Source organism: Thalassoglobus sp., assembly GCF_048270125.1.
In the GTDB taxonomy this organism is placed as follows: domain Bacteria; phylum Planctomycetota; class Planctomycetia; order Planctomycetales; family Planctomycetaceae; genus Thalassoglobus.
This window is the reverse complement of record NZ_JBLWTN010000020.1, coordinates 1-57,671: the sequence shown is the minus strand read 5'-3', so window position 1 is coordinate 57,671 and position 57,671 is coordinate 1. Positions and strand designations below refer to the sequence as shown.

The 57,671-nt window shown below is 50.4% G+C and carries 46 protein-coding genes and 1 tRNA gene (1 of these 47 running past the window's edge); 26 read left to right on the top strand and 21 right to left on the bottom strand.

Going from position 1 to position 57,671, the window contains the following annotated elements; translation table 11 throughout:
- Positions 1 to 705 carry the 3' portion of a Nif3-like dinuclear metal center hexameric protein gene (locus tag ACN0YR_RS18580; RefSeq protein WP_417850710.1) on the top strand. Its footprint begins 96 nt before the window's first position, so the window shows 705 of its 801 coding nt (coding positions 97-801); its start codon lies beyond the left edge, outside the window; the stop codon is at positions 703 to 705.
- Complete coding sequence (locus ACN0YR_RS18575) at positions 702 to 1,121, top strand: DUF983 domain-containing protein (protein ID WP_417850709.1); 420 nt, start codon at positions 702 to 704, stop codon at positions 1,119 to 1,121. Before ACN0YR_RS18580 ends, ACN0YR_RS18575 begins: the two co-directional genes overlap by 4 nt.
- A gap of 5 nt (positions 1,122 to 1,126) precedes the next feature.
- Here the strand turns inward: ACN0YR_RS18575 and ACN0YR_RS18570 are convergent, their stop codons facing one another.
- From ACN0YR_RS18570 to ACN0YR_RS18545, 6 genes are all read right to left on the bottom strand, one after another.
- Positions 1,127 to 1,963, bottom strand: coding sequence for a ferritin-like domain-containing protein (locus ACN0YR_RS18570; RefSeq protein WP_417850708.1), 837 nt, complete (start codon positions 1,961 to 1,963; stop codon positions 1,127 to 1,129).
- A gap of 102 nt (positions 1,964 to 2,065) precedes the next feature.
- Entirely contained in the window at positions 2,066 to 3,385 is a 1,320-nt protein-coding gene (locus ACN0YR_RS18565; RefSeq protein WP_417850707.1) for a BBP7 family outer membrane beta-barrel protein, read from the bottom strand.
- Between the two features lie 499 nt (positions 3,386 to 3,884).
- Positions 3,885 to 4,979, bottom strand: a complete 1,095-nt coding sequence (locus ACN0YR_RS18560; protein WP_417850706.1) for a glycosyltransferase family 4 protein — start codon at positions 4,977 to 4,979, stop codon at positions 3,885 to 3,887.
- A gap of 382 nt (positions 4,980 to 5,361) precedes the next feature.
- A complete protein-coding gene (locus ACN0YR_RS18555) occupies positions 5,362 to 6,198 on the bottom strand; it encodes a hypothetical protein (protein WP_417850705.1) in 837 nt (278 codons plus the stop codon).
- A 403-nt stretch (positions 6,199 to 6,601) separates the two neighbouring features.
- Positions 6,602 to 7,624 carry a flotillin-like protein FloA gene (gene floA, locus ACN0YR_RS18550; protein WP_417850704.1) on the bottom strand — a complete coding sequence of 341 codons (1,023 nt, stop codon included), beginning with the start codon at positions 7,622 to 7,624 and terminating at the stop codon, positions 6,602 to 6,604.
- 109 nt (positions 7,625 to 7,733) lie between these two features.
- Entirely contained in the window at positions 7,734 to 8,894 is a 1,161-nt protein-coding gene (locus ACN0YR_RS18545) for a GspE/PulE family protein (protein WP_417850703.1), read from the bottom strand.
- Positions 8,895 to 9,282: 388 nt separating this feature from the next.
- On the opposite strand from ACN0YR_RS18545, the gene ACN0YR_RS18540 reads away from it, so the two are divergent.
- Both ACN0YR_RS18540 and ACN0YR_RS18535 read left to right on the top strand, forming a co-directional pair.
- Complete coding sequence (locus tag ACN0YR_RS18540; protein WP_417850702.1) at positions 9,283 to 10,503, top strand: family 16 glycoside hydrolase; 1,221 nt, start codon at positions 9,283 to 9,285, stop codon at positions 10,501 to 10,503.
- Between the two features lie 171 nt (positions 10,504 to 10,674).
- Positions 10,675 to 12,108: a hypothetical protein gene (locus ACN0YR_RS18535; RefSeq protein ID WP_417850701.1), complete on the top strand. Its 1,434-nt coding sequence runs from the start codon at positions 10,675 to 10,677 to the stop codon at positions 12,106 to 12,108.
- 297 nt (positions 12,109 to 12,405) lie between these two features.
- Here ACN0YR_RS18535 and lipA read toward each other — a convergent pair whose 3' ends face one another.
- Entirely contained in the window at positions 12,406 to 13,383 is a 978-nt protein-coding gene (lipA, locus tag ACN0YR_RS18530; protein WP_417850700.1) for a lipoyl synthase, read from the bottom strand.
- A complete protein-coding gene (locus ACN0YR_RS18525) occupies positions 13,376 to 14,122 on the bottom strand; it encodes a lipoyl(octanoyl) transferase LipB (protein WP_417850699.1) in 747 nt (248 codons plus the stop codon). Before ACN0YR_RS18525 ends, lipA begins: the two co-directional genes overlap by 8 nt.
- Positions 14,123 to 14,652: 530 nt before the next feature.
- Between ACN0YR_RS18525 and tilS the strand changes: the two genes are divergently transcribed.
- The 4 genes from tilS (at position 14,653) to ACN0YR_RS18505 (ending at position 17,903) form a co-directional block, all read left to right on the top strand.
- Positions 14,653 to 15,669 (top strand): tRNA lysidine(34) synthetase TilS, encoded by a 1,017-nt coding sequence (gene tilS, locus ACN0YR_RS18520; protein WP_417850698.1) that lies wholly within the window; start codon positions 14,653 to 14,655, stop codon positions 15,667 to 15,669.
- Positions 15,670 to 16,014: 345 nt separating this feature from the next.
- Positions 16,015 to 16,482 carry a transcriptional regulator NrdR gene (gene nrdR, locus ACN0YR_RS18515; protein ID WP_417850697.1) on the top strand — a complete coding sequence of 156 codons (468 nt, stop codon included), beginning with the start codon at positions 16,015 to 16,017 and terminating at the stop codon, positions 16,480 to 16,482.
- A complete protein-coding gene (locus ACN0YR_RS18510) occupies positions 16,475 to 16,900 on the top strand; it encodes a hypothetical protein (RefSeq protein ID WP_417850696.1) in 426 nt (141 codons plus the stop codon). The genes nrdR and ACN0YR_RS18510 overlap by 8 nt, the downstream gene beginning before the upstream one ends.
- A gap of 238 nt (positions 16,901 to 17,138) precedes the next feature.
- Positions 17,139 to 17,903, top strand: coding sequence for a (Fe-S)-binding protein (locus ACN0YR_RS18505; RefSeq protein WP_417850695.1), 765 nt, complete (start codon positions 17,139 to 17,141; stop codon positions 17,901 to 17,903).
- A 24-nt stretch (positions 17,904 to 17,927) separates the two neighbouring features.
- Here ACN0YR_RS18505 and ACN0YR_RS18500 read toward each other — a convergent pair whose 3' ends face one another.
- The 4 genes from ACN0YR_RS18500 to ACN0YR_RS18485 form a co-directional block, all read right to left on the bottom strand.
- On the bottom strand, positions 17,928 to 18,503 hold the full coding sequence (locus ACN0YR_RS18500; protein ID WP_417850694.1) for a Uma2 family endonuclease: 576 nt from the start codon (positions 18,501 to 18,503) through the stop codon (positions 17,928 to 17,930).
- A gap of 559 nt (positions 18,504 to 19,062) precedes the next feature.
- Positions 19,063 to 19,593, bottom strand: coding sequence for a hypothetical protein (locus ACN0YR_RS18495; RefSeq protein ID WP_417850693.1), 531 nt, complete (start codon positions 19,591 to 19,593; stop codon positions 19,063 to 19,065).
- A 104-nt stretch (positions 19,594 to 19,697) separates the two neighbouring features.
- Positions 19,698 to 19,782, bottom strand: a tRNA-Leu gene (locus ACN0YR_RS18490).
- A 75-nt stretch (positions 19,783 to 19,857) separates the two neighbouring features.
- Positions 19,858 to 20,172: a hypothetical protein gene (locus tag ACN0YR_RS18485; protein WP_417850692.1), complete on the bottom strand. Its 315-nt coding sequence runs from the start codon at positions 20,170 to 20,172 to the stop codon at positions 19,858 to 19,860.
- A 230-nt stretch (positions 20,173 to 20,402) separates the two neighbouring features.
- Here ACN0YR_RS18485 and ACN0YR_RS18480 point away from each other — a divergent pair, with 230 nt between their 5' ends.
- The 4 genes from ACN0YR_RS18480 to folD all read left to right on the top strand — a co-directional run bounded on the left by ACN0YR_RS18480 (position 20,403) and on the right by folD (position 24,797).
- Positions 20,403 to 21,887: a PQQ-binding-like beta-propeller repeat protein gene (locus ACN0YR_RS18480; protein WP_417850691.1), complete on the top strand. Its 1,485-nt coding sequence runs from the start codon at positions 20,403 to 20,405 to the stop codon at positions 21,885 to 21,887.
- A gap of 79 nt (positions 21,888 to 21,966) precedes the next feature.
- Complete coding sequence (locus tag ACN0YR_RS18475) at positions 21,967 to 22,761, top strand: SDR family NAD(P)-dependent oxidoreductase (RefSeq protein ID WP_417850690.1); 795 nt, start codon at positions 21,967 to 21,969, stop codon at positions 22,759 to 22,761.
- Positions 22,762 to 22,763: 2 nt separating this feature from the next.
- Entirely contained in the window at positions 22,764 to 23,675 is a 912-nt protein-coding gene (locus tag ACN0YR_RS18470) for a succinylglutamate desuccinylase/aspartoacylase family protein (RefSeq protein ID WP_417850689.1), read from the top strand.
- Between the two features lie 258 nt (positions 23,676 to 23,933).
- A complete protein-coding gene (folD, locus tag ACN0YR_RS18465; RefSeq protein ID WP_417850688.1) occupies positions 23,934 to 24,797 on the top strand; it encodes a bifunctional methylenetetrahydrofolate dehydrogenase/methenyltetrahydrofolate cyclohydrolase FolD in 864 nt (287 codons plus the stop codon).
- Here folD and ACN0YR_RS18460 read toward each other — a convergent pair.
- Positions 24,709 to 25,992, bottom strand: coding sequence for a hypothetical protein (locus ACN0YR_RS18460; RefSeq protein WP_417850687.1), 1,284 nt, complete (start codon positions 25,990 to 25,992; stop codon positions 24,709 to 24,711). The two genes, folD and ACN0YR_RS18460, sit on opposite strands and share 89 nt — an antisense overlap.
- Positions 25,989 to 26,483 carry a hypothetical protein gene (locus ACN0YR_RS18455; protein WP_417850686.1) on the bottom strand — a complete coding sequence of 165 codons (495 nt, stop codon included), beginning with the start codon at positions 26,481 to 26,483 and terminating at the stop codon, positions 25,989 to 25,991. The genes ACN0YR_RS18460 and ACN0YR_RS18455 overlap by 4 nt, the downstream gene beginning before the upstream one ends.
- 405 nt (positions 26,484 to 26,888) lie before the next feature.
- On the opposite strand from ACN0YR_RS18455, the gene ACN0YR_RS18450 reads away from it, so the two are divergent.
- Positions 26,889 to 27,518, top strand: coding sequence for an OmpH family outer membrane protein (locus ACN0YR_RS18450; RefSeq protein WP_417850685.1), 630 nt, complete (start codon positions 26,889 to 26,891; stop codon positions 27,516 to 27,518).
- A gap of 367 nt (positions 27,519 to 27,885) precedes the next feature.
- Here ACN0YR_RS18450 and ACN0YR_RS18445 read toward each other — a convergent pair whose 3' ends face one another.
- Positions 27,886 to 28,314, bottom strand: a complete 429-nt coding sequence (locus ACN0YR_RS18445) for a hypothetical protein (protein WP_417850684.1) — start codon at positions 28,312 to 28,314, stop codon at positions 27,886 to 27,888.
- Here ACN0YR_RS18445 and ACN0YR_RS18440 point away from each other — a divergent pair.
- The 9 genes from ACN0YR_RS18440 (at position 28,313) to ACN0YR_RS18400 (ending at position 43,794) form a co-directional block, all read left to right on the top strand.
- Entirely contained in the window at positions 28,313 to 28,564 is a 252-nt protein-coding gene (locus ACN0YR_RS18440) for a hypothetical protein (RefSeq protein WP_417850683.1), read from the top strand. The two genes, ACN0YR_RS18445 and ACN0YR_RS18440, sit on opposite strands and share 2 nt — an antisense overlap.
- A gap of 194 nt (positions 28,565 to 28,758) precedes the next feature.
- Positions 28,759 to 29,055 carry a hypothetical protein gene (locus ACN0YR_RS18435; RefSeq protein WP_417850682.1) on the top strand — a complete coding sequence of 99 codons (297 nt, stop codon included), beginning with the start codon at positions 28,759 to 28,761 and terminating at the stop codon, positions 29,053 to 29,055.
- Between the two features lie 343 nt (positions 29,056 to 29,398).
- A complete protein-coding gene (locus ACN0YR_RS18430; RefSeq protein WP_417850742.1) occupies positions 29,399 to 30,664 on the top strand; it encodes a 3-keto-disaccharide hydrolase in 1,266 nt (421 codons plus the stop codon).
- Positions 30,665 to 30,924: 260 nt separating this feature from the next.
- Positions 30,925 to 32,970, top strand: coding sequence for an alpha/beta hydrolase domain-containing protein (locus tag ACN0YR_RS18425; RefSeq protein ID WP_417850681.1), 2,046 nt, complete (start codon positions 30,925 to 30,927; stop codon positions 32,968 to 32,970).
- 240 nt (positions 32,971 to 33,210) lie between these two features.
- Complete coding sequence (locus tag ACN0YR_RS18420; protein WP_417850680.1) at positions 33,211 to 34,593, top strand: Gfo/Idh/MocA family protein; 1,383 nt, start codon at positions 33,211 to 33,213, stop codon at positions 34,591 to 34,593.
- Positions 34,594 to 34,680: 87 nt separating this feature from the next.
- Positions 34,681 to 36,819, top strand: a complete 2,139-nt coding sequence (locus tag ACN0YR_RS18415; protein ID WP_417850679.1) for an acetylxylan esterase — start codon at positions 34,681 to 34,683, stop codon at positions 36,817 to 36,819.
- 651 nt (positions 36,820 to 37,470) lie between these two features.
- On the top strand, positions 37,471 to 38,442 hold the full coding sequence (locus ACN0YR_RS18410) for a DUF1559 domain-containing protein (RefSeq protein ID WP_417850678.1): 972 nt from the start codon (positions 37,471 to 37,473) through the stop codon (positions 38,440 to 38,442).
- A gap of 409 nt (positions 38,443 to 38,851) precedes the next feature.
- Entirely contained in the window at positions 38,852 to 39,304 is a 453-nt protein-coding gene (locus tag ACN0YR_RS18405) for a carboxypeptidase-like regulatory domain-containing protein (RefSeq protein WP_417850677.1), read from the top strand.
- A 176-nt stretch (positions 39,305 to 39,480) separates the two neighbouring features.
- Positions 39,481 to 43,794: a PQQ-binding-like beta-propeller repeat protein gene (locus ACN0YR_RS18400; RefSeq protein WP_417850676.1), complete on the top strand. Its 4,314-nt coding sequence runs from the start codon at positions 39,481 to 39,483 to the stop codon at positions 43,792 to 43,794.
- 151 nt (positions 43,795 to 43,945) lie between these two features.
- On the opposite strand, the gene ACN0YR_RS18395 is transcribed toward ACN0YR_RS18400, so the two are convergent.
- The 3 genes from ACN0YR_RS18395 to ACN0YR_RS18385 all read right to left on the bottom strand — a co-directional run bounded on the left by ACN0YR_RS18395 (position 43,946) and on the right by ACN0YR_RS18385 (position 46,854).
- Positions 43,946 to 44,866 carry a leucine-rich repeat domain-containing protein gene (locus tag ACN0YR_RS18395; RefSeq protein ID WP_417850675.1) on the bottom strand — a complete coding sequence of 307 codons (921 nt, stop codon included), beginning with the start codon at positions 44,864 to 44,866 and terminating at the stop codon, positions 43,946 to 43,948.
- A gap of 422 nt (positions 44,867 to 45,288) precedes the next feature.
- Entirely contained in the window at positions 45,289 to 46,266 is a 978-nt protein-coding gene (locus ACN0YR_RS18390; RefSeq protein WP_417850674.1) for a hypothetical protein, read from the bottom strand.
- A gap of 3 nt (positions 46,267 to 46,269) precedes the next feature.
- On the bottom strand, positions 46,270 to 46,854 hold the full coding sequence (locus tag ACN0YR_RS18385; RefSeq protein WP_417850673.1) for a YceI family protein: 585 nt from the start codon (positions 46,852 to 46,854) through the stop codon (positions 46,270 to 46,272).
- Positions 46,855 to 47,159: 305 nt separating this feature from the next.
- Between ACN0YR_RS18385 and ACN0YR_RS18380 the strand changes: the two genes are divergently transcribed.
- The 3 genes from ACN0YR_RS18380 (at position 47,160) to ACN0YR_RS18370 (ending at position 51,671) form a co-directional block, all read left to right on the top strand.
- The gene (locus tag ACN0YR_RS18380; protein ID WP_417850672.1) at positions 47,160 to 48,647 is read left to right on the top strand and encodes a PKD domain-containing protein; all 1,488 of its coding nucleotides are present in this window, start codon (positions 47,160 to 47,162) and stop codon (positions 48,645 to 48,647) included.
- A gap of 201 nt (positions 48,648 to 48,848) precedes the next feature.
- Positions 48,849 to 50,078: a hypothetical protein gene (locus ACN0YR_RS18375; RefSeq protein WP_417850671.1), complete on the top strand. Its 1,230-nt coding sequence runs from the start codon at positions 48,849 to 48,851 to the stop codon at positions 50,076 to 50,078.
- Positions 50,079 to 50,420: 342 nt separating this feature from the next.
- Entirely contained in the window at positions 50,421 to 51,671 is a 1,251-nt protein-coding gene (locus ACN0YR_RS18370) for a cytochrome P450 (protein ID WP_417850670.1), read from the top strand.
- 99 nt (positions 51,672 to 51,770) lie between these two features.
- On the opposite strand, the gene ACN0YR_RS18365 is transcribed toward ACN0YR_RS18370, so the two are convergent.
- The 3 genes from ACN0YR_RS18365 to ACN0YR_RS18355 all read right to left on the bottom strand — a co-directional run bounded on the left by ACN0YR_RS18365 (position 51,771) and on the right by ACN0YR_RS18355 (position 54,594).
- Entirely contained in the window at positions 51,771 to 52,454 is a 684-nt protein-coding gene (locus ACN0YR_RS18365; RefSeq protein WP_417850669.1) for an ABC transporter ATP-binding protein, read from the bottom strand.
- Between the two features lie 35 nt (positions 52,455 to 52,489).
- The gene (locus ACN0YR_RS18360; RefSeq protein ID WP_417850668.1) at positions 52,490 to 53,722 is read right to left on the bottom strand and encodes an ABC transporter permease; all 1,233 of its coding nucleotides are present in this window, start codon (positions 53,720 to 53,722) and stop codon (positions 52,490 to 52,492) included.
- A gap of 89 nt (positions 53,723 to 53,811) precedes the next feature.
- Complete coding sequence (locus ACN0YR_RS18355) at positions 53,812 to 54,594, bottom strand: hypothetical protein (RefSeq protein ID WP_417850667.1); 783 nt, start codon at positions 54,592 to 54,594, stop codon at positions 53,812 to 53,814.
- A 1,542-nt stretch (positions 54,595 to 56,136) separates the two neighbouring features.
- Here ACN0YR_RS18355 and ACN0YR_RS18350 point away from each other — a divergent pair.
- Positions 56,137 to 57,671, top strand: a 1,535-nt coding sequence (locus tag ACN0YR_RS18350) for an RHS repeat-associated core domain-containing protein (protein WP_417850666.1), incomplete at its 3' end; no start/stop codon positions are given.

Sequence of the window (57,671 nt, the reverse complement as noted above, 5' to 3'; positions counted from 1 at the left end):
AATGCGGAAATTTGCCGAGTCTTGACCTGTTTGACTCTGACTCCGGATGTAGTTGTTGAAGCGATTCAACATCAGGCGGAGCTCATCGTTTCTCACCATCCGATCATGTTTCGGTCGATCAATAAAATTACCTCGCAGAACAGCGAGGGACAGATGCTGCTCGATCTCGTCTCAAACAAAATTGCGGTTTACAGCCCGCATACTGCATTTGACAGTAGCGCACTCGGCATAAACGAACAGTTGGCCACGGATCTTGGGCTGACGTCGATCAAACCGATTCGACCAATCGAGAGTGAATCTGTCCCGTCTGGATCAGGCAGTGGGCGATTTGGAAAATTAAATCGCGAAATGGAGTTGGAGAAGTTTCTTGATCACGTGAAGCAGACTCTTCAGATTCCGTTTCTGCAATACACCGGAAACCTCTCGCAGAAGATTAGTACCGTCGGTGTCGCCTGTGGTTCAGCTGCCGAATATTTGCAGGACGCAGTACGCCTCGGTTGCGACGTTCTGGTTACCGGGGAAGCCCGTTTTCATGCCAGCCTTGAAGCTCGAATTCTTGAGACGGCAATGGTCCTTACCGGACACTTTGCATCTGAAAGACCAGCGGTTGAGCGGCTTGCCGTTTTGCTGGCAGAAGAGTTCCCAAATCTTAAAACCTGGGCAAGTGAAGTCGAATCAGACCCTGTTCAATGGAGTGTCTCATGAATGACACAGACGTAACCAAGTCGAATCACGAAGAGGTCCCAGAAAAGGGACCCCGTCCACTTCCTGAAGTTCTATTGTGGCGGGCACTCCGTTTGAGATGTCCTCGTTGTGGAGAGGGGCGTCTCTACCTAAATTACATCAAAATGAATGACTGCTGTTCGAATTGTAACTTGAAGTTGAAGCGAGAACCCGGTTACTACCTGGGAGCGACTTACTTTAACTACGGTGCCACGGTTCTGAGTATGTCAGCCATGTTTTTGTTCTTCCGCCTTGGGATGAACATCTCGGTCGATACGATCCTTTGGCCTCTGTTCTCGTTTTGTCTCGTCTTCCCACTGCTCTTTTTCCGGCACGCACGTGCTTTATGGTTAGCCTTCGACTGTCAGTTTGACCGCTCGGTTCTTGATGAGAAGTGAGCCAGTTACGACTTGTGTGTCGTATCTTCAGCAGATTCTAGGCGGTCAATGAATTCGTCCGTCATTCCGGCTTGCTGGCGGGCTTGGCGTTGGAAGTCTTCACCACGAGCTTTTTCGGGGCGAAGGGGCCAGTGGAGATGCTTTTCGAAAGCTTCCCAGTCTGAGAGTTCTTCTGGTTTCAATTTGCGAAGCCACTCGAGACCGAAGCGGACGTGTTCGATTTCATCATCATGAATCGCACGCATGATATGCGCGCTGCGTGTATCTCCGACGGCATTGAAGGCCGTTTCCAGCTCAATCGTATGATCCAGATTTCTGCCTTCAAAAACGAGTGGTAAGCCGGCGAGGTAGTCGAGGACGTTTTCGAAGTCCATGGCCTTCTTCCAGATGTAGCAGTTGACTGGAAGATCACCAAACTGAACGCCTAACTTGGCGGCTCTCTCGGCGTGCATCCGAGTGTGTCGTTGCTCATCAACCATGATGCGCGCGAGCCCATGGCGAAATTCGCTGGGGGCATCGGGAAAGGCGAGAAGTGTCCAGGCCATCACTTCAAGTGCCTGCAGTTCATGATTCGCAAGAATATGATGAGCGACCGCTCGTTTGTGAGGGTCGTTGAGAGATTGTGGCGACGGAAGTCGAGGGGCGGCGCGGCGTTCGGCGAACTGTAAGTTCGGTGGACGGTTCGGCTCTTCTACACGCACTGCCTCGCCGGGGAAGTCATCAGTCATCTCGGTGGAGATTGCATTGACTTTTTGAGCGAGTTCGGTTGAGAGGAGAACGCGCTCGGCGAACTCTCGGATTTCCATAGCTTGCTGTCCAGAATGAATGTTCGTCGGAGACATCAGGTATGACCGTTTGAGCATCGTCACTGAGTGACTCTCTCAAATACTGTCACTGAGTGACCCTCGGAACAGTCTCACCAAGCTGTCATCAATCTGGGCATCTTACGGGAATAGGAATTCAATTCCAACGACGAGACCTTGAGCATAGAAGTTCGACAACTCATTCCGCGTGCCAATGATCGGAGGATCATTCACAGAAGCTGGAGCGTTGTAGTCAATATTGTCGTACGCTCGAGAGAATCCTGTTCCAGCGAGAAGTTGATATGAGAGTACAAGGTTCAGGTTTTCCGTTGCTTGATACTTCCCGTAGACCGAAAAGTCGATCATCGGAGCAAAGCGAGTGTTCTCGTCTGTGCTTGTCACGGGAAGTTCGTCAGCTGTGAAAATCTGGGCAGTGTCAACTTGATCCTGAAGACGGTTGATTCCAAACAGGAATTTGAAGTCGGTTCCCAATGTGAAACGTTTCATCTTACTCTCAGCGCGGAAACCAACTTGTGGGCCAAAAATGTGGTTCTGAGAGAGTGAGTTGATTCGGTGGTCCAGAATGTTCGTTGGATCATTTAATGGATCAGGAATGTCCTGTCCTGTGATCGTCAGTCTTTCTTCCATGTTGAGATATCGAAAACCTGCGATGGGGCGAATGAGCATCGATGCATTGGGAGTCATCGGATTCGCAATCAGGTTGGTCTCCATTCCGTAGATGTCTGTGGTCAGAGTAGCTCGCATTCCCTCGCTGAAGAGAATCATGGTGTTGTTATTCACAACCCCATTGTTCAGCAAGGTGACAGCTCCGATGAGTGTTGTATTCTGGAATGCAAAGTTGTCCACGAATGGGTTCACCTTCACAAGGTCGTTGAATTCTTCCAGAACAAATGCACTCGCTTCGAAATCTCCAATCGTCAGGGGGATTCCAAAAGTTCCCCGAAATCCGTTGAGTCCTGATTCCTGGGCTTCCCCAATTCGTGGAACCACAGCGACTGTTTGAGGACGAGCTCCGAGAATGCGGTCTTGGGCATCTAACCGGCGTAGTCGATCAACTCCAGAAAGATCATAGGGGACGCCAGCTGCGTTCGGGGCGACAGGTGCACCAAGAAGTGTGTCGTCGGCACCTCGGATTTCCCAATGCAAGACGTCAAAGCGAATCCAGGCTTTGTTGACTTTGTTACTAAGAATGTTTCCCAGTCGTGTGTCCGGGCCGAACATCCATCCGCCATCGTCGGGCGTCAGTTGTGCATGCGGACCACCGGGACCACCCCTGTAATAGCCCTCTGATCCCATCCCAGCGTATTGCTGTGAGGGACCGGGACTTCCAAGGTACCCAGTATTTTGAAATCCTGATTGCGGATATTGCCCCTGTGCAAACCCTGCCAATGGCAGGAAACTGCTGATGACAAGAACAATTCCGCTCAACCAACGAGTCATAGTGCCGATCCTGGTCGAATCTTTTCCGCTGTTCCGTTTTCCGCAACTGGCAAATGGAGATATCACAGGCATTTGATCTTTGCGGTCAATGGTTCACGTTGTCCAAATATGGGGTGTAGCGAGACCATTCGGTAGCGCACCTCCACTCCGTGTCACTTGTATCGGCTACGGGGAAATGAGAACTTGGGTGAACTTTGAGGATTTTGACGATCGAAGCGGTTTTGACGAACGGTTCAGCGACTCGTTGAGAGAAGTCGTGGCGTTACAAGTCTATTTTGTTAAGAGATTTACGTCATTAGAGTGTCTTTTGGATTGGCGCACAGGTTCGGCCTCGTGGTGAACAGTAATTTTATTGATGAAACTTGTTCTTCACGGGTGAACGGTGCAGCAAACAGCTTTAGAGCATCTTTCGAATTGGTTTGCAGGTTCTGCCTCGTGGCGAACAGCATCTTTACTAGAGAAATGCGTTCTTCACGGGCACACGGTGGAGCAAACTGCTCTAAGCAGGCGGCTGTTTTGTCTTCAAGATTTCCTGATAAATGGAGAGCATCGACTCGGTCATTTTTGAGGCGAGGAAATTCTCGCGGATGTGATCTCTTCCAAGTCGCCCAATTTCTCTGGCTTGATGGCGATGAATTAGCAGCTCATGAAGTTTGGAGGAGAGTTCTTCAACGTCAGCTGCGGGGACGAGGAGCCCTGTCACACCGTCATCCACAATATGTGCAACGCCATCAATATCTGAGCTGACGACTGGCAACCCGGCAGCCATCGCTTCGAGCAAGATCAGCTTCGAGCCTTGTCGCAATTCCGGAAGGACAAACAGGTCAATTGCCTGAAAGACCTGCCGAAAGTTCTCAAGATGCGGGAGAATCGTCAGCGACTGACTGATCTTCAATTCCTCTGCGAGTTGCCTCAGCGACTTTTCTTCTGGTCCCGAACCTGCAATGAGAAAAAGAACCTCGGGATGCTTTTCCAATATTGCCTTGGCAGCCCACAAGAAGTGGTTCAGCCCTTTCTCCTTCTCGAGTGGTCCCGCTGTCCCAATGACCGGTGGGCGATCTTCGGGAAGAATCGGTTGAAGGTCTTCTTCTCGAGGAATGTTGACGCCGTTTTGGACAACACTGACCAACTCTTCCGGGAGTCCGGTCTGGTTCAGTAACTGCTGTCGAATCGAGTCGCTGACAGTAATAATTCTCCGGCACCAGCGAAGATCGACTTCAAACTGACCATCGGCGGGAGGAATATCTTGAAGGTGCAAGACGTACGGAGTTTCGATTTCTTGTGCGAGCCAAGCCCCGAGCTGGTGCATGTGACGATGCTGAATATCAATCAGGTCCGGCCGATTCTTCAAATATTCCCGTTTGGTGAATCGAGCAGAAATTCGGGACAGGATGGGAACCTGCAAGTATGGATCGACATAGATAGAGTTTCTGCCGATCTTTTCAGCCAGCGAAGGTGGTGGAGTTGCGGAGAGAACTCGGATTTTGACAGCATCCTCGGGCAGAGCCTGAATTAGCGACATTGATCGCTGATAGCGTCCGCGAAGTTCGAAACTTCCAAGAATGAACAGGAGATCAATCGCTTTTGTCGCCACAATTTACAATGTATTTCTTAAGGAGGAGCCCGGTCGAAGATGACGCGAGTTGACCATCGGAAATCGCAGTAAGGCATTCGTGCCCCAACAGCGATCTTGTTTCTTTATCTCGATGCGAAATCATCAGCTGTGAGGGATGCCTTCAGTATTTCAGGGCAACTTTAATGCTTGTCGTGGCTACAAAAATCACTGAGATGGCTTCATAGACAGCTCGCCGAAAGACTGAATGCGCCCGTCTTTTCAATGCGTCCATTTTTTCAAAATGCTCGCCAGCATTTTTCGAACTGGTGTCCGGGTTCTGCTTCGTCGTAGATTGCTATTTTACTGGTGAGACACATTTTACAAAGAGGCATGGTAGAGCAAACTGCTGCAGTAGCCAAAGTTAATCTTTGCGGTTGTTTCTCAAAGCTTTGGGAGGAGAGAGTATCTCGTTGAGAACCACAGCATTTCGCACACCTGCCTTTGAATTCAGCAATGCGGCAAACGAGTTTTTATTCGATTTACGTTTACGAATTTTGGTTGCGCCCCCAATCTGGCCAAGCACAGTTGGGCTGGAAGTTGCGGTGACATGAGGGAGATGGGGGACATGGGTTTTGACGTGCTCATCGATCGTCTGCGACACTTTTTGTTGAGTTTGTGCTGTCGCTGCTTGTTGAGATTGCTTCGACCTGGTTTTCGCCGGTTCAGTGCTGCTTCTTTGGCTCAGATCAGACCGTTTTCGTGTTGGCGTTGGCTTAGCTGGCAACGGTTTCGATTGAGGTGGCTTTTGTAGCCCGGCTTGTTCTGCCAGAACTTCTTCCCTGGTCCGACGTCGTCGTGGCGGAGGTGGTCGACGGGATGGAGGTGGCGAGATGACTTCCACTTCCTCAGTTCCCGATGGTCTCGTGACACGGCCCCCATCACGGCGGGACTGTTTCAAAAACTGGTCGATTTCGTTTTGTACACCACTTGGCCTTGGCCTGGGTGTTGGACGCTGTTCGCCAGGACGCCGCTGTTGGAGGGCTCGTTTATTCTTTGGATCCTGATTTTGGCTGACCAGATTGACGATCCAACCCATCAGGGCAATCAGGAAGACAACGATCCCAAAGAAACTTTCGAGATCAGCGAGCAGTAAATATGGCGTCATGTCTTCTATCACCTGCGTTGATTGGTGAAAGGCGAAATCAAATTGATGTGCGTCCGCTTCATACGACTCTCCTGCGATTTCAGGAGGCTTCACAAGATGTGAAATCGCTTATGTCTTCTTGAATGAACCACTCATGTTCTGTTGAGTTTTGCATCTGTTCACTCTTGTTCACTCTGCGATTCTGGCTTGTAGTCGCTATGTCTCACATCGACCCGGCCAGACTCACTCGCACAAATTTGGAAATGTTGAACTCGTGTTGTTCACTGCTTTTTCTGGTAATAACTTTTTCATGGAGGCTAGAGCAGTTTGCTCTACCGTGTGCCCGTGAAAAACGCATTTCTTTAGAACCAGTCCGAAAACCTCTGAAATAGGTGCTTTCCTCAACGTTTGAGAGAGCAATTTCACGTATCAGGACCAGTTCTAGTATAAATGCTGTTCGCCACGAGGCAGAACCCGCAAACCAATTCGACAGATGCTCTCTAAAGAGTTCTCTGTTCTAGCTTTCTGGTTGCTGAGCGACTTCGTCTCCCATCCCGGCAATGGCGGATCGCATCGATGTGTCCGCCTGGACGTTTTTAAGTTCATAGTAATCAAGCAGACCGAGTTTTCCAGATCGAAACGCTGCCGCAATTGCTTCAGGAACTTCTGCTTCGGAAAGCACGACAACAGCACGATTCTGTTGAGTTTTCGCGACCATTTCCTGTTCTTGAGCTGCAAACTCCGCACGTCGTTGTTCTGCTCGAGCCTGAGCGACTCGCATGTCTGCTTCGGCTTGATCAGCTTGAAGTCTCGCTCCAATATTCTCTCCAACATCAATATCGGCGATATCGATGGAAACGATTTCGAATGCAGTTTGTGCTTCCAGACCTTGGTTGAGTACGGTTTTTGAAATCCGATCAGGGTTTTCGAGAACTTCGGCGTATGTCTTTGTGGAACCGATTGCTTGGACAATTCCCTGTCCGACACGAGCAATCACAGTCTCTTCTGTTGCTCCCCCGACCAACTGCTGAATATTTGTTCGCACAGTCACACGTGCCCGTGCTTTCAACTGAATTCCATCCGCAGCAACGGCATCAAGAGTGCCTGCATTTTTGCGAGGATCTGGGCAGTTAATGACCTTTGGGTAAACACTCGTTTTGACTGCGTCCAGAATGTCTCGACCTGCGAGGTCGATTGCTTGGGCGACTTGCCAGTCCATGTCGATCTGTGCTCGATGAGCAGCGACGAGAGCCCGGATGACGTTAGGGACATTTCCTCCGGCGAGATAGTGGGCTTCAAGAGCCCGCGTCGAGATATCGTAGTGCTCTGTCAGTCCGGCCTGCACAGCCATGATTTTACTTCGGACGATGATTGTCGGATTCACCTTTCGAATCGACATCATGATCAGGTTCGTCATTGAGACGCCGGCACCGGTCATTTTGCACTGAACCCACAGGCCAAAATATCGTGCCAGCACTGCCATCATAATAAAGACGACAATGGCGCCGAAAACTAAGCCAATAATCCAAGCGCTATTCATCTCAGTTCATCCTGATTCAAGGTTTTACTTATCGGGGAAATAGCCGCAAATCCCTATGATATGTGTACTTCCGCTGTCGAGTGAAGTCAAGTCACGAGGGGAAACTCCGTCAACCAGGCAGTGCGTCCGAGCCGAAGACCCGGTAACATTCTTCGGTGGTCGTTTGCCCGGATTCGACCATTCTCTGAGCCTGCTGAAGCATTGGAATCATGCCTGAGGACAAGGCTGCTCGTTCGAGAAATGGCACATCTTTCTTCTCCAGAATGGCATTGGTTATCTCTGAATGCTCAATCCGCAGCATTTCTGCCACGACAATGCGACCCGAGTACCCCGTCATCCGGCACTCCTGACATGGGCTCACTTTAGTCTGTCGACATCGACACGATTTTCGAAGTAGTCGCTGCGCCAGGAGGGCTGAAAGTCCACTCCGGAGGATATACGGTTCGATTTTCATGTCGGCCAACCGCCCCAGTGCTGCCGCCGCAGTCCCCGCATGAAACGTCGATAAGACCAGGTGACCGGTGAGTGAAGCCTGAAAAACGATGCCAGCGGTCTGTTTGTCACGTATTTCTCCCACCATAATGACATCGGGGTCTTGCCTCATCAGTGAAATCAGCCCTCGTTCGTAGTTAAAGTCGCTTTCTGGCTTGATGGCTGATTGTGAAATTCCGGGGAGAATTGCTTCAACAGGATCTTCAAGTGTACAGATACTGCGGAGTGAGACGCTTGTCGTCAGAATGTGTCGAATCGCTGCGTAGAGCATCGTCGTTTTGCCGGAGCCTGCAGGTCCACATGTCAGTAACAAGCCTGATGTCTGTTCAAGTACGTTGCGAATGGAATTTTCAATCTCAGGAACATACCCAAGCTCTTCGAGGGTTCGATACTCTCCCGAGCCAACGAAAAAACGAACGACTGCTTTCTCTCCATGAACTGTCGGAAACGTACTGACACGAATTTCCGATTCGGTGGACTCCCCTTTGACACGTCCTTCCTGCGGAACGTCAGTTCGGTACGTCAACAAATTTGCGACGACTTTGAGCCGCGTCACAATGTTCACTCCTCCATCAATGCGATCCGCAGCTTCCAAAACGCCATCAATGCGAAAATAGGGGATCAGTCCGTTTGGAGTCTTGTCAGGAATCAGGTGCAAATCGCTCGCCTGTCGTCGAATCGCCATATCCAACAGGACCTCAACGGCATGGACTGCGTACTTTTCTTCACCGACCTGAAATGGGGCCAATAGAGATCGAAGTTCTTCGTTAAGCGTCATACTTCCTTCTTCTCAAAATGACCGAGAGGCACCCTCTCCTACCGGTCTCATGAACGCTGGAAACTGTGAGTAAGATGAAAAAACTCGCTCTGATCTTAAAAGATTTCCAAGAATTCTCCCTCATCGATAGCTTCCAGCGGATTTTGAACTCAGTCTCACGTCCGGCAGAGCTTGCCGTCTAGGACTCAAAAACATGTCTGAGGTGATTCTGCTGCTGCAATGGTCTCCATAGGCTGATATTGTCGCGAATGTCAGTCAGTTCCGCTGTGCATCAGCAGGACTCTGAGTACCGATGCAGTTCTGAGGCAACGAGACAACTTTTTCAGGGCATGATCGTTTCATAGGGAATGGCCACTTCCATCAGGTTCAATTCAGGATATCGTCCGCCGTGATTCTTAAAAAATCGATTCTTCTGACCGGACTCGCTTGCGCACTCACTACGAGTGGAATCGCTATTTGCGATGATGAGATTTCTTCAGATTCACCAAAAACAAGTGAAAATGCACCTGAAGCGTTGCAGCCAGCCTCTCGGCCTCCTGTTTTGCTGGCTCCTCCTAAAACTGCGAAACCGGTTTCAACCAAAGAGGTTCCGGAAGCCGGAAGAGTCTCACCTACTGCCAAGCTTTCGTCCAGCGATGCAAAAGTCAGCAAGACTATAAACGGACTGAAGTCCCCGGGCGAGACTTTGAGTCAAGGATTTGTCTCTCTGCTTCCTGGCGAAGATTTGGCTGGCTGGGTTGTTCACGAAGGGCGAGCTGATGTCTGGAAGCAAGTCGGAGAAACAATTTCTTGCACCGGAGCAGGTGGAGGATGGTTACGAACAGAAAAAGAATACAGCGATTTTGAGCTGAAATTCGAATACAAACTTCAACCTGGTTGCAATACCGGGCTTGGAATTCGTTGCCCCGGTGAAGGCAATCCGACATTCACGGGAATCGAGTTGCAACTTCTCGACGACACCGCAGAGAAATACAAAAGCTTGCGAGCAGATCAATATTCCGGGAGTCTCTACTATCAGGTCGCTCCGCAAACAAAGCCTGAGTTGAAACCGGCTGGCGAATGGAATGAATGCGAAGTCATCTGTATCGGTGATCAGATCACAGTGAAAATGAATGGGCAAGTTGTCAACGAAATCAATCTGGCGAGACCGACAGGTGAAAAACCAGGTTCGGGCAAGAGCTGGAAGCTTGCAGAACGTCCACCATTGGGGCATCTGGCGCTCCAAAGTCACCCTTCGCAAGTTGAATTTCGGAACCTGCAAGTCAAAGACCTTTCAGTCGAGACCACTTCGGGCGTTCGGTATGTCAACCTTCAGGATGGCGAAGGCGAAGTCTTTACTGATGCGAAGATGGTCACTGTGCATTACGTCGGTCAACTCCTCGATGGAACCCGCTTTGGAGATACCCGTGATCTCGGAGAACCAGTCTCCGTCCCCGTCAATGGGATCATCGATGGTTGGAAGCACGGGATTGAAGGGATGAAAGTGGGTGGGCGGAGAAGACTGATTGTTCCGCCTGAGATGGCTTATGGCAGCCAAGGTGTTCCAAACTTGATTCCACCGGGGGCGACTCTGGTTTTTGAGGTCGAATTGTGTGGCTTCGAGCGTTAACCTAGGATAAACGCCTTTTTATCGTTCAACGCGATTGTTTTAGAATTTCTCCGCAAACCTGAGTTCAGGCTCTCGAACATTGAGAGCGTTCCTCATCGGACAGGTTTTCGGTGGCTTCATATTTTGATAGATCATTTCTTCGCGTTGATTAGGGCATCCTGGGGAATCGAAATGAGTGAATCTAAAGAAAGTCCGTGTCCCGATTGCGGGGAAATGGTTCGTGTGAACTCGCTGCGCTGCTGGAACTGCGGCGCATTCATGAATCCAAAGCTGGAAGAAAAATACCTGGAGATGCAGGCTAAGCCGCAACAGACAATCTTCAGTGATCTTCCCGATAGTGAAGTCTCATCGTTAGCAGATGACTCCTCGGCTGAAGAAGGAGGAGATGACGATTTCGAACTCTCTATGCCGTCGAAAGCACCTGCTGTTTCGAACGAGGCCGGAGCACTTCCGTCTGATCTCAATGATCCTGCCTCAACAGATCCCGAATCAAAACGGTCTTCAGAAGGTTCTCCTGTCGAAGCCACAGGCGACGACATCCTCAACATTGCAATGAAGGATGAAAAACAACTTCAAAAGCAACGTCGAAAAAGAGCCCAGCGGGGTGGCATGAAGACTCCGGGTGGTGGGCTCATTATCTTCTGCCCGTATGGTTGCCGAATCGTCGTGAAGGAATCGCACCGCGGAATGCAGGGAAAGTGCCCGGAATGCCGAGCACCGTTTGTCGTTCCGGTCGATCCTCCGAACTTCCGCAAAGAGAAAACCGCCGATGATTCAAGTGGCAAAGCGGCAACAACAGAAGCCTTTGAAGGCTGGTTGTCCGACTTGCATTTGCACAATGTGAATCCAGAAAAGTTGAAGCTTAAAGCAGACAGCTTGCTGAAAGAGTTTACACTCGCTGACTTCGGCTTCTCGGAAGACCAACTTGTTGTCGCTGTTTACACCAAGAAGGCACGTGCTGCACTCGGGAAAAGCGACGGGAAAAATGATCCCCGCTCAGCCCTGAAAGCAGAATTGCAGGCGGGCAAGAAAGTTGAGAATCCTGACCTCGCAGAAAAGTATACGTTCTCGAAAGATGACTTGTCACAAATCAAAGTTGTGCAACCAGTCGCATCACGTGCCGACTCGATCTTTCATGGAATCACTGTCTTCGGAGAAGGCCGAATTTCAATCCAACTGCCTCATGTCGAAGGCAAGACTGAAATCCTGTATGTCTCGATGGGACTGACGCAGTTCTGGGAATTTCAAAAGCTCGTCGAAGAAAAATACGGCGTCACATCACTCGGGGCAGGAGCCGGAATACCTTCTGAACATGAGTACGCGAGCTATCGCTGCCACTTCCTCGAAACACAAATCAAGGCTCTGAAAAACCTCGAGTTTTACAAAGCCGACGAAACTGTCGAACTCGAAGCGGTCGGCTACCAATGTGGGAAATGTCAGGCGACTGTCAGTGAAGAAGGCCGCAAACGAGAAAGCCTGGGCGGGAAAACTGCCAAAGGAATCCCGAAAGCGAAATGCCCGAAATGCAGCAGCAAGATGGGTGACAACACGCTCTACGGAATCAAGCAGGAAGCTGAAGAGCCAGCAACCGCTGGAGCGACGTAAGCACATTAGCGCATCTAGAACAGTTTGCTCTACCGTGTGCCCGTGAAGAACGCATTTCTTTAGAACTGATCCTGAAACTTGAAATTGCTCTCTCAAACGTTGAGGAAAGTGGCTATTCCAGAGGTTTTCGGACTGGTTCTAGTAAAAATGCTGTTCCCCACGAGGCAGAACCTGCAAGCCAATTCGAAAGATGCTCAATTTGACATCAGTAAAATGAAAAGCCCGCGGAAACAATCTGTTTCCGCGGGCTTTTTTGATACAGCTTCAATGCTTGTTCTGCTCGAGAAGTTCCACGATTCACTTCACCGATGAGATCACAGTTCCGGTGGACATATCGTTCACCATTTCACCCGCGTGATAACTTGAACGGACAAACGGGCCACAGGCGACCATGCTAAAACCTAGTTTGTGGCATTGCTGCGCGATCTCTTCGAATTCCTCAGGCGGAACATAACGCTCGACAGGGAGAAGTTCGGGGCCAGGATTCAAGTACTGCCCAATGGTGATCATGTCGACACCGACAGATCGCAAATCGGCACAGGTGTCGATCACTTCTTCGATTGTTTCCCCGAGTCCCAGCATCAGACCACTTTTGGTCGGCATGGTCGGATCTTCTTCTTTGACTTGGGCGAGTAAATCAAGAGTTCGCTGATAGACAGCATTACGTCTCACACGTTCATACAAGCGTGGGACTGTCTCGGTGTTATGGTTAAAGACATCAGGTTTGGCTTGCACGACGCGGCTGATCGCTTTGCGGTTGCCGAGGAAGTCCGATGTGAGAACTTCGACTGCGGCACCAGTCCGTTCACGAACCTTCAGGACACACTGGTAGAAATGCTCCGCACCACCATCAGGAAGGTCATCGCGTGTAACACATGTGATCACGACGTGTTTGAGTCCCAGACGGGCAGCCGCTTCAGCAACGCGATCCGGTTCGTCTTCTTCGACCGTTTCCGTTTTCCCCTTCGGGACCGAGCAGAACCCACAGGGGCGTGTGCAAACGTTCCCGAGAATCATGAACGTCGCTGTCTTCTGTGACCAGCATTCTGTGCGATTCGGGCATTTGGCACTCTCGCAAACCGTCTCCAGATTCAGATCTTCGATGACGCTGGAAGTAAATCCCATCTCCGCACTCGGCATGGGACGCTTGAGCCATTTGGGTAAACGGCGACGTGGTTTCGAACTCGCTGCTTCAGGAGTCGTGGAGCTACCGCAACCACTGCTCGGTTCATTTTCGGCAGCTTGCTTTGAATCGATAATCGGGAGATCAAACATGTTTTGCAACTTGTCGTGTGGTTTTCTTCAAGAGAGGATGACCTGTAGAAACATCGGTCGTTTCATATCCGAATTGTTTCGAAATTGTTCGAATTAATGATTCTCGCAACTTCGACATTTGAACAGGAGGAATACGTTGAGCTTGAATGGAGATCGCACGCTGATGATCCGAGTTTGGAACTGTCATTTCCAGAAAATCAGGCGAGATAGTCACATTCAAAAAGAGTCCATGATTTGACACCCACGATCGGACACTCGAGCCGAAGAAAGCCAGTTGCCCTCCCCTGCCCCAGATTCCGGGGAATTCAGGATGTCTTTTCGCCGGAATTTTGAGTTCATGGCAACTCTCACAAGCCGCGGTTTCGAGCAGTCGGCGATATTCGACCAGCCCAATCCCTAGCCGGTCCAGTGGTAACATTAAATAGATTGCCAGCTGTCCCGGGGCGTGTGCATAGGCACTTCCACCACGCGAAATCCAGTAAACCGGAAGTTCCATGCGCTCGCGCTGCTCTTCGTCAATCAGGATTTCTGAAGTTTTTCCTTCTCGACCAACCGTGATCATAGGAGGATGTTCGCACAAGAACAGCTTCCCTGAGAGATCTTTGCGACCACTCATCTCGTATGTGGCATACTCCTGCAAACCGAGAAACGCCGGGAAGTCGACCAGACCAAGAAGATGCACCTCAAGCGTTCCCGCGTGAAGCGGGGGAACGTTCGATGTGATCGGTTGGCTGGACATTCTGCGTCTCAAGTTTCATAGGACTCTCGAGTGGTTTGCAGATCACAAAGGATCAGAACAAGCTCACGTAATTCTATCAGGCATCCGGAGAACGAACAATCAGAAGGCGTTGATCTATGGGACGCCTCGGAAAAAGCTCGAGGAAAGAGAGGATTGGGAGTCATTAGAGTCTTAAGGTTTGCACAAGAAGTTTTTGTGCATCTTCCCGCAAGGTTGTGAACCTGAGTGGCAATTTGCTGCATTCGAAAGCCCGAGGAACAGATGTTACTCTTTGCGATTCGAAGTATCCGCATCATCAACAGGAATCTGCCCGGTCTATGTTCAGCTGACGAGAGAAACAATTACGATGCCGGTCCCGAACGGACGTCCAAAAACATTTGTCGCTGAATCGAAAATGAAACCGACGGGCCATTCCCGATGCGTTTTGTTTCTTGTCCCAGCCTCACAGAACGGCTCAAAGACCGCGAACGCACGTTTTGAAAAGACTCTTGAAGAACCTTGAAAAACTGAAAGTGAATTGAAGAAGCCTCTTGCCGACCCGTCCCCCCAAAAAATTGCTGATTGAAACTCTCAAGCGTCACGAGATCGCAGGTGAGTCGCTGCTCGTGGCGGTTTCGGGGGGGGCTGATAGTGTCTCTCTGCTACTGTTGCTTCACGATTTGCGTGAAGAACTTCAGCTGCAACTTTCTGTCGCGCATTTCGATCATCAACTGCGTGAAAGTTCCGCCGATGACGCGAAGTGGGTTGAAGCCTTATGCAATCAACTCGCTGTCCCGTGCGTGATCGGCCGGCCGGATCAGGACTCCGGGTTAACACAACTGGGAGGGATTGAAGAGTCCGCCAGGAAACGGCGATATCACTTTCTGCAGCAAGTCGCTGAACGCCACAAGATCCACTGGATCGCCATTGCCCATACGGCTGATGATCAGGCCGAAACAGTACTGCACCATATTGCTCGTGGAACAGGACTAAGAGGTTTGCAGGGAATCCCGGAATCACGAGAGCTGACCGGGTCTGTCACATTGATTCGACCACTCTTGCAAGTGAATCGCTCTGAATTGATCACCGAACTCGCAAATCGCCAGCAGGATTTCCTTCAGGATGAATCAAACACCGATTTTTCGTTCACTCGAAACAGGATTCGTCATGACGTTCTCCCCTATTTGAAAGAGTCATTAAATCCGCAAATTGATCAGGCATTACGACGACTCGCGAAGCAGGCACAAGAGGCACAGTCAGCGATCGATGAACTAGCCCGGAGCCTTCTCGGTCGATCCCTGACAGATTCTGAAAGTCTCAGGAATGACCAAGCCTTTATCCGTCTCTCTATCCCCGAAATGAAACAGCAGCCTGTTGCGGTAGTGGCTGCCATGTTTCTACAACTCTGGACCGAGAAGAAATGGCCTCGCAAAAAGATGTCTCATTTTCACTGGTCACAATTAACTGAAATGGCGAAGACGAAGTCTCCTCAAGGTCTCGCCCTTCCCGGGGGAGTTCAGGCGACGTGCCGACGGGACGTTCTTGAGATTCGGCTCCGTCGAGATTGAAAACAGTTTTGAATCATCGGAATCACATACCGAAGAACGAGCAGAACCGCGAACATATTTCATATCAAAAAATCAACAACCTTTCTCAAGACGACTTTCGACCCGATATTTTGGCCTCTGCGTAATTTTCAGAACTGGAAAGTGGATGAGACCTGACTCGTTCTGTGCCCTGCTTTTTCTGGCATGAGAAGCTTGTCACGGGCAGACGAAGCACGAAAGTCTTCTGGTACAATTTGTGAGGTCTATCGAGAAATCTGAGGTTTCGCTTCGCAATCGCTTGTGGTTCGGGTACGCTTCGGAAAGATTGATGTCTGGGAATATATCCCTTAAACAGAGAAGAGAAACATGTTGTGTCCATTTTGCCGCGATGGCGAGAGCAAAGTCGTCGACTCGCGCGGCAGCCAGGATTTTGTGATTCGACGACGACGGGAGTGCCTCTCCTGCGGTCGCCGGTTTACCACATATGAAAAGATTGAAGAGTCGCCGCTGAAAGTCATTAAAAAGGATGGATCACGAGTCCCTTTCGATCGTGAACGAATTCGATCGGGTGTTGAAAAAGCCTGCTACAAACGCCCCATCAGCCCGGATCAAATTGAACAAATTCTGGATCGCGTCGAACACTCGGTCTACGAAACTTTTGAACGCGAAGTCCCCTCCCGATTTGTGGGCGAACAGGTTTGTGAAGCATTGAAGCTTGTCGATCAGGTCGCCTTCGTTCGATTTGCGTCTGTGTACCGATCATTTCAAGACGTCAACGACTTTGTGGAAGAACTACAAACTTTGCGACAACGGAGCAGCCGACTGGATGATTAAGCATGGATTGTTAATCGGCCGCACGGACGGCATGGAGCAAGCAGTGATGTGTTTGTTTAATCGGTGTGAACAGGCGAAATATTTTCGTCACCTGTCGGAGTTGTCGACTCAAACAGATTCCGTACCAGAACTGATTCTCGTCTTGCAACAATTCTCTGATGAGTATCACGAAGAACAAATCGAACGTTTACTCACGGAGTATCCGTTATCAAGAGTGATCTGCTGCTACGGTCCATGGTGCGTTTCAGACGGTCGAAATCGCAATTTCTGGCCATCTGCCGTGCGTGTTCCAATCGCTGAGATTCAACAAAGAATCGAACGAGAAATGGAAGTCATTGCAGGAATACGTCCGCCACTGGAACGGACCGCCGGACGTGATGAGATCTTTGCCTTTGAGCACGGAAATGAATATCACTGAGGAATGAATTCAATGCTCTTGAGAACACCTGGAAAGACTACTGGAAGCGTAATGATTCCCTCCTTTTCAATCGCTTGTGCAGGATTTTAGAGCATTACACTAAATGGAGTTCGCGTCCTGTTTCGTGCGAGCAGGCTATGAATTGATGAATGTGACCTTCGCAGGCACGGCAAGCTTTGAAAATGAGATAACTGCGAAGCGACCCTGTTGAGCATTGAATTTCGTAAGAAAGTGACAGATGAAAGTTGGCCTGTTTATTCCCTGTTATATCGATCAATTCTTTCCGAATGTTGGCTTAGCCACTGTGGAACTCTTGGAACGATTCGGGTGCGAAGTCGACTATCCGGAGGCACAGACATGTTGCGGTCAGCCAATGGCCAATACTGGCTGTGTTGATGATGCCAAACCACTTGCGAAGTCCTTTGTGGAAATCTTCGCTGACTACGAGTACGTCGTCTGTCCTTCAGGAAGTTGCGTCGCCATGGTCACTCACCATTACGACGAATACTTCGATCCATCAGATTCCGGTCTCAAAAACGTCAAGGAACGAACATACGAGCTGACTCAATTTTTGACAGACGTCATCAAGGTTGAGTCACTCGATATCAAGTTCCCTTACCGAGTCGGCCTGCACAATAGTTGTCATGGATTGCGAGAACTACGGTTGGGAAGTTCGTCAGAATTGATGGTCGAACGATATAGCAAAGCGGCTGATTTGCTGAATCTCATCGAAGGGATCGAACTGGTTGAACTCGAAAGGGTCGATGATTGCTGCGGATTCGGCGGGACCTTCGCAGTCAACGAAGAGGCGGTCTCATGCATGATGGGCGACGACCGAATTCACGATCACGAACAGGCTGGTGCACAAATCATGACAGCTGGGGACATGTCCTGCCTGATGCACCTTGATGGACTTTTGAAACGTCAAAAGAAACCGATTCAAGTCATGCATATCGCCGAAATTCTCGCCGGACACCAGCCGAAATCTGTTCCAAATTCCTGACTCGTAATTCCCTGCTCTTCGCGACTACGCCCAATCGGGGTCAGCGAAGATCTGTGCAACCTTGATGCGAAATCCTCGCAAGTCGGGAGCGCCGTTCAGCATGTCATTTTCATCCAGCCGAATGGCAGAGTGGTTTGTTTTCCGGAGGATGTGGATCGTGCGAGCATTAGGATCTGCAATCCAGACAGATTGAACTCCAGTCTTGAGATACAGCGAAATTCTTTCACTGATCCCGGCACGACGATCGCCAGTCGTTGCTAAATCAACAACGACAGTGGGTGTGGAATCAGTGTAATCGTTGTCCGTCTCCGAAAAGCGTTCCCCTTCGGTGAAGTAGCTGATAGCTGGGTAAAGAATCGTGTCTGGTGAAGATTCCAGTTTCAGACCGAGATCGAAACAGGGATATCCGTTCATTTCTGCATGAACATAGGCTGAAAACGCTTTGGAGAGATTGAGAACAATCGTACCATGTTCGAGGTCCGGCGGCTGCAACGTGACAGGGACTCCCCTCACCAGCTCCGCCCACTGTCCGGCATCCGGCAGGTCACTTCGCTTAAGAGAAAATTCCTCAGCTGTCATCGCTCGTTGAATCATGGTCATCTCAATTTTCCGTATTCACTCTTCAAACGGGAAGCTATCCTCAGCCTCGAAACCTGGCGAAAACGACAATCTGATGTCAGTTTGACCAGCTGTCAACAATCTGTCCACAGAAATGCAATTTCGAACCAGACCAGTGTTAAAAAACACTCACCCGTCAACGTAATTGTATGCAAAGTTCGGAAAGTCTGGACAGAATCTGCAGTCCTTTATCGGTGCAGAATTTGAAGAGATTCGACAACTCAATCAGCAATTTCGGTCCAAGCGGACCCGCTGCCCTTTAAGAAAATCATCAGGAGAACTTTCTTCTCCCCGACCACGCTCCGAAAAGCACCTCGTGAGGGCGTGCGAGTCCGGCAAATGTACTCTTCGGATCGGACGCACTATAACGCTGAAGCAGACACTGGTTGTTTCAATTCTACGGGGCGGCACAACCAGAGCGATTAGATTTCCCTGATAATGTTAACCGAACCAATCGGCTTGTCGGGCAAGAGGCAACGGGCAAAGGTGGATTTAGAACAGATCGCACATCGGCTGATCGGTTCAGGCAACGACCCGGACTTCAATTTGTGACCCGTGAGCCGCCCGTGAATTTTGTATTGACTTCGGTGTATGCACTCAGGACAGAATAACTTGAGAAAGTTTCATTGAACTTCAGTACAAATATTTCTGGACCGACAAAGACTGCAACAGATTGTGGGTTCAACATCGTCCATGCCCCGATCTTTTCTTCTCGAGACACTTTGTAGTTCTCTCCAAAATGTAACTTTAAAGTATCCGTTTGACGCACCATCGTCCACGTTGTGTTTTCTAAAGTTTCTCGCGACTTCGCTATTGGCCCGTTTGCCTCAATGACTTGATTCTTGAGTCTCGACAAAACTCTGTTGATTCGAACGATTTCTTTTACGTCACCTTCTTGTGTCGCACTTCGAAGGGCAGCTTCCAAATCTTTCTGATATGCCGAGGCAGCTCTTGAAATCGCTTTCTTGTAAGCTTCGCCCGCATTCACCGCACGTGGACTTTGTGGTAAATCGTTTTGACCGTATGCAGTTGAAACGGCCACAAGAAACAAGCATAACCCAAGGAATCGCATAGAATTACCCTTTTGAAGAAGTGCGGAGCAACACGTGAAGCGCCACCCACCAGATAATGGCCCCAGAAGAATTTGGTAAATCTTAAAATACCACAAGAATGAAGTAGCCGAGGGGGGACTCGAACCCCCACGGAGGTTCCCCTCCTCGGGATTTTAAGTCCCGTGCGTCTGCCATTCCGCCACTCGGCCAGTGTTGAAAATTTGAAAGTGAATCCTAACTGGTGATCGTGTCGTGTCAAACCAACAATACCAATACAAACAAAACTAAAGCATTTTCAATGTTTTTGTGCCCGTAAAGATCGCTTTCTTAACTTCGGAAGTTGCTTGCCACGAGGCAGGACGCGAGGACTTGTATTGGAATTTTTGAGTGGGCATTTTCAATGCTTTTGTGCCCGTGAAAATCGCTTTCACAACTTCGGAGGTTGCTTGCCACGAGGCAGGACGCGAGGACTTGTATTGGAATTTTTGAGTGGGCATTTTCAATGTTTTTGTGCCCGTGAAGATCGCTTTCACAACTTCGGAGGTTGCTTGCCACGAGGCAGGACGTGAGGGATTGTATTGGAATTTTTGAGTGGGCATTTCAATGCTTTTGTGCCCGTGAAAATCGCTTTCACAACTTCGGAGGTTGTTCGCCACGAGGCCGGACGCGACAACTCGTTTTGGGTTTGCTTTGGAGTTTCTTGGTGAGTTACTACTTGAAGAATGAAGGTTTCATACCACGGAGTTCGTCTATACGATTTCAATTTTCCTGATGAGCTGTCATGATGCTTTCACTGAATTCCCAGGACAGGTGTGAGAGGAAAGACTCTATGAAACGTGCTCTGCTACTTTGTGTCGTGACAACACAATTTGTGATGTTTCAAGTTCACTCTGTGACTGCTGAAGACTGGCCGCAATTTCGAGGACCGAATTGTACCGGGGTTTCTACGTCGGATGCTTCTTTACCGGTCAAGTTTTCCGCGACTGAAGGAGTGGCATGGTCTGTTAAGCTGGGAGACGGAATTGGTTGTCCGGTCATCGCTGATGGCCGCGTTGTGACTTCTGGAATGGTGGATGAAAAAACAATTGGGCTGTTCGCGTACGATGCGAAAACTGGTGAGAAATTATGGGAACGGGCTTGGCCAATTGGGGATGTCGAAGAGATCCATCTGACAAACTCACATGCCGCGACGACTCCAGCTGTCGATAGTGAACGTGTTTACTTCTACTTCAGCACATTGGGCATGGTGGCTGTCGATGCGAAAACCGGGGAAGATGTTTGGCATCAGGAATTGCCGGTCCCGTATTTTGTGTTCAAGTGGGGAGCGGGGATGTCTCCGGTTCTCTACAAGGATCTGCTGCTGTTCTGCCAGGATGATGACCTGCATCCGATGTTCTATGCCTTCGACAAGCGGACAGGTGAATTGAAATGGGAAGATGATCGCAGCGACATGGCTGTCAATTATTCTCATCCGGTCATTTGTGAAACCGACAAAGGTGATGAAATTGTTGTTGGTGGAACTGGGCTGTTAGTCGGTTATCGTCCGGAGGATGGGAAGCGTCTTTGGACAGCGAAAACTCTCTTGCGAAACATCAAAACCACGCCGGTTTCCAAAGATGGAGTCATCTATATTTCAGTCCAGAGCGGTGGAATTGCGAACCAATGGCTGGCCTCGGTTGATCGATGGGAGACCGGCAACAGCGACGGGAAGATCTCGAAGGAAGAAATTCAGGCGTTTGTCGGCAAGCGACCCGTACCGGAAAGTTTTTATGAGAAGACCTTTGACAAGGGGGATCTCAACAAGGATGGGTTTCTGGAAGGGCGAGAGCTTGATGTGGCGTTTTTGAAAAGCGAAAACTTCGCCGGAGCCCGATTTGATTCTGCGAATCCAGCTCAGGAATTCATTCTCGCGGTCAAAGGGGGCGGGCGTGGTGATGTGACAGAGACACACGTGCTGTGGAAGCATCCGACGAAGCATACAGATCACATTGTCTCACCGATGGTCGTTGATGATCGGATGTTGTTGATTAAAGGGGGGGGCATTGCGACTTGCTTTGAAATGGATAAAGGAGAACTCGTCTTCGGTCCGAAACGGATCAACAATGGTGGCGATTACTTCGCTTCACCGGTTTACGGTGATGGAAAAATTTATGTCGCTGGCGATAATGGGAAGATCGTCGTGATTCGTAATGCCGATGAACTCGATGTCCTCGCTGTCAACGAGATGGGAGAATCGATTCTTGGTTCGCCAGCGATTTCTGATGGAGCACTTTTTGTGCGAACTCGGACATCGCTTATGCGAATCCAGAACTGACTGAGTGCAGTTCGTCGGGAAAGAAAAGTGAACTGCTCATTGCAAATGGTAACAGTTTCAAGAACGGAGTTTTTAGAGGATGAAGCTCGCTGGAAAAATCGCACTTGTGACAGGTGCCGGGCGTGGAATTGGGAAGGGATGTGCGATTGAATTGGCGAAGGCGGGGGCTGACCTCGTCTTAAACGAACGTCCTGGAAGTCCGGATATTGAAATCACGGCTGAGGAGGTTCGCTCGCTCGGCCGGAAATGTGAGGTCGTTGAGGCGAATGTCTTCTCACGTGAAGGTTGTGAGGAACTGGTTGCCACAGCGATAGCAAAGGTCTCGCGGATCGATATTCTGATCAGCAACCCCGCTTTTAGTCGGCGCGGTCCCTTTCTCGAATACTCGCCAGAACTGTTTGAGCAAACAATTCAGGGAACGTTGACCAGTGGATACCACATGAGTCAGCTCGTTGCTCGTGAAATGGTGAAACAGGGGGACGGTGGAAAGATCGTCTTTATCTCGAGTGTTCATGGAGAGATGCCGATTTCAGGTTCGTTTGCCTACGGAGCTGCCAAAGCGGGACTGAATCACATGATGCGTTCGATTGCAGTGGAACTTTCTGAGTACGGCATTAATGTAAATGCGATTGAGCCGGGGTGGATCGACACGCCCGGTGAGCATGTCGCTTTCAGTGAAGAAACGATTGAAGCGGAAGGTCGGAAACTTCCATTTCGACGGCTTGGGCGATCGGATGAAATTGGAAAGGCTGCAGCGTTTCTCTCTTCCTCTGATGCAGACTACATAACAGGAACGGTTCTCCCTGTTGATGGCTTGTTTCGCTTTCGTCATTGTCTGCCAGAGAAAACCCCTCAGCCGAAAGATGCTCAATAACGATGGGAATGTTTCAGCGGCTGGAGTTTCAAGGTCACTCAGGCGGGCCACACTTGTTGATTACGGCAGGTGTTCATGGTGATGAATTTGAGCCAATGGCAGCTGTTCGCCAGCTTGCCGAATTTCTTGCTCAAGAATCGAGCCGGTTACAAGGGCGGGTCACTTTGGTTCCCTGTGTGAATGAAGAAGCATTTCTGCTCGGGGCACGTTGTGCTTCGGATGGATTAGATCTCGCTCGGACCTGTCCGGGCAACGCGCAAGGCTCGGTCACTGAGCAACTCGCCGCTGAAATCAGTGAGTTGATCGAATCTGCGGACTACTACATCGATTTACATACTGGTGGGACTGAACTTTCGATTTATCCACTGGCAGGTTATGTACTCCATTCCGACGAATCGGTGTTAGAGAAACAGCGTAAAATGGCACAGGCATTCAATTTGAATGTGATTTGGGGGACATCGCCCGAACTGCAAGGGCGGACACTCTCTGTGGCTCGCGATGCGAATGTGCCTGCGATTTATGCTGAATACTTTGGTGCGGCAACCTGTTCAAAGGAAGGGACCGACGCCTATGTCGATGGCTGTCTGAATGTGATGGGGGCTCTTGAAATGATTGAGCGAACTTCACCTCCAAGTCGGATCGAGTATGTGGTTGAAGATCGCCGTCCAGATTCCGGGCATCTGCAAATTTGTAATCCATCTCCGGTCGATGGATATTTTGAGACAGCAGTAGGACTCGGCGAGAAGATCTCGACCGGCGATCTTCTCGGAACTGTTTTCTGTTTAAAGGATCACAATTCGTATCCCGTCAATAGTGACCAAAATGGCATCGTGTTGACGCTCCGCACTTTCCCACGCGTTCTTGCCGGTCAGTCCGTCGCGGTGATTCTTGAATCAGGCGAGAACGTTTCGTAGTTCGCTTCAAAAAATGTGCTCTGGTGTTCACATGGGGTCGGAGTGAGTGCTTTCGCACTCTGAAAACGCTCTGCCCTTGTGAATCAAGACCGTTGATCATGACTCTCCCGGTCGATACTCTTCACTCGCACTGCACTTAGAGCAGTTTGCTCTACCGTTTGCCCGTGAAGAACGCATTTCTCTAGCAAAAATGCTGTTCGCCACGAGGCAGAACCTGCAAACCAATCCGAAAGATGCTCTAGAATTTGGGAACGCATAATGTCTGCACAAATCATCGATGGAAAAGGAGTCGCTGCGAGGTTACGCAAGGAGCTCGCGGAGGAGGTCAGTCAATTTCACGAAGCAACGGGCATTGTTCCACACTTGGCTGCGATTTTGGTAGGCGAGGACCCTGCGAGTGCGGTGTACGTGCGGAATAAGCAAAAAGCGTGTGAGAAGTCTGGGATTAAAAGTACGCTGCACCGGCTGGATGCGGCAACGACACAGGCTGATCTACTCAATCTGATCAGTGGTCTCAATTGCGATGATTCCGTCCATGGAATTCTCTGTCAGCTTCCCCTGCCCTCACAGATCGATGAGACAACCGTTCTGGATTCAGTCACCCCCATCAAAGATGTGGATTGTTTTCATCCAGAGAATGTCGGTCTCATGGTGCAAGGTCGGCCCCGTTATTTGCCTTGTACACCAGCGGGATGTCAGCGATTAATCGCTGAAGCGGGAGTAGAAACTTCAGGAGCTCATGCTGTGATCGTGGGGCGTAGTGAAATCGTTGGCAAGCCGATGGGGATGATGCTCGTTCAAAAAGGGGACGTCGCCAACGCAACTGTGACTTACGCACATTCTCGAACAAAGAATCTGGCGGAGATGACTCGGCAGGCGGATATTCTCGTCGCTGCCATCGGCAAACCGAATTTCATTCGAGGTGAGATGGTGAAGCCGGGAGCCTGTGTGATCGATGTTGGAATCAATCGTGTCGGTGACAAACTCGTCGGGGATGTCGATTTTGATTCCGTAGTGGAGATTGCTGGTTCGATTACTCCAGTTCCTGGGGGCGTGGGGCCGATGACGATCGCCATGTTGCTCCAGAATACTCTGACCGCTGCCAAGCTTCAGGCTGAATAATCGGTCTGTTTGCTGAGTGATTTTTCGCCCACTCAGGGATTCCATCTTCATCGGGAAGAGCCTGAAGAGGACGTTCTTTTCCAAGTGGGTTTCTGTCAAAACCTTCTTCTGTGATGGGTTCAGGGACACCAAGTTGAACCGGTGCTGATGGGGCAAGTGAGGCCCTCCCGCTGGGTAAAGACCTTGCTGTAGGGGCGCTGTGGCGAAGTTGTCGAATGTTCGATGCGGGGTCATCCGAGAGGCTGGATTGATTGACATATTCTCCAGCCGCTTGCCGGCTGAGTTTTCCGATGTCGACCACTCTGGCCCCGTCGATATTCGGCATCTCCCACAAAGAGTTTGCAGTTGCGAAGCTGGGAGGATTGACAGAGGGGTGTCCGAGCGAAATTTTCATTTCGGTTTTTGCTTCCGGCCAGCTGATTCGAACAGATGTCGGGAGTGATGTGCCGTTGGGCATGTCGGTATATTTTTTTAACGTTGCAGAAGCGATGATATCCCCAGCGCCAGATCGGAGTAAATGTTCCTGCACACGTCCGGTAAAAGTATTGACCCGGATGACTCGCTCGACTTGATGCCCCGTTGGAGATGTTCGCACGCTGACTAAATCCAGTACAGGTTCATCGATCTGTGGGCGTTCGAGTGTGTAGTCGTCAGCTTCAATCGGAATGACGCCGAAGACTTCGACGAGCCATTCTGGCTGGATTTGAATCGGCATTTCCAGGTGTTGAAGTGCGTGGGACGCATCTTCGTGGTTGCACACAATCATTTCGGGCTGCTCTTTTGTCCACAACCAGAAGCGGTCTCGATTTGAACCTAAGTCAACTTCCTGTCCACCGGTGATTGGATGCGAGACAACGATTCTTAAATTTCGAGGAGCTTCCACCGCCATTGAAGCAGGTAGTGGGAAAGGGATTCCGGTCACCTGAATTTTTGCATCGCTTGTTCTCCAACCGGCGAGCCCAGGCGAATCTTCTGTGCCCAGGATGTTGCGATTCAGGTGCTCGACCAGTTGCTCTTTGCTGATGTCCGATTCCAGAACTTGCTTGTGCGTGAACTTCAGTTTGTTTGAGGGGCAGCCTGTACTGAGCAGCATTAATCCAATGAAAAAGCACGAATTCAAAGAAATCAGCGAAGCCGGTCGGCCTGGCTGGTCTTGCTCGTGCTGTTTTGGTTTGTGCCGTAATGAGTTCGTCATGCTGCGTTCCATTCCGTGGTCAGCTGCTGATTGAGAAGAATCTGCAACTCGGAAATTTCATCCTTGGGCAACTGTTGGTCTCGAACTTCGAAAGGCCCTTCTCCTCGAGAACCCGAAAGTTGCAGGTATTCCACATTGTCTCGTTCTTCGGCCCCGTCCAGTTTCAGACGTCGTCGTTGCAACAGGTAGAGTGCGAGAACGTAACAGATCTTTTCCTGATGAGGGTTTGAATTCTCCACGATTTGCTCGAAATAATTCATGAGCGTTTCAGGGTCGGTTGTTTCTGCCCGTTTCTCTTCAGGAATTGGAACCTGTGCTCTCCAACATCCGATTCCTCCTTCTGGAATGCCCTGCCATCCTTCTTCGCTGTAGTCCAGCCTTTCAAAAATTCCATTCTTTTCAACGAGTACTGAATAACATTGACTTCCCGGAATTAAGGGCTGTCCTGTTCCAGCGCAGGTCTTATTGATGGGTTTGAACCGGTAATCCATAGCAGAAATTATTCTCAGTCGATGTTGGAGGGCACGGGATCGTACGAAGAAATCCGAGAATGGCTCAAGACCGATTTGCGAAGCGGATTCAATAACAGAGCGAGTCGCGCTCTGGCCTGTATGAGTTCTTGTGCACTCAGGGAGTCGGAGAGTGATTCGCGAGCCGGGGAATGGACTCGTATTGATAGTCGGTTCCCTGATCATTTCGGAGCTTTCAAATTTCTGGAAACTGGTCTTTACTCGTTTCTGGAAATTCGCATAGCCTGACGCTCCCTCTAGATCTGAGTGGATCGATTGTTCGGTTCAAGACCCAGATTGAAATTGACAATTGCGACTCAACAACGGAATTGATTGAGTCGACAACCAACACCCCCCCCCCAAGATATTCTGTGGAAGGAGTCCCGGATGAACCGTTCTTCTATGTTGACGGCATGTGCTCTCGTTGCTGCCTTTGGAATTGGGCTGACATGGTCGTACTTCACCAATCAACAGTCAGGCGGCGTTGCAATCGTCGATCTGGATGAGGTGGCACGTCGTATCGGTCGCGATAAGGAAATGGTCGATTCGATCCAAACACAAGCGGGAGCGTTGAACAAAACTCTCATCGCTGCTCAGCAGTCAGCTGTGAATCAGTTGAACAAAGCGAAATCCACTGCGAACGAAGATGAGCAGATCACTAATGAAGAAGCTCAACAATTCGTGCGGATGCAACGCAACGCACAGGTTCAGCTGACTCAGTTGCAACAAAAAGCACGCTTGAACCTGAACCAGCACCGCCAAGGTCTTGTCAGTCAGTTTCGCAAAGATGCTCAGCCGATCGCAGCCAAGGTTGCTAAAGAACGCGGATTCGACAGCGTTGTGACTCGCAACGATACCGTCGTTTTCTCCTACGACAACACTGTCGACATCACTGAAGATGTGATCAAGCAGATGAGTGCTGAAATGCCTGCCAAGCCAGCGAAAGCATCAACAGCTAAGGCAGCACCAAAACCAGCTGCGACTGCAACAGCTCCTGAATCCAAAACAACGAACTAGTTCGTAGGTTATCTTTCGAATTGGTGTTCCGGTACTGCCTTGTGGCGAACAGCAATTATATTAGCGAAATGCGTTCAGCACGGGGCCACACTAGAGCAAACTGCTCTGGTCATTGAAAAATAAAAACCTCTCAGGAATCAGTTGGATTCCTGAGAGGTTTTTTATGTTCAAGCGGGACAGGTCGCTACTTGCACATTTCTGAATTGGTGTGCCCGATTCATTTGTTCGCGAACAGGAAGTGTTTTAGAACTGATCCTGAAACTTGAATTTGCCCTCTTAAACATTGATGTGAGCGACTATTCCAGATGCTTTCGGACTGGTTCTGGAGAAATGCGTTCTTCACGGACAAACGGTAGAACAAACTGCTCTAATCTTGCTCGTCCCAAATGTTGACGAATCTGCGTTCTTCGAAATCTGCGATTCGTCCAGGCAAAAATTGTTCGGGCGTATTGCCAAGGATTCTCACCCAGACCTGTTCTCCAAGGTATTCACCGGTCACTGAGAGATGTGGTCCGAGGTCGTCTGTTTCATCGACGACTTGTGATTGCCAGGTGACTGCGTCAAGGACGTCGAAATGCTTCATGAGCTCAACAATATCGACGACAAACCGCGCTTGAATGCGATGTCCATCGTTCGGTCCACCAACAATTTCGGTTGGAGAAACGAAGATAGAGATTTCGTGGGATTCTTCTCCGCAGTAATAGTGGCAGCCGATCGGTGAATCTTCTTCGAAGATCTGTACCGAACGACACACTTTTTCGACAAGTAGGGAAGCCCAAATTGGAGGTGGGGACATGTTATTAGAAACTCTTTTTCTGGGAATTGCCCTCTGGCCAAGGTGGGCAAAAATTGTCATCGTTGCATTAAGTTCTCCGTATGTCATGGTGACAGTTTGCAACTGTGGCCCTGTCAAAAAGTTCTTAAGGCATTTCGCATTCCTAACACGCGATGTTTTAAAAAAACAACGTGACAGATTTGTTATCGTTGTAACCTTCTTGTGTGGAGTGGTTTGCGGTGGTGGTGTTGGGGGCGGTTTTGAATGGTGATCGGAGATTGCCGGAAAAGGTGTTCAAGGTTCTGAACAAGTTTGCTTTGTCGATGATTCATTTTTGAAACGGCAGGTTGTTTTGATTTTGAAAAAATCGTTAACGCTCACCGAAGTGAGGCGGCGATCGACATGGTCCGGTTGCTTCTGTTCAAATTCCGCGACTTTGAGCCCGAGCTTTAACGTGAGGTGCAAATGTGTCTCCGCTCCTGCTTTCGGAAGGCACTGTACGGCACGACTCTTCTCCAGATTTACTCTCTGCATTTTGAAGTCTATCTCTTTGTCGTTTATGATTCGGACAAGTTCTGCTTCCTTGCCGTGGTCAAAGCGAATCGCAAATGGCATCGAAAAGTGTCGACGCAATTCGGAGTTGCCATCGTGAACGCCCGATTGCCGAAAGTCGGCAATGTCGAAGAGGGGCTACGAGGAGGCGAAAGTATTCCGTCTGGGTATAATCGGACTGGACTTCTCCCACCCGATTGCCTTCACTAGCTACCATTACTTCCCCAATAAGATAAAACGCGGCGAAGAACCTCATGCAGCCCGTTGTTGGGAGGGATGAGCAATCAGGAAACAATATGGCTTCATCTTCTAGAGCAGTTTGCTCTACCCTGTGCCCGTGAAGGACGCATTTCTCTAGAACCAGTCCGAAAACTTCTGGAATAGCCGCTGTTCTCAACGTTTGAGAGAGCAATTTCAAGTTTCAGGATCAGTTCTAGTAAGAATGCTGTTCGTTACGAGGCAGAACCTGCAAATCAGTTCGAAGGATGCTGTAGCTATTCCACCGATATTACTTCCAAGAGAGACAACGATGAGAAATTATTTTGTAGTGGCCATGGTCATTGGATATTTGGTGCCCTGCGGACTGACCGCGTCGGCCGCGGAGGTCGAAAAAGGTTTCACCTCCCTGTTCAACGGGCGTGACCTGACTGGCTGGAGCAAGCGTGGTGGCTCAGCGGAATACGAAGTCGCGAATGGCACGATCATCGGGAAGTGCATTCCGAATACGCCGGGCAACACATTCCTGTGTACGGAGAAGGAATTTGGAAACTTTGTTCTGAAGCTGCAATACAAATTCATTGAGGCTGGTAATTCTGGCGTCCAGTTCCGCTCGGCGGCACGTCCAGCGGGTGATGGTGAGCGAGTCTACGGCTATCAGTACGAGATGCGTCCTGCTAGCGACGCGACAGGTCGCATTTACGATGAAAGTCGTCGCGGCCACAAATTTGGTATCATCTGGCTGGATGCTCATACTCCACAGGATCGCCTCGATGTTGCTCAGGCAAGTTGTCGAGAAGGAGAATGGAATGACGTAGAGATTCAGTGCGTCGGTCCGTCCATTAAGACTTGGCTGAACGGCAACCTGGTTGTCGATATGTTTGACAGCTTCTCAATGAAGGGCTTTTTCGGACTACAGATTCACTCAGGCAAGTCCGGTTCTGTTGCCTGGAGAAACATCCGCGTCAAGGATCTGGGTGAAAGCCAGTGGGAGCCGTTCTTCGTCAAAAATGATGAAGGCAAATACCAACTCAAAGATGCCAGGTTCGTTCTCCCGGAAGAATGGTCTTTTACTGATGAGGGCGTTTTGCACGGTGTCCACTCGAAAAGCCAAGGTAAGGATGGACTCGTTATCTCCAACAAGAATTACGACAACTTCATTACTCGCGTGACATATCGTATGCACGGAGGGAATAGTGCTTTGTATTTCCGCGCCGAGGAAACAGAAGCCCCGTGGGTCTTGCGTGGATTCCAAAATGAAATCGCTAACAACGGCAAGGATTCCGCTCTCTGGCACACTGCTGGAATTGTAAACGGAAAGACGATTCCCGGGCGCGGCTGGATTGTCACAAACGACGAGTTTATCGAAAAGGTCCGTAACAAAGACGACCAGTGGAACACGACCTGTACCACCGCGTACGGTGATCGTCTGGTGCAGACGCTCAACGGATTTTGCACGTCGGATCTCATCGACGAAGCGAGCGAGAAAACTGGAAAGCTGGGTCTGCAAATGCATGGTGGCACCGACTGCGAAATGTTCTTTAAAGACTTTGAAGTCATGCCCATCACCGACGAAATGAAGAAGCTCATTGATCGAAAGTGATTCCTGGAGAAGCCTGCGCGAACCGACCGTCTCGAGCATTTTCAATACTTGACGTGCTCGTTACGGTCACTCTTTTGCCTTCATAGACTGCTCGCGATGAGGCAGAACTCGAACACCAGTTCGAAAAGTGCTATAGGTATCGACTCACCTGACTATCTCGAATCGAGCAGTAAACAGATTTGTTGACGCAGCTCTGTACAACATTTCTGATCCGATCCGAGTCATTTTCAATCAGCCAGAACTCTTTTCGTTAGGTAATTATGAAACAGTTATTGTTCGTCAGCTTGGCTGGGATTCTGGTTTCCGTTTCGATGGCTCAGGCGGAAGTGACTCGCGTCGAAATTGAGGAACGCAAATCATTTGCGGGCGGTCATCAGTTTGGGCAAACGGGAGCCTACGAACTGGTCTCTGGTCGCCTCTATTTTGATGTCGACCCGAATGCCGAAGCCAACTCACGGGTTTGCGATCTCAAGCTGGCGCCTCGAAATTCAGCAGGACGGGTTGAGTTTTGGGCGGACTTCTTCCTGCTCAAACCGGTCGATTCCTCTAAGGGGAATGGCTGCCTGCTGTATGATGTTCATAACCGAGGCAGCAAGCTGGCACTGTGGACGTTCAATGACGCGGAGATGACGAGTTCACCATCTACAATGGCACACGCGGGCAATGGATTCCTGATGCGTGAAGGGTATTCGCTGTTATGGACTGGTTGGAATGGTGACGTAATCGATGACGGGACTGGCCGGCTTCTGGCAGGATTGCCAATCGCGAAGAACTCGGATGGGACCTCGATCACAGGTCTGAACTACGTGGAAATTCTCGTCGATGAACCAAAGAAAAGTCAGGAGTTCTATTTCAGTCCATGGGGAACATCGGCTGGCTATCCGACTGTGGATTTACTCGATCCAACTGCAAAGCTGACGCGGCGTGAGAGTCGCTCTGCGGAGCCGATTCTCGTTCCTCGCGACGAATGGGCGTTTGCCGAGGTTGAGGATGGAAATGTCGTTCCGCATTCAACGAGCTTGTACGTTAAAGAAGGCTTGAAGCCCGGCTGGATCTACGAGTTAGTGTACACAGCGAGTGATCCGCGAGTTTCGGGATTAGGGCTCGCAGGTCTTCGCGATGCAGTTTCGTTCTTTCGCTACAATCCACGCACAGATGAAACGGCAAAGGATAATCCACTCTCCGGGATGTGCGATCGAGCCATTATCTTTGGCATCTCTCAATCCGGTCGCCTGATCCACCACTTTATGTATGAGGGCCTGAACAACGACGTCGAAGGTCGTACGGTCTTTGATGGAGCCGTCATTCATGTCGCTGGAGCAGGAAAGGGATTGTTCAATGCTCGCTTTGGGATGGCGACTGTGTACGGAACGCAGTTACGGAATAATTTATTGCCCGCAGATTTCTTTCCTTTTAGTCCCACATTACAGGTAGACAGACTGACCAATGCGAAAGGCGACACACTGGCGCGGCTGAGAGGTCAGGGAAAGCTGCCGAAAATGTTCTTTATTCAAACGTCCACGGAGTACTGGTCTCGGGCCGGATCGTTGCTGCATACTGATGTGGAGGGTGTACGTGACCTCGAGCCGGAAGAGAATACACGTATCTATTTGATCGCTGGGGCTCAGCACCTCGGGGCCACTTCGACGGATCGCACAATCTGTCGCTACATGCGGAACCCGTTAAAGCATCGCGGCCCGGTACTTCGGGCTTTGCTGAAATCGATGGATGATTGGGTGGCTCGCGAAACAGAACCTCCTGCCAGCGAATATCCGAGAATTGATAACGGGACGCTGGTGAGCGTTCAGAAATTTCAAAGTCAGTTTCCAACGATCCCGGGTGTGGAGACTCCTGCTGCCTGCTATCAACCACTGAGATTGAATCTTGGGGTACGATGGCACACCGAAGGGATTGCCGACAACGTTCCACCGATTGTGGGCAAACCTTATCAGACTCTGGTCCCCGCAGTTGATGCGGACGGGAATGAGCTTGCCGGAATTCGATTGCCTGATGTTGCGGTTCCCACAGCAACTTACATGGGCTGGAATCTGCGAGATGAAGCCTATGGAGCAGCAGGTTCTTTGGCAGACCTGCATGGTGGCTATCTTCCTTTTTCAGCGACGCGTCAGGTTGGTGATTCTCGCGCCCCCCTCAACGAACGATACCGCACTCAAGCGGAGTACCTGGCAAAATATGCGACGGCTGTCACCAGTCTGTGGCAGCAACGTTTCTTACTCGCAGAAGATGCCATGTTGATGCTCAGCGAAGCCCGTAAACGTGATTCTTGGAAAGGTCCGGAACAGTAAATATTCGTCGTCGCTATCGCCCCCTGCCCTACCCGGTCCGTCGAACTTATCTATAGGAATGCATGCTTAAGTTGAATGCATGTCCAGGTCAGTCTACGATTGCCTCATATAAAAAATTTTGAAAATGATGTACGCGTTCTGCCTCGTTGAGATGTGCGAGCTTCCACATGAAAAGTACTCTCCAAAGGCACAAGAAACACGAAGGTGTTCTAACCGTTCTCTGAAATGGAGCCCCATGTGATGTCGAATCGCATAAACGAGAAGAGTAAACAGATCGGCGACAGCCGACTCACGCGGAGGCAATTCGTGGCGACCGCTGGAGCAGCGATTGCCGCACCGACAATTGTGCCGAGTTCTGTATTCGGCGCAAATGCTCCGAGCAACCGAATCAACGTCGCTTTGATTGGGTGTGGGAATCAGAGTCGGGCAGATTTACCGAGCATGTTACGACAGCCTGATGCGCAGGTCGTGGCGGTCTGCGACGTGAATAAAGGGAGTCACGGCTATGCCCGTCCAGAGCATTTCCTGGGACGTGAACCGGCGCAGAAGAAAGTTAATGATTACTACGCTGGAAAGACTCGTTCCGGCACTTACAACGGCTGCGACGCCTACAGCGACTTCCGTGATGTCCTCGCTCGTGATGACGTGGACGCGGTCATGATTGTCTTGCCTGATCACTGGCACGCGCTGGCGACTATCAAAGCGTGTGAAGCGGGCAAGGATGTCTATTGCCAGAAGCCGATGTCGCTGACCATTCACGATGGACAGCAGATGATCAAAGCGGTCCGTAAACATAATCGCATTCTGCAAACGGGTAGCCAATACCGCTCGAATGCAGTCGTTCGCCGCATGTGCGAGTTAGTTCGAAATGGTCGGATTGGCGAGGTCAAGCGAGCTGTTTCCATCATCAATGGGAGTGGTGCCGGGCCGGGACCGGGCTGGAAGGAGATGCCCGTCCCAGATGGGTTCGACTACGACATGTGGCTGGGACCTGCTCCGGAGGCGCCGTACCACATTGACCGCTGCTTTTACCGGTTCCGCTTTCTTCTTGACTACTCAGGTGGTCAAGTGACGAACACAGGCGCGCACTCGACTGATATGATTCAATGGGCACTGGGCAAGGATGACACCGGACCGGTCGAGTTCGAAGATCAGGAAGGAATCGTCTGGCCGCCAGAGGGGCATCTTTACACGACCGCGATGAAGTCTCACTTCCGCGCTCGCTACGCCGACGGGACTGAGTTTGTCTGCCGAACTCAGGAACCAGGTTTTGGAGCCCGCATTGAAGGAACGGAAGGCTGGGTTCAATTTAGCGTCAATAATATGAAGGAGGTCGAAGCGTCGTCGGACGCCATCAAGAACTCCGTCATCGGCCCTGATGAGATCCATCTGCCTGTGAGCAGGAATCACTACCAGAATTTCCTTCAGTCCGTGAAGACTCGTCAAGATCCGATCGAGCCGGTTGAGGCCGGACATCGTACAGCCAGCATTTGTCATCTCGGTAATATTGCAATGCGGCTGAAAAGGAAACTGAAATGGAATCCTGATCAAGAAGTCTTCCTTAACGACGACGAAGCGAACCAGATGCTGCGGCGTCCCTATCGCGAGCCGTGGAAGATTTAAAAAGATATAAAGGTTGAAGTCCATCTTCAGGACCGGACGAGCGGCAACGGCTTGGGAATCTGCAACATTGAACAGGAATATCAAGACATGAAACACTTCATCGCTGTCGCCGTTCTGTTATGCGTCACTGTGACGACTTTCGCTGAGGATGTCCGCCATCAACCGCTCAAAGATCTGAACGGTTATTTCCCCTTCAATCCGCCGTCGTCGATCGAGCAGTGGGAACAACGGAAGGAGTACGTACGGCGACAGATTCTGGTGGCTGCAGGTCTCTGGCCAATGCCGACCAAGACGCCTCTTAATCCGGTGGTTCACGGCAAGATCGAGGGGGATGGGTACACGGTCGAAAAAGTTTATTTCGAGAGCGCACCCGGTTTCTTCGTCACAGGCAATCTGTACCGTCCAACAAATCCTCAGGGCAAGGTGCCGGGAGTCATGCTTGCACACGGTCACCGCAAGGACGCACGTTTGCATATCACACCTGAAAACACGTTGCGCAACCAAATCGCTGACGGGGCAGAACGGTTTGAACGGGCCGGCCGCAGCACCTACCAGTCACAGTGTCGCCAACTGGCCAAGATGGGCTGCGTGGTTTGGCAGTGGGACATGCTCGGTGATTCGGATTCCATTCAGCTCTCGCGCGAGCTTGTCCACCGTTTTGGGAAACAGCGGTCTAGGATGAACACGACAAAAGACTGGGGGCTGTTTAGTCCGCAGGCTGAGTCACACTGCCAGAATGTCCTGGGGCTGCAAACACTCAACGCCGTCCGCGGGCTAGACTTTCTGCTGAGCCTGCCGGAGGTCGATCCACAGCGAGTCGCCGTCACCGGTGCCAGCGGCGGAGGGACTCAAACGATGCTCCTTGCTGCGATCGATGACCGCATCAAACTCTCTTTTCCTGTCGTGATGGTCAGCACCGCGATGCAGGGGGGCTGCACCTGTGAGAACGCGAGCTTGTTGCGTGTGAATACTGGCAATGTCGAGTTCGCCGCGTTGGCTGCGCCAAGGCCGCAAGGCATGAACACCGCGAACGACTGGACCAGGGAGATGGCAACCAAGGGATTCCCCGAACTGCAGCAACTCTATGCGACATACGGCAAAAAGGACAATGTCTTGCTGAAACGGGGTGAGCACTTCCCACACAACTACAACGCGGTCACTCGCTCTGCTTTCTACACGTTTCTGAACAAGCATTTCAAACTCGGTTCCCAAGCTCCCGTGATTGAGACTGATTTTGATCCACTCCCACCTGAGCAACTCACCGTTTGGGACGACAAGCATCCTGCACCGAAAGCTGCCGATCCCGATTTCGAACGCAACTTGCTGTCATGGTTGACCAAAGATGCCGAGCAGCAACTTCGAGCTGCGGCAGCCACCCCTGAAGGTTTGAGAGACGTTATCCGCCCAGCCGCAGAGGTACTTATCGGTCGCAGTTACGCCAATGCTGGCGACGTGCAATGGGCAGTCAAGCAGGAGCAGGATCTTGGCGACTATGTGAAGCATACGGGCACGTTGCTGAACAAAACTTACAGCGAAGAAGTGAACGTTGTCTGGCTCTGTCCGAAGCAATGGAATGGCCGCGTTGTCATTTGGCTTGATGATTCGGGCCAGGCTGCAGTTTGTGGTGAAGACGGCAGCGTGAACCCCGCAGCGATGAAACTGATTCAAGCAGGCTCTGCCGTGTTGGGCGCCGACTTGTTCAATGAAAATGGCGAAGCGATGCAGCAGGCTCGCGTCGTTGCGAATCCTCGAGAATTCGCAGGCTATACGTTTGGCTACAACCACGCTCTGTTCGCAAAGCGCGCCCACGATGTGTTGAGTATTGTCAGTTTCCTCCGGCACGCGGACTCTGGCCCCTGCCCGAGCTCAGACTTGAAAAACGTTGCCATTGCCGGATGGAACGGCACCGGTCCTATCGTTGCCGCGGCGAGCGGACTGGCTGGCGATGCGATTGATCGCACAGCGATCGACACCCAAGGGTTTCGCTTTGGCGAAATCCTCGACTATCGTCATCCTATGTTCCTGCCCGGTGGATCGAAGTATCTCGATCTGCCTGGCTTCATCGCATTACAGGCTCCACGTCCGTTGTGGCTGGCCGGCGAAACCGAAACGCCTGCTGTGATCACCTCCGCGTATCAAGCCACTTCCCAAACTGGTGGGCTGGTGACGTTCACCGGCGAGGCCACACAACAACACTCAGCGGCCAGTGCGTGGCTGCTGAAGTAGGCCTTTACGAAACATATTCATTTGCTTTGCAGGAGGATGGAACGACCGAGTCTCTTTAGAGCAGTTTGCTCTGCCGTGTGCCCGTGAAGAACGCATTTCTCTAGTGAAAATGCTGTTCGACACGAGGCCGATCCTGCAAACCAATTAGAAAAATGCTCTAGGTTTCCGGCACCAATGACTGGAATTGGCTGTACGCAACCGGCGGCTCGGAACCATCTCAGTGTACTCTGCCTTCGACGTTCCATGGCGTTCTGAATTCTGCCACTCAACCCGCGCGTCGAACTCGTGTAGTTACTTCTTTCCTCGATTCGGACTGCGAAACAACAGCAGGTGTGATGTACTTGCATTTACGAATCCAGATATAAGCTTGCGAAGTTGCGTTTCCCGTGAGTAAGAATTACGATTGCTCTCAAAGGGAAGGCAGCTTGGATTCGCAGTCTCGGCGGGCTCAAGAAGCTGGATCTATTCTTTTTTGAACTGGTCCTCAAACCTGAATTTGCTCTCTTTAACACTGAGAAAAGTGACCATTCCACAAGTTTTCGGACTGGTTCTAGTTTTAGTTTATCAGCACTTCGAAATTTCTAACCTAAATGACCTCCTTAGTGTTCGCGATGAATGCACGGGTCTCATTTTTTTGATGGGAGGAACACGATGACACGGCGACGAAGCGGTTTCACTTTGATCGAATTACTGGTCGTGATTGCAATCATTGCAATCCTGGTTGCTTTATTGCTACCGGCGGTACAGCAGGCGCGCGAGGCTGCTCGGCGTTCGACCTGCAAGAATAAATTGAAGCAGATTGGATTGGCCCTTCACAACTATCATGATGTATCAAACCAATTCCCACCGAGTGCGATTGGGCTAGGGTGGTGCAATGTCTCCTCGACCTATCCTGGGACCGACATGATCCAGAACAAAAATGGTCTGGCGTTGTTGCTTCCACATCTGGATCAAGCTCCACTCTACAATCAGATCGATCAGTCGGCGGCACATAGCGCACAAGCGACCGGGTACTGTTGCGGCTATGCAGGAAATACAGCGGGGGCTCTTGCCGTGAATCCTGCTGATAATGCTGTCCACATGTCGAGATCACTGGATGTCTTTCTTTGCCCTTCAGACGATGCAAAGACACACGTCACGGGAACCGCCTACGGTGTGACCGGTTCCTCGGGGGGGGCTCTGACGAACTACGACTTCAGTGCCGAAGCGACTCTGACTTGCAATTATTGGTCGAAGCAAGGCAAGTCGACGAGAAAAATGTTTGGAGAGAACAGCAGGTCCAAGTTCCGTGATGTGAGAGATGGAACTTCCAACACCATTATGGTTTGCGAGTCGACTAGAGAGGTCGCGAACGGCGAAGCCAATCCGTGGGGATATCGAGGGTGGGTCCAAACTGGAGGTGACGTCGATGTCGGAATTAACGTCTGGGATGTTCCCACTGGCTCCACGGTTCCAACAATTGGAAATCTCAATAGTTGGGGACAAGTCGGGAGTTTGCATACCGGAGGAGCCCAGTTCACCATGGCAGACGGTTCTGTTCGATTCATCTCAGAAAACATCAATCTTGCTACTCTAAGAAATCTCGGAAACATGGCTGACGGCAACACCGTTGGCGAGTTTTAACGCAGGCTCGCCCTGGAAACTCTTGCTCCGAGGTTGTTGAGCAAGTCTTTAAGCGTCGAACCTGAATCACTGCGACCCATCGCAGTGATTCAGGTCTTTGGAGCTCCCTTGACTGGACGCCGCAGTTGCCCAGTTTTGTAGAGAGTGGAGCTTTCAATTCTAGAGCAGTTTGCTCTACCGTTTGCCCGTGAAGAACGCATTTTTCTAGAACTGGTCTCAATACTTACTGTTCACTTCTCTGGTACAGAGAAAGGTTGCAATTCCATAGGTTTTGAGACTGCTTCTAGTAAAAATGCTGTCCGCCACGAGGCAGATCCTGCAAACCAATTTGAAAGATGCTCTATTCGCGATTCATCTTCATTCGTTCATTCTCATAGACAGTAAATTCATAGAGAGCAAAGCGATAATTATGTTTGGACATTTTCCATTTCGAGGAGTACTGGTATCAAGTTGCCTCTTCATGTTAGTCGGGTGCGGTGGAAGCCCGGATTCAGGACCGGAACTCGTTGATGCAGCAGGCACGGTGAAACTTTCAGGTTCGCCTCTTGCTCATGCTGATCTCTATTTCATGCCTGCAGCTGGAACAGAGGGGATCGGAGGAACTGCGAGATCAGATGAATCTGGCAATTTCACGGTCAACTATGGTCGTGGTGGAACTGGACTTCCGGCTGGAAATTATCAGGTAACGGTGAGTCAACGACTCATGCCAGATGGGTCACCTGTTGCCGTGGACGATACCAGGGACGCCATCGAATCTCCCGCAAAGGAACAGTTGCCAGAAAAATACAGCAACGCAGAAAAATCAAAAATCCAGGTTGTTGTCCAGCCGGGGCAGGCGATTCAGATCGAACTTGAAAAGTAGACTCGGCTCAAGCAGTCACATGCGATTTGTTATGAGTGACGAAGTGGAGCGGTCGCAGACGCAGGCACAAGTTTCATTCCTTGGTCAGTTTCGGTAGCATCTTTGAAGAAGATGAACGAGATCTGACTCGTGGATGATTCTGCTTTCTCACAAATTGTTGAAGTTGTTGCATGCTTATGAGTACTTATCAGCGTCGATCCGTCCTCCTCGCAATTCTACTTTCGTTGAGTACGAAGCTTCAGGCGAATGACTGGCCGCAGTGGCGTTTCAGTGCTGGTCATACCGCATCATCGCCGAACTCATTGTCAGACAGTTTAGCTCTGCAATGGACTCGCACCGATGTCCCACGGAGGCAAGCCTGGGACGATCCACTGAACAACGATGTCATGCAATACGATCGGATCTTTGAGCCGGTTGTCAAAGATGGTCGCATGTTTGTGCCGTACAACGATTCTGACAAAATTGTTGCAATCGATGTTGAGAGCGGTGATGAACTCTGGACGTTTTACACATCAGGTCCGGTCCGCTTCGCACCAGTTGCCTGGCGAGATGTTGTCTTTTTCACGAGCGACGATGGTCATCTGTATTGTGTCTCTGCGATTGATGGAGCTGAAAAGTGGAAATTTCGAGGTGGACCATCCGAACGGAAAGTGATTGGGAATAGAAGAGTAATCTCAGCCTGGCCGGCGAGAGGTGGGCCTGTGGTCCATGAAGACTCAGTCTACTTCGCTGCCAGCATCTGGCCGTTCATGGGAACGTTTATCTATTCCCTGGATGCCGAGTCGGGGGCAGTTCGCTGGGTCAACGACAGTACCTCTGCTCACTACATCAAACAACCGCACAGTGCCCCAGCATTTGCTGGCGTGGCGCCGCAGGGAACAATGAGTGTCGTTAATGAAACGCTTCTGGTCCCGGGAGGACGGAGCGTTCCCGCTGCGCTTGATCGAAGAACAGGCGCCTTCAAATACTTCGATCTGAATGCAGGTGGCAAAGGAAACGGTGGGTCGTTTGTCATCGGTCGCGATGATGAATTCTATGTGCACACACGAGAAAGAGGCGTACGGTCCTACGATTTGAGTACAGGTAAGAAGACCGCGTTTATGGTTACTGAACCTGTTCTCTCGTCAGACTTAGTCTATACAGCTGATGGTCTGGACAAGGTAAAAGCCTACGATGAGGCAAAAAAAGTTGTTTGGGAGTTGTCAGGCGTTGATGCATCAGGCGATTTGATTCAAGCCGGTGATCGACTTTACGCTGCCGGAGGTGGCAAACTCACAGCGATCCAGTTGAACAACGAGAACCGCGAGCCGAAAGTTGTCTGGACACAACCGGTTGATGAAGAAGTCGTACGGCTTTTGGCTGCGAGTCAGCGTCTCTTCGCTGTGAGTCTGAATGGTCAGATTATGTGCTTCGGGGAAGGTACAGGAGAAATCAAGCAGACAGAGAGAACCGTCAAGCCATTGCCCTCAAATGAATCTTCAGACTTGGCGAAGCGGTTGATAAAGCAATCCACGATGAACAGCGGGATTGCCCTCTGGTACGGTCTGGAGAACGAGCAGCTCTTGCACTCAGTCTTACAGGAATCGGAATACCAGATTGTCCTAGTCCTCGAAGATCAACGACAGGTCGAACGCCTCAGAAGAGAGTTCGATGCTGCTGGCGTTTACGGAGAGCGCATCGCTGTGCATCACGGGACGATCGATTCGTTTCAGGCTCCACCTTACATTGCACCACTCGTTGTTATTGACGGGAAGCAGGTGGAGGTCGTTAAGACGGACCAGGATCTCCTTCGTCAGGCGTATGAGTCGGTGAGACCGTACGGTGGGTGCCTGGTGGCCATTCATCCTTCGTTGGGACAGACTCTCGCTGAAGCATGCGAAGCGGCGAAACTCGAAAATGTCTCGGTGGAGGAGTCGGCTCCTTTCATGGTTGCTCGCCGGGTTGGAGCGTTGACAGGGGCTGCAGACTGGACTCATCAATACGGAGACATCGCCAATACCGTCAAGTCGAATGACTCACGAGTCAAGCTTCCTTTGGGGTTACTCTGGTTTGGCGGGAATTCAAACATGGACGTGTTGCCGCGACATAGTCACGCTCCACCGGAGCAGGTTGTGAGTGGACGGCTTTACATCGAAGGCATGAATTCGCTGAGTTGTCGTGACGTCTACACCGGGAGGGTGATTTGGAAACGTGAATTTGAAGACTTGGGAACCTTCGACGTTTACTATGACTCAACGTACAAAGACACACCGCTCGATACAGCTTACAACCAGGTTCATATTCCTGGGGCAAACGGTCGTGGAACAAACTACGTCGCCACCGAAGAGGCGATCTATCTTGCAATCGGTGACTCTTGTCATGTGCTCGATGTGGAGACCGGCGAGACACGTTCTGAAATCAAGCTTCCTCCAGCGAGAGATGGTCAGCAACATGAGTGGGGATTCATTGGTGTCTACGAAGATGTACTCCTTGGCGGTATTGGTTTCGCAAACTACGTCGAACGACTGAACCTTTCCTTCGAGGATAGCGATAGTAAGCTGTCGAGGAACGCAAAAGGATTCGGTTCCAAAAGTCTGGATCGTTCCGCAAGCCAGGGACTTGTTGCCTTCAATCGTCACACGGGTGAACAGTTATGGAAAATCGAGGCGCGACACAGTTTTCTGCACAATGCGATCGTCGCAGGTGATGGCAAGGTTTTTTGTATCGACAAGTTACAGAAGCCAATCGAAGACAAACTGCGTCGCCGCGGACAGACGACTCCTGAGACGTATCGAATTCTCGCAACCGATATTCGCACTGGAGAAAAACTCTGGGAAGTGACTGAAAACATTTTTGGAACATGGCTCGGATATTCCGAGAAACATCAACTGCTGTTGCAAGCCGGGGCAAAAGCCAGCGATCGTCTGAAGTCGGAAGTGGGACAAGGAATGGCGGTCTACCACGGAGAGGACGGTCTACTGAAGTGGTATGTTGCTGACCGAGCCTACGCCGGACCTTGCATTTTGCATAACGAAACGATTCTTACGAACGCCAATTCGTACCAACCTTCATCGGGGACATTCAGTTTGCTGACTGGTGAACCTGAATTCATCATCAATCCTATCACGCAGAAAGAGCAGGTATGGCAAATCTGTCGAACTTACGGATGTAACACCGTGATCGCGAGCGAAAATCTCCTGACCTTTCGCTCTGGTGCTGCTGGATACTACGACATGGAAACCATGAGTGGGACCGGGAACTTAGGTGGGTTCAAATCTGGTTGCACATCTAATCTTGTCGTCGCCAACGGTGTGTTGAACGCTCCGGATTATACTCGGACATGCAGTTGCAGCTACCAAAATCAAACATCAGTCGCACTTATTCATATGCCTGACATGGATATGTGGACGGTGAACCATACAGCGAAGTTCAGTAAGCCGGGGGATAGCATCGAGCGAATTGGAATCAACTTTGGTTCCCCTGGTGATCGCACCGATTCCAGCGGGACTCTTTGGCTGGATTACCCTGTCGTTGGTGGTGAGTCAGCGAATATCGATGTTCAGGTGACTGGTGACGTCGAATACTATCACAATAATACACTCAAGTTTTCTGGCCCAGCGACTCCATGGGTCGGAGCTTCAGGAGTTCTCAACGCCGAAACAATTACGATTCCGTTGTCGATCAAAACCGATTCAGATGGACTCTCTTTTGCTGTCTCGAAGGCGAGTGACGATGCGGAAGAGGACCCCAGGGGAGATGTCAACCTCACAAGTAGCGATTTGGAACTCACTCTTGATAAGGCAACTCAGATCGTCGGTATTCGATTCGAAAACGTCTCCTTACCTCAATCCGTTTCCATCGACAATGCATACATTCAGTTCACTTCTGACGAAACAAATAATGAAGAGACCAAGCTGACGATTGGGATTGAAAATGTTGGCAATGCCAAGACATTTTTGGATCAGTCGAAGAATATCAGTCGACGTCAACTTCTCGAGAGTCAAGTTTCCTGGCAACCTGTACCATGGGACAAAGTCAATAGAGCACTCGAAGAACAACGAACTCCGAACTTGGCTTCGATCTTAAGACAAGTGATTGCTCGACCAGACTGGAAGCAGGGAAATGCAGTCGCATTTGTCATTTCCGGTTCTGGAAAACGTGTCGCCAAGTCGTTTAGTGGCAACGGGAAAATGGCGGCTCGTCTTGTTGTGGAAACGAGTGATCCGCTGATGGCACAGGACTCGCATCCCACTCATCCCCATACCGTTCGACTTTACTTTGCTGAACCGGCAGAAACAGAAGTTGGTGAGCGTCTGTTCGGGGTTGAACTTAATGGGAAACTTGTCGAAGAACAATTCGACATCGTTGCAACTGCTGGTCAGAAGCGATCGACTATTGTCCGTGAATATCGAGATGTCCCCATCGGACAAGCTTTGAAGATTCGCTTGCCGAATCATGTCGGGCAAGCGGTTTTGAGTGGAGTCGAGATCATTCGCCAGACCGCAGAATAAGCTCTCCCTGCCACATTATCAGTGACATTCGAGCAGACAACTCCATTCGATTGTTATTGCGGGAAACCACGGTTTCCCGCTGCTTGATGATGTGATCGGTAGAGCTGGCTCGGAAGTTCGAAAACCAGACAGCCGATTCACCCGATTGGGATCAAATCTCAATCTGACATTGAGGGCGCGGCGACTGCAATTCTTTCACGCCAGCTGGAGTGACACTGGTTTTTGTCAGGCACAATGAAGTGATGTTTTTTAAGCTCTTCAGTTTCGACAAACCGCCATCTGTGATTTCGCAACTTCGAAGGCTGAGCGTTTCGAGCTGTTTCATTAGCTTGATGGACGTAAGTCCGCTGTCGGTGACTTGCGTCTCGTCCAGTTCGAGCCAATTCAGCTGAGTCATCTTCTCAATGTACTTCAATCCTGCATCTGTAACTTGCGTGTTTCTTAGCCAAAGCCGCTGGATTTTTGTCAGTCCTTTAAGGTGTTTCAGCCCTGCGTCCGAAATTTTGTTGTCACGCAACAGCAACGTTTTGAGGTTTTTAAGACTCTTTAAATGAGCCAACCCATCATCATTGATCTGTGTTGCAGTGAGACCGAGCGCCGTGAGTTGAGTCATTCCAGCGAGATGCTTGAGACCTGCCTGTGAGGTACCCGTTTTCGCGAGATACAGTTCTTCGAGCCCGCTCAGCTTGGTGAGTGTCGCCAGGCCGGAGTTTGTGACTTTAGATTTTGAGAGAATCAGAATCTGTAATTTTGGCATCGATTTCAGATGCTTGATTCCGGCATCGCCAACCATCGTGCCAGACAGGCTTAAGTATCGTAGCTGCTTGAGTTTATGTACGTCTGCCAAGCCGGCATCGGTGACTTGTGTGCCGCTCAGGTTGAGCTCTGTGAGGTGTTTTAGCGTGGCGACATGTGCCATCGTCGCATCCGAGAACTTCGTTCCGGAAAAGCTGAGTCGCACAATTCGGTCATAGTCGTCCCTTTCAATTGAGGCCCCAGCTTCTTTCAAAGCGATTCGGGTACTTTCGTCCCTATCACATTCCTCCTTCTCTACACTCGAATCAACACTCATAAACCCCTCAACGATTTAGTCCAATTCTCTTATTGGGGGTATTCTACCCGATCCCGAAGTGACTCTCAAACCTCTCGCCAAGGTCGTGATTTTCGATAACCGGAGGCCATGACGAAGCAAAGAATGCAAACAACGGACTTAAGCAACGCATCAGTGGACTCAAGTGCATTCAGAGTGCCTGGATGCGTCGCGATTGTGTAGGGCATCTTTCGAATTGGTTTGCAGGTTCTGCCTCGTGGCGAACAGTATTTTTACTAGAACCAGGCCGAAAACCTCTGGAATCGTCGCTTGTCTCAACGTTTGAGAGAGCAATATCAGGTTCCAGGACCAGTTCTAGAGAAATTCGTTCTTCACGGGCACACGGTAGAGCAAACTGCTCTAAGAATGTGGTTTTCTGCATCGTGGAAAAGAAGAACGAGGCATTAGACAGAGCCCCCCTCAGTCAATTTCATGACATTGACCTCTGGAGAATCGATCAATTGTATTTCGTATCCCATCAATGGGGCCATGTGACGGTCAAAATCAAGCTTCGCTAAGACCAGGACAGTCACCAACGGGATTGCGACCACAGCAATCCGGAGTGTGCCTGTTATCCATGGTTTCTGATTTCTAAAAAATGAAAGTTCGCTCATCCAGCAAAGTATTGGCGAAGCCAGAATGGTCAGTGCGTAGGAGGTCGAGAGCCTGCCGAAAAAAGATCCAATAAACAATACTCCGAATAGACTGACGACGCCGATTCCAAGGACGGCTTGACCGCATGAAGAGGTCGAGGGATTCGAGCGGTTGGTGATCAGCATTGTCACGATGGTTGCTGCGGCAAGTGTGCCTGTCAGCGGGACCGTAACAGCGCCACCTTTGATGTAACCCGCCATCATCACTGCCGCACCAGCAGACGGCATAGCCAGACAGAGTGCAAGCGGGATTGAGGCTCCTGGGGAACGCCTGAAGAGCCAGGCAAGCAATCCCCATACGCCTGCAAGTAACCCGCTACTCAAGGTCAGTGCTATCGTTGCCTGCCATGCGGTCCACTCAACGTCAGCCCCGCTTAAATAGACGGAACCATGCAGTAGAATTCTTGGTGTGGCTAAGGCGAGACAGATCCGCAGGAACCACACGCACCATGGTGGTACGCGCTGATTTCCTGCGAACAGCTCAATGACAAGTGTGGCCGGGATGACAATTTCAATCAAACGGTCCATCCCGTTCATCGGGGGCCAGGCGAATTGCCAGGACATCGCTTGGAACCCGACGATGAGACCAAATCCGATGCTGATGATGCACGCCGAAGTGTGCCACATTTTGCCTTGCGTTCTTCGCAAGGACACCAGCAGCAGGATGGACATGACAACAGCGATGGAGGCTGCCCCGATTGACTTGAGATATAGCAGCGGCTCGGGCATCGGTTACTTTTTCACACCTTCACAATCGATCATGATGAGTGCCTTGTCTCCGATTGGTCCAATTGCTCTCTTGTCGAAACCGTAATCGCTGCGTTTGAGAGCTAATTCGGTCGAGAATGCAACCCGTTTTGTTCCCTTGAAATCATGTTCCTTGCCACCCATTAAAACGAGTGTAATTTCTTGAGTCTTGCCGTGCATCGTAAAATCACCCGTCACTTCGTATCCACCCTCGATCGCTTTTGTTTTGGTGCTTTTGAACGTGATGGTGGGAAACTGCTTTGTATCGAAGTAGTCGGGTTGTCTGAGGTGTTCGTCGCGAGCTTTATTGGCCGTGTCGATACTGTCGGCTTTGATCGTTAATTCAAACGTGGATTTGGATGGATGCTCGCGATCAAGAGAAAACTTTCCAGAGACGTCGTTGAATCGACCATGGATCCAACTGATGTCGAGATGTCGTGCTTTGAAGCTGACTGAAGAGTGAACCAGGTCGTACTCATATTCGTCAGCCGCTGTGGCGGTTGCGCTGAGAGCACAAGTCAGCACACCAAGCATGAGTGTCTGAACGGATGTTGTAATTAAACGTCGCATGAGATTGTCCTTTCGGAAAAGAATCCGGAAAACTGAACTTGCACGTTACATCAGCAAGTGGGTCGCCATCGTATGACCAGGCTCGTCGTGAGTAAAGGAGGTTTGCTATTGCTGGGGCGAGACAAAAGCGGCGTGTTAAATGATCGAGACATCGAGGGAGAATTCCAACGAACCTCTTCAATCTGCTCTTATAAAGACGACAGATCGTGCATATAACGTACGCTTTGAGGTACCTCAAAGAATGCATGAATTCTCCGACCTCATCGTCTGAGATGAAGTTTTCAAAATCCATCAATGGACCGATCATGAAATCCGTCGCTAGTTTACTACTCGTTTTCTTCGCGTTGAACTCCCCTGCCCTGGCTCAAGAACAAACAGCGCAGTTGCAACCACTTCTCCGCGTCGTGGATTTAAATGTAAAGGAAGCAGTCGATGTGAAGCTTTGCGATGGCTCGCAGGCACATGTCAAAGTCCTTGAACTGAAAGAGACTCGCGATGACGTTTGTTTTGCAGTACGTCGAGCAGAGGTCGTTGTGGAAGTGAACGGTGAGCAGGCGACACTCGTCTCGGCAACATACAACCTTCCGATCACTGTTGGAGGCGTGCAAATCGATTGCTCAATCACGAAGGGCTACAACTCCAACGGCCGGGCAAGTTCGTGGGGACTGGAAAAGGATGTCCGACTGCGTTTGTGGCCAGCGGAATCTCCACTCATCAAGCCCGGAACGTTTGTCTATCCGGTCAAACAGAAGTGGTTTGCCACGGATACACAGATGGCCAATGTCCCGGTCTTTGTGGATGGTGGTGACCAACCGGGGGAGCGCACCATCTATTACCATAGTGGTCTCGACATCGGTGGAAGTGAAGGATTGGTGGAAGTGATCGCAGCGACCGACGGGCTGGTTGTCTCCGTGGGCGATATGGTTCTTGAAGGACACAAACGGAACACGCCAGTTTCTCCCCGTTACGATGTGGTTTACCTGCTCGATTCCAGAGGCTGGTATTATCGCTACAGCCACTTGAAGGAGATTGACGACAGCCTGCTCCCGGGGCGGCGGATTCAAATGGGTGACCGGATTGGACTACTGGGGAAAGAAGGAGGAAGCGGTGGCTGGTCTCATTTGCACTTTGAAATTAAATCTCGCCAACCATCGGGAGAGTGGGGAACTCAGGAAGGCTATGCCTTTCTCTGGAATGCATACGTCGAGCAGTATCAGCCCGAACTGATCGCTGTCGCTCGTCCGCATCATTCTGTCTGGGCGGGTGACTCCGTAGAGCTCGATGCGTCAAAATCATGGAGTCGATCGCATGACATCGCCAAGTATGAGTGGACATTTCATGATGGCTCGACAGGAGCGGGGGCGAGTCTGAAGAGAACGTATCTGAAACCGGGACGCTATAGCGAAATTGTGAAAGTCACCGACACGGCGGGGAACGTCGATTATGACTTTGCTCCGGTCGTCGTCGCTGACCCAGACCATCCTGACCGGAAGACCCCGTCGATTCATCCAAACTACTACCCAAGCATGGGAATCAAACCGGGTGATGATATCACTTTCAAAGTCCGGACGTTCAACACGACTCATGGGAAAGAAGTCTGGGACTTTGGTGACGGAAGCCCGGCAGTCACTGTTCAGTCTGATGGAAACGCCGTGAAACTCTCACCCAATGGTTATGCAACGACGACTCATCAGTACGACAAACCAGGAGATTACATCGTGCGAGTTGAACGGCTGAATGAATATGGAGTCCCGGCGATCGGCCATTTGCATGTTCATGTCGAAAAGGAATAAATTGATGCGTGTGCTGCTTTGATGGCACTGCTACTCAATTCAATCAAAAGCAGCCACTTCACTTATTGATCGATCCTTCAATTTGAAAACGAATCCAGAATGAGAAGAACTACACACATTTTGTTGGCAGGAATCTGTTGCTTCTTGGCTTCGGAGAAATCGGAGGCGGGCGAACCTGATCAAACCAGGGTGAGCAGTCCCGTGCCTTGGCAGGAGAAGTCGATCGAGTATGCCCGCATCATGTCTCGGGTGAAGTGGACACCGGTGGCTGATGGCATGCCTAAACGGGGCGGTCATTTCACAGCTGGGAAGGAATACTCTGGAGTCCCGTACTCGAGCGTCAAGCACGTCGGTCGTTACATCGGCTTCGACATCTTTCTGAAGACATTCCTCGCTGCCGTTGAAAATCCAGAGAGCGTGTTGTACACGGAAAATCTTTACGGCAAGGTGTCGAACGCGGAATGCTATTACGGCAAAGTCTGTTCTTCTTACACCAGCTATGCCCTGCAATGTGGCATCTGGTATGTCAGTAAAATTCATGGCCCTCAGTTTCGCGATGGTGTGACGATTGTCGAGCCGCAAACAGCTCAAGCTGCAAGTCCCGGCGATGTCATCTATACGCCACCGAAGAAAAAGAATGGTGGTTCTCACGTTGAATTGGTCACAGAAGTGGTCCGCAATGAAGCTGGCAAGGTAACGCATGTCCGTGTCGAAGAGAGTCGGCCGCAAACCACCAGCAACACATTGCGTAGTGCACAAGCATTTGATTCACATCTCGCTGCCAGAAATCGAGAACTCTACCGCATCACAGACCTCGACGCCTGGCGCGGTGGCAACAAGGCGGAGTCATTTCTTTTCCCCAACTACGAGGAAGATTCAGCGACGCCAAAGATCAACCGTGTGTTATTGCTCGATCGCGGCGACTGGGTCCCCTACTTCAAAGGGCAGGCTGTGAAGTTCAACGTCATGGATCGCGACAATCAGGGAGTTGCCGCATTGGTCATTAAACGCGGTGACGAAGTGGTTGAAGAGATCGCGAATCCGGGCAAGGGTGTTGTCGAACGTTCCTTCGACAACTGTGGAGACTACACGGCCCATTGCGTGCTTCAGGATGGATCGCTGAGTCAAGCGTGCGAGTTCGCAGTCTGCGAACTCGACTTTAAGCTTCCAGCGTCAGAGGTTCCACGAGGAACTCCATTGGAGATCGAGCTTACGTCCGACAATATGAATGCGATCATCGTCTACTTCAAGAATTCGAGTGATGGTGCCGACGAGCACAACGTGTTCATCACCGATGACGATCGCAAATCTGGTAAGGTGACCATTCCAGCAAGCATCATGCAGAATGCAAACAAGATGCAAGTCTGGTTGATCGGCGAAAACCGTTACGGACGACTGAAACAACTTCAGTTGATCAAAGTGGTCGATTGAGTTTCACCAAGTGTTGCCCTCGAAATCCCACCTTCAAGCAAGCTATGTCATCTACTCCCGGTTCGTCGTTCTCACAAACTTCGAGATTGCTTTCGAATCACGCCTCGGAAATTGAGATGGCGGATGCGTGATTTGATTCTAAGATGACAGAAAAGGGACCGGAGGGGATCAAAGAATCAGTGGGTGAGAGGTCGTAATAGATCAACGAACCGGCCTCAGCCATGTTCATTTCGATTTCACCCCGGTCAGCAGGTCCGATGCATTTTTTTATCTGGAATTTGGCACAATAGCAACGCGAGTTGGATCGTTGTTTGGTGAAAGCTGAATGAGATGTTTGCCCCAATGAAAATTCACGACTTCGACTTAACCTCACAAGACTTCAAACGCGATCCGCGTCCGACTCTGAAAGCGATGCGAGAGGTTGGAACTGTTTTCAAAGTCAAGATGGACCTGATCGGGGAAGTCTGGGTGACGACAACTTATGAAGCAGCGCTCAGGGTGTTACGAAGCAAGGATGAATTCGTTGTCCAGCCAGACAACGCTGGCCGTAAAAATATGGCTGGCCTGAAGTGGTGGATGCCGAGTTCTCTCAAACGTGTTGCCGTCAACATGCTGACAAAAGACGAACCGGATCACCGCCGACTGCGGCAACTGGTCGAGTCGGCATTCATGCAGCAAAGTATCGATGCCCTGCGTCCGAGGATTGCTGAACTTGTCGATAAGCATCTCGATGGTCTTCAAGAACAAGCAGGCATAAATAATGGGGTCGTCGACTTCATTGAGGATTTTGCGCGCCCATTTCCTCTCGATGTGATTGGTGAACTTTTGGGGCTACCGCAAGAAGATCGGCTGAAGTTTCATAAATGGGGCACGATGATGACTCAGTTCAGCAACCTGAAGAATCCGCTTAATATTCTTACGGGGTTGCGTGGTGTCTCGAAGATCAATTCGTACCTGCAAAAACTGATCGATCAATATCGCGTGAACCCACAGCCCGGCATGATTTCAGCACTCATCGAAGCCGAAGCTGAGGGGCATCAATTAAATAAGGATGAGTTGCTCTCGTCGGTGTTTCTGCTTCTACTTGCCGGGCATGAAACAACGGTGCATCTACTGACCGTCGGATTGTTTTCACTCTTTGAACATCCGCAGCAAAAACAGGCATGGACGAACGATTGGTCAAAATCATTGACTGCTGTCGATGAACTGTTGCGTTTCAATTCAACTGTCGAAACGACTAAGCCGCGTTATGCAGCGAAGGACTTGGAATTCTTCGGACAACATATAAAGCGTGGCGAAGTCATCATGCCGCTACTCATGGCAGCAAATCATGATCCCGCCAAGTTCGATGATCCAGACGACTTTAATCTCGACCGTAGCCCGAATCCGCATGTTGCCTTTGGGACCGGAATACACGTCTGCCTGGGACAGAAACTCGCCCACGCCGAAGCAGAGATTGCTTTCGAAAGACTCTTTACTCGCTTCCCGAATCTCGAGATCGCGATGAGCCTTGATGAGATCGAATGGGCGAATCGCATTGGCGCGAGAGTCATCAAGCGGTTGCCGGTGAAGTTGCTGGGAGAGGTCGGGTAACAAAGTACAGGCATCTCCGAACCGTGTGCAAGTTCCGTGCGTTGTGAGAATCTCGCCAGACTTGCAACACGGTCGTCCATGATGGATCGGCAGTGTTGATTACGCGGCTCTTGCATCATTCGCATCCGTCGCAACACCATTGATCAGGCGAACTGTTCTTTTCGCGTAGGCTGCGGAGTCGCGGTCGTGGGTCACCATGACAATCGTGCGACCATCCTGATGGAACTCAGATAGGTATTCCATCACCTGTTGACGGGTTTCTGAATCGAGATTCCCCGTCGGTTCGTCAGCCAGAATGATTTGAGGATCATTCGCCAAAGTACGAGCCATAGCAACGCGTTGCTGCTGGCCCTGACTCAGTTCATTAGGCTTGTGATCGACCCGATCGGACAACCCGACACGGTTGAGCATTTCCAGGGCACGCTGCCGTTGTTCATCAGGCGTTTTTCCTGACAGCAGTAAGGGGACCTGCACATTTTCACAAGCGGAGAGATACGGGATCAAATTGAAGGCTTGAAATACGAATCCGATTTTCTTTCCTCGAACGGCGGTCCGTTCATCCACCGAGAGGTCATACAAGGATTCTCCATCGAGTATGACTTGCCCCGAGGTGGGGGCCATCATCCCCCCCAGAACTGAGAGCATGGTCGTTTTTCCACTCCCACTGGGGCCGACAATCGCAACAAAGTCATTGTCAGCAATCTCCAGGTTTGAATGATCAAGAGCTGTCACGGTTTCATCGCGACGGGTATAGGTCTTGGTGACCTCTTTAAGTTGGTACATGGAAGACTCCTTGGTCCAATGATCGTTTTGAAAAATCAGGCGTCGTTGAACACGAGGCAGGGATCGAGCCCTGCCGCTTTGCGGGCGGGAAAGTAGCTGGCAAGTAAGGACACGACTGTTGCTGTCATCATGCCGATCGCCAGTAGCTGTGGCATTGGACTCACAGCAATCCCGAGGAGCTGCGGTCCGAGAACGACTGCGACAACCGTCCCTGCCAAAAATCCGATGAATCCACCTGAGACACCTAGAAGAGTTGCTTTACCGAGAAACAGTTGCGTCACAACCCGACGCCCTGCTCCCAAAGCCATGAGTGTGCCAATTTCTTTGCGGCGTTCGGTAACATTCGCAAACATGACGCTGGCAATACTCGCTCCTCCGACAAGCAGCAGGATCGAAAAGAAGACCCAGGAGAGACTCGACATCAATCCGTTGACAGCGACTTGTGTTTCCACGACTTGTGCAATGGTTACGATCCGTGTTTCGGGAAGTACCGCTGAGAGATCACCGATCAGATCGCCCGCTGCTTCCTCACAGCACGCCATGATCTCGACGACATTGATGACTGGCCCGGCTCCAGAGAGATCCTGAACGGAATGTAAATGAGCGAACAGGCGACTGTCATCGACCGTTCCAGTTTCAGGGAGGACCGCAAGTACCTGGAATTTTTCTCCCAGCAGGTTCAGTTCATCCCCAATTTTCTTTTCGAGCTTCGTGGCAATATCTGCACCCAGAATAACTTCTCGCTTCCCGAGAGTTTGAATGGTTCGTGTCGTTGCAAGATCTGCAGGGTTTTCGTCCTCACCATTTCCGACTGAAGTCGCAGTGAGGCAGCATCCTCGACCGGAGCCGACAGGATTCGCCATCAGGTTGAGACCCTGCCATGCTGATTTCGCCTGAAATTCAGAACGGGGAAGAATTCCAGTAAGCGTGACCGGAGTGGAATCTACCGTTTCCGCGACGCACAGTTTCGGAGCAAGGTTTTCAACTCCCGGCATTCGAGCCAGTGCCAACCTCGTGACATACTCCTCGGGCATGGTCTGACCATGCATGTCGGCGGCATAGTAATCCTGCAAGGATGCACTGGTAGGCAGCACAAGCACGTTTGCCCCCAGTGATTCCATGTCACCCGCAATTTTCTGTTCGGAAGAGACGGTAATGCTTTGAATCGCAACGAGGGCTGCAACGCCGAGCGTCACTGTTAAAAGACTCGTCAGCATCGTCGTGGGACGTTGCCAGAGTTCCTTCCAGATGAGTGTTCGAAGTTTCATGAAATCAAATCCTGAGTGTTGAGTATTAAGTTAAGCACCGAAATCACAAACGACTGCAAAGAAGCGATTCCTCTGCACGAAAATTAGAATCAACGTCGCGGTGCTTGTTTTCCACCAGCGGATTTGTGGTGCTTGCAGTTTTTGTCATCGCAACACTGCCCGGCAGCAGCCAGTCTCTGAGCCAGAATGCTGTGTGTGACATTCTCGTTGTATAGGCCGAGCATGATTCCAGGAGGGGCCATAAACGCCACGATGGAAGTCGGATGGTCGGTACGGACGCGAAGTTGCTGAAGAAAGCGAGCTTCCGCTGGATCATTTGCTTTCACAGTGACAACTTTGGTGCGTTCCTTGAACAGCGCGTCATTTTGGAACTGAGTCACACCAGCTGGAACGGCCTTTTCCTTTTCTGGATGAGCACACAGCACAACGATTTTCTGATCCTGAAGCGCTTTCAGGCATTCCGCTTGTGCGGGAGAAACAATAGCTGCAGTGAGATGCTGAGGTGTGACTCGCTGAGGAAACACGCTCGCGATCGCTCCGTTTGGGGCTAGAACTGCAACGGCTGGCATCGGAATTCGAGTCGCATCAAACTGGCTGATCAATGCTTGTTCGCGATTGTCACTAATTTGAACTGATACAATTGCAGCATCCTGTCGATTCGCAAGCGTCGATTGAAGGACTTGCTGCATCGACTGAGTTGCCGAGTCCTTGCTGCGATAGAACAAAACGAAACTGAATTTGCCATCTTTGGCATTCGATTGAACTGCCTGCTGACCCGCACTGAGCTCAGCAGCGGCTGCTTGATGATCCAGCGGGAGTGCTCCAGCAATCAGCATGAATGCCAACGCGAGTGCTTGAGTATTCTTGGTCATGGTTGAAATCCTTTACTATTCCGAATGTGAATCGAGTCTGCATCAACCGACTCGGCGAATCGGAGTCTGCGATCAATGACAATCGCTCATCTGAGACGTAGAGAACGAGGGCCCGGTGAAACTCGTGTTGAGTGTGAGATCAGTGACTGCGGCAGCAGGCAGCGGTTTAGCAGCTACCAGGTATTTCGAGGGACGTCGGGGGGGACTCGCTCAAATGAGCGTACGCCAGTCCCTGCCACGGAAAGAAGAATGGTCTATCAAACGCTGGAGCATATTGAGAGCCGCTAGCAATACCTCTGAAATCGTTTTGATTCACTGGGATTCCAAACCCACATGCGGGGATTGTTAGCACTCGTTAATGCTTGTCGTGTCTGTGCAGGTCACTTTCATGACTTCATAGCCTGCTCGCCACGAGGCAGAATGTAAAGACCAATGTTGAGTTTACTCTAGATTTGCCAAACCTGCTTGATGGCGTACAGCGGTTCAGAAGTTGCTAAGAATAGATCAGGTTGCTCAGGTCGAATGCCCCCGAGCAGCACGTCAAGAAAATATGAAGCCGGCAAGACCTCTTGAACGTTCGTGAGCAGGTTACTTGAAATTGTGTCTAAAGTGTCATCGGTTCGAGATGCAAACACAAACTGGCAGTTCACTTCATCGCATGGCTTTTGAGGGCTCGGATGACTGTTCTCGCACGTTGACGGGACAAGACTGCTTTCGTGTTTTGATTCGGGATTCTCTGATTCGTCACGATCAGATTGACAGCAATCACATTGACAATCATGCAAAGAAGAGTCGATGCACGCTGTGCAGGGAAAGGCACCACAACTGACATACGGTGAACAGCATCCCAACAGCACATGAAAGATGGCTGCCGATATGGTCCAGAGGATGAGTAAGTTGCGAAACATGAAAACCGAAGAACTCAAGAGCCTGAGTGAAAGTATTAAGGTGAAAACAACGCTCATCTCTATTTATCGGACATTGATCAGAGACTCTGGAGGAAAACCTACTGGGTTAGAAGCCTCCCCAACGAGTCACTAATTTGGACGAAAGCACCAGAGGTCATTTTCAAAGCTTATCGTGCCGGGGAATGTCGTTTTCCTGACATTCTCAACGGCTCGACACACGGCAGAAGGTAAGGCCAGTGTTGGAGTTGCCCTGATCTCAGCCAACCTGAAACGGAGGCGGACTACTCTGCAGAAGTCAACAGGAATCCGCTGTCGTATGCTGAAATCTAAGTACCGATTCCAATTTCAGACATTATGCATTCCACTGCGATTTCTCAGGCGACTTGTCAACTTGTCAAATTGCTGCGATTCTCAAACAGGGGCGTCATGATGCGTACGAAGAGATTGCGAACCCGCCTCCATCTGAGGCAGTGTTGGAGGCGTTGCCATATGGTGATAACACAGATGATGCTGCTTACATAACAGCAAGCTTGACGCAGTCGGATGTCGAACATGGTCGTGTTGATGGCTATGTATTGGCGATGGTGCTGAGAGACTCCACTCAGCTGGTGTTCAACACGTCTCGTGGTTGCCATTGGCCTGTGATCCAAAGATTCATGGTCGAATTGACGTTCCTCAGCAATACGACATTGCATTCGTGGGACACGACTTCCCGGGGGAACGTCACCAGTTGTTGCAGGAAATTCAACAGCGGTATCCGAGCTCGTTCCTGACCGCAGAACACCGCACGGGGACTGTTCCGTATCGCAATACGTTCACCTATGACAGCGTGGGCAATCGCCTCGTCAAAAACGAAAACGGTGCCAGAACCACCTATAGCTACGATGCAGCGAACCAATTAGAAACCAGTATCGACACCAGTGGAACCACTACCTACACGTTCGACGATGCTGGCAATCAACAACTCGTCCAAGCCCCTTCGGGTGACCGCACCACCACAACCTGGGACTACGAAAACAAGACGACATTAGTTGAGCTACCGACTGGCATCCGCAACACCATGGTGTATGAACCGGACGGATTAAGAGTCAAACTAGAAGAATCGACTGGAACCAAGAAATTCATCTGGGACGATCAGAATTACCTCGCTGAAGCTGATGAAAATGACGAAATCAATGTCGTCTACACTAATGAGCCAAACTACTACGGAAACTTGGTCTCACAATACCGAAAATCAGGAGCGGTTTGGAGTCCAAGCTACTACCACTACGAAGCATTGGGTTCAACCAGAGAACTCACTGACAACACTGAAGCTATTACCGACACGTACCTCTACGATGCCTGGGGCAATGTTATCAACTCCAGTGGCTCGACAAAGAATCCGTTCCAGTTCACCGGAAGCGTCGGATATTACTTCGATTTTGATACCGGAAACCTATACATTCGAGCGAGGATTTATTCGCCAGTCGCTGGACGATGGATGGCTTTAGACCCGTTTGGTTTCGAGGGCGGATTCAACCTCTTTTTGTACGTCAGTAACTCACCTCAATCTTATATTGACCCTTCTGGAAATCGCCAATGGGTTTCAAACCGTCCAGGATTTCCAATTTCTACCAAAGTGACTCTGAACGTGGGACCTTGGAAATGTCGGTCAACATTTTTCGACAACTGTAAAGAGGAGTGCAAAAAAAATGGAGAAGAGTTGAAAGGTTGTATTTGGATTGCAGATGTGGGGATTGACGTGAAGCATGCTTTACGCGGCGCATTTGGAACCAACTTTGCCTTCGTTCATTGCTGTTGTGCTCCGAAATGCCCAAAAAATATCACTGATAAATCTAGGAAAGAGTGGAATGCATATCGAGATAAATTTAGAAGGCTTGTCGAAGCCATGTGGGGAAGTTTTCCGAGTACGAATGGAGTTCCTTGGCCTGTACATCACGTTCGACCACTTGGGAGAGGTGGAAACCCTATTGATCGACGTAACTTAATTCCTCTCCACCCAGATGACCACAAAAATGTACACAAAGAGTATAACGAGTGTTATTTGCCTCCCGGTCAGGACAACAAGTACTCAACTCCAGGTCAGGACTGGCCCAATATTGTTCGGCACTTTTTTTGCGGTGTGTCAAGGAGGGGATTTGTTGAGGGATTCCAGGAGTTCTTCTTCGT

Bases quoted from the DNA above. Each gene is read 5' to 3' on its own strand.
- ACN0YR_RS18575 (WP_417850709.1), top strand. From the start codon at position 702: ATGAATGACACAGACGTAACCAAGTCGAATCACGAAGAGGTCCCAGAA.
- ACN0YR_RS18570 (WP_417850708.1), bottom strand. From the start codon at position 1,963: ATGTCTCCGACGAACATTCATTCTGGACAGCAAGCTATGGAAATCCGA.
- ACN0YR_RS18565 (WP_417850707.1), bottom strand. From the start codon at position 3,385: ATGACTCGTTGGTTGAGCGGAATTGTTCTTGTCATCAGCAGTTTCCTG.
- floA (WP_417850704.1), bottom strand. From the start codon at position 7,624: ATGAATAGCGCTTGGATTATTGGCTTAGTTTTCGGCGCCATTGTCGTC.
- ACN0YR_RS18545 (WP_417850703.1), bottom strand. From the start codon at position 8,894: ATGACGCTTAACGAAGAACTTCGATCTCTATTGGCCCCATTTCAGGTC.
- ACN0YR_RS18535 (WP_417850701.1), top strand. From the start codon at position 10,675: ATGAGTGAATCTAAAGAAAGTCCGTGTCCCGATTGCGGGGAAATGGTT.
- lipA (WP_417850700.1), bottom strand. From the start codon at position 13,383: ATGTTTGATCTCCCGATTATCGATTCAAAGCAAGCTGCCGAAAATGAA.
- ACN0YR_RS18525 (WP_417850699.1), bottom strand. From the start codon at position 14,122: ATGTCCAGCCAACCGATCACATCGAACGTTCCCCCGCTTCACGCGGGA.
- nrdR (WP_417850697.1), top strand. From the start codon at position 16,015: ATGTTGTGTCCATTTTGCCGCGATGGCGAGAGCAAAGTCGTCGACTCG.
- ACN0YR_RS18510 (WP_417850696.1), top strand. From the start codon at position 16,475: ATGATTAAGCATGGATTGTTAATCGGCCGCACGGACGGCATGGAGCAA.
- ACN0YR_RS18505 (WP_417850695.1), top strand. From the start codon at position 17,139: ATGAAAGTTGGCCTGTTTATTCCCTGTTATATCGATCAATTCTTTCCG.
- ACN0YR_RS18500 (WP_417850694.1), bottom strand. From the start codon at position 18,503: ATGACCATGATTCAACGAGCGATGACAGCTGAGGAATTTTCTCTTAAG.
- ACN0YR_RS18495 (WP_417850693.1), bottom strand. From the start codon at position 19,593: ATGCGATTCCTTGGGTTATGCTTGTTTCTTGTGGCCGTTTCAACTGCA.
- ACN0YR_RS18485 (WP_417850692.1), bottom strand. From the start codon at position 20,172: ATGCCCACTCAAAAATTCCAATACAATCCCTCACGTCCTGCCTCGTGG.
- ACN0YR_RS18480 (WP_417850691.1), top strand. From the start codon at position 20,403: ATGAAACGTGCTCTGCTACTTTGTGTCGTGACAACACAATTTGTGATG.
- ACN0YR_RS18475 (WP_417850690.1), top strand. From the start codon at position 21,967: ATGAAGCTCGCTGGAAAAATCGCACTTGTGACAGGTGCCGGGCGTGGA.
- ACN0YR_RS18470 (WP_417850689.1), top strand. From the start codon at position 22,764: ATGGGAATGTTTCAGCGGCTGGAGTTTCAAGGTCACTCAGGCGGGCCA.
- folD (WP_417850688.1), top strand. From the start codon at position 23,934: ATGTCTGCACAAATCATCGATGGAAAAGGAGTCGCTGCGAGGTTACGC.
- ACN0YR_RS18460 (WP_417850687.1), bottom strand. From the start codon at position 25,992: ATGACGAACTCATTACGGCACAAACCAAAACAGCACGAGCAAGACCAG.
- ACN0YR_RS18455 (WP_417850686.1), bottom strand. From the start codon at position 26,483: ATGGATTACCGGTTCAAACCCATCAATAAGACCTGCGCTGGAACAGGA.
- ACN0YR_RS18450 (WP_417850685.1), top strand. From the start codon at position 26,889: ATGAACCGTTCTTCTATGTTGACGGCATGTGCTCTCGTTGCTGCCTTT.
- ACN0YR_RS18440 (WP_417850683.1), top strand. From the start codon at position 28,313: ATGTTATTAGAAACTCTTTTTCTGGGAATTGCCCTCTGGCCAAGGTGG.
- ACN0YR_RS18445 (WP_417850684.1), bottom strand. From the start codon at position 28,314: ATGTCCCCACCTCCAATTTGGGCTTCCCTACTTGTCGAAAAAGTGTGT.
- ACN0YR_RS18435 (WP_417850682.1), top strand. From the start codon at position 28,759: ATGTGTCTCCGCTCCTGCTTTCGGAAGGCACTGTACGGCACGACTCTT.
- ACN0YR_RS18430 (WP_417850742.1), top strand. From the start codon at position 29,399: ATGGTCATTGGATATTTGGTGCCCTGCGGACTGACCGCGTCGGCCGCG.
- ACN0YR_RS18425 (WP_417850681.1), top strand. From the start codon at position 30,925: ATGAAACAGTTATTGTTCGTCAGCTTGGCTGGGATTCTGGTTTCCGTT.
- ACN0YR_RS18420 (WP_417850680.1), top strand. From the start codon at position 33,211: ATGTCGAATCGCATAAACGAGAAGAGTAAACAGATCGGCGACAGCCGA.
- ACN0YR_RS18415 (WP_417850679.1), top strand. From the start codon at position 34,681: ATGAAACACTTCATCGCTGTCGCCGTTCTGTTATGCGTCACTGTGACG.
- ACN0YR_RS18410 (WP_417850678.1), top strand. From the start codon at position 37,471: ATGACACGGCGACGAAGCGGTTTCACTTTGATCGAATTACTGGTCGTG.
- ACN0YR_RS18405 (WP_417850677.1), top strand. From the start codon at position 38,852: ATGTTTGGACATTTTCCATTTCGAGGAGTACTGGTATCAAGTTGCCTC.
- ACN0YR_RS18400 (WP_417850676.1), top strand. From the start codon at position 39,481: ATGAGTACTTATCAGCGTCGATCCGTCCTCCTCGCAATTCTACTTTCG.
- ACN0YR_RS18395 (WP_417850675.1), bottom strand. From the start codon at position 44,866: ATGAGTGTTGATTCGAGTGTAGAGAAGGAGGAATGTGATAGGGACGAA.
- ACN0YR_RS18390 (WP_417850674.1), bottom strand. From the start codon at position 46,266: ATGCCCGAGCCGCTGCTATATCTCAAGTCAATCGGGGCAGCCTCCATC.
- ACN0YR_RS18385 (WP_417850673.1), bottom strand. From the start codon at position 46,854: ATGCGACGTTTAATTACAACATCCGTTCAGACACTCATGCTTGGTGTG.
- ACN0YR_RS18380 (WP_417850672.1), top strand. From the start codon at position 47,160: ATGAAATCCGTCGCTAGTTTACTACTCGTTTTCTTCGCGTTGAACTCC.
- ACN0YR_RS18370 (WP_417850670.1), top strand. From the start codon at position 50,421: ATGAAAATTCACGACTTCGACTTAACCTCACAAGACTTCAAACGCGAT.
- ACN0YR_RS18365 (WP_417850669.1), bottom strand. From the start codon at position 52,454: ATGTACCAACTTAAAGAGGTCACCAAGACCTATACCCGTCGCGATGAA.
- ACN0YR_RS18360 (WP_417850668.1), bottom strand. From the start codon at position 53,722: ATGAAACTTCGAACACTCATCTGGAAGGAACTCTGGCAACGTCCCACG.
- ACN0YR_RS18355 (WP_417850667.1), bottom strand. From the start codon at position 54,594: ATGACCAAGAATACTCAAGCACTCGCGTTGGCATTCATGCTGATTGCT.